Raw genomic sequence first — 55,086 nt, forward strand, 5'->3', positions numbered from 1 at the left:
CATCAGTTGCCCGCCTTGCTCGACGCCGGTAATCAGCACCGGGTTCAGGTTGGCGCGGGCGGCGTAGACAGCGGCGCTGTAACCGGCAGGTCCGGAGCCGAGAATCAGGACATGGGCGTGTTTGGCGGGTTTGGTAGTGGTCATGTGTGCCCTCAGGTAACAGATATCAGGTAACTGATCATGACAGTGGATTTATCGCGGGTAGCGGATAAATATTGTCAAGATCATCAAATTGGGTGCAAAAACTCGGTAAGATTATAGTCTACACGTGTGCGGTGCATCAAAATTCCATGCCCGCCGATCCTGCTCTTTTGTCTATGTTTCAATTGGAAACATCAAACACTGGTTATATATATAGGTATTGGGTGCATAATTTCAACTTGCGATTGCATGCCAGGCAGCAATCAGTGACCATTAGGTAAGCATTCAGTAAGCACCGAGATACAACAACGTAGCAACACTCACCGGATTTATGACTAGAACAAGCCAAGCCTATACCCGCAACACCAAACCGCAGGAAGCGCAGCCGCTGCCGAGCCGTCTGGTCCGGCTTTTGTATGAAGCGCGCTGGATCGCCTATGCAGTCATCACAGCCTATCTGATCATCATTTTCGCTACTTACTCGAAATCCGATCCCGGCTGGTCGCACGCCAATGTGGTGCCGCATCTGCACAACTGGGGCGGCCGTATCGGCGCCTGGCTGTCCGATCTGATGTTGTTCGTGTTCGGCGCTTCCGCATGGTGGTGGTGTGCGCTGCTGTTGCGCACCTTGTGGCAAGGCTACAAGCGTATTTCGCAGCGTTTCCTGGTGGATAAAAAAGGCGAGCCGGAACATCATCAGGAAGGCCTGATCCGCGGCGCCGGCTTCGTCTTGATCCTGGTCGGCAGCATGGGCATCGAATATACCCGCATGTCGACGCTGCACATGCAGCTGCCGCGTGCGCCAGGCGGCGTCCTGGGCCAGTTGATCGGCAGCGGTGCGCAAACCGCGCTGGGCTTTACCGGCTCCACGTTATTCTTGCTTTTGCTGATTGCATTGGGCATCAGCCTGTTTTTCCATGTCTCATGGCTGACCGTGGCTGAACGAATCGGCGCCGGCATTGAAAATGGCGTGCTGTGGCTGAAGGATTTCTATGTGGCCCGCGAAGACCGCAAGGTAGGGCAGGTGGCTGCCGTCAAGCGCGAAGAGGTAGTGGTGCAGGAGCGCGCCAAGATCGTTGTAGCGCCGCCGATCAGGATAGAACCGCAAATCGTCGCGGTGCCAAAATCGGAACGGGTCGAGAAAGAAAAGCAAAGCGCCTTGTTCACGGATCTGCCGGACACCAATCTGCCGCCGCTGTCGCTGCTGGATGAAGCGCCGCCGCAGCAGCAGACCGTGAGCGTCGAAACGCTGGAATTCACTAGCCGCCTGATTGAGAAAAAACTCTCCGATTTCGGCGTGCAGGTCAAAGTGGTGGCCGCTTATCCGGGGCCTGTGATTACCCGCTACGAAATCGAGCCGGCAACCGGCGTCAAGGGCAGCCAGATCGTTGGCCTGGCGCGCGACCTGGCGCGTTCGCTGTCGCTGACCTCGATCCGCGTGGTTGAAGTGATTCCAGGCAAGATGTTCATGGGCCTGGAGTTGCCTAACCCTAAACGTCAAATCGTGCGCCTGACCGAGATTCTCGGTTCCAAGGTATATAACGACGGCGTCTCCAGCCTCACCATCGCGCTCGGCAAGGATATCGCCGGCCATCCGGTGGTGGCTGATCTGGCCAAGATGCCGCACTTGCTGGTGGCAGGTACTACCGGTTCGGGTAAATCGGTGGGTATCAACGCCACCATCCTGTCCTTGCTCTATAAATCAGATCCAAACCAGGTGCGCCTGATCCTGATCGATCCGAAAATGCTGGAACTGTCGATCTACGAAGGCATTCCGCACCTGCTGGCGCCGGTGGTAACCGACATGCGCCAGGCCGGCCATGCGCTGAACTGGGCTGTCAACGAGATGGAGCGCCGCTACAAGCTGATGTCGAAAATGGGCGTGCGTAACCTGACCGGTTACAACCAGAAGATCACCGAAGCCGACAAGCGTGAAGAGAAAATCCCGAATCCGTTCAGCCTGACGCCTGATGCGCCGGAACCGTTGGAGAAATTGCCGACTATCGTGGTCATTATCGACGAGCTGGCCGACCTGATGATGGTAGTCGGCAAGAAGGTGGAAGAACTGATCGCACGCATCGCCCAAAAAGCGCGCGCCGCCGGCATCCACTTGATTCTGGCGACGCAGCGCCCATCTGTAGACGTAATCACCGGCCTGATCAAGGCCAACGTGCCGACCCGGATCGCATTCCAGGTCAGCAGCAAGATCGATTCGCGCACGATTCTCGACCAGATGGGGGCGGAAGCGCTGCTCGGCATGGGCGACATGCTGTACATGCCGCCGGGCACCGGCTTGCCGATCCGTGTGCACGGCGCGTTTGTCTCGGATGAGGAAGTGCATCGGGTAGTTGATTACCTGAAGGAACAAGGCGAGCCGAATTACATCGAAGGGATACTCGAAGGCGGCGTGCTGGAAGATGGCGGCGACGGCGCGATCGGCGGCGCAGCTGCCGGCGGCACCGAAGGCGACGAGTTGTACGACCAGGCGGTGGCGGTGGTGCTGAAGAACCGGCGTGCCTCGATTTCGCTGGTACAGCGCCATCTGCGCATCGGCTACAACCGCGCGGCGCGCTTGCTGGAACAAATGGAAACAAGCGGGCTGGTCTCAACCATGCAATCCAACGGCAACCGGGAAATCCTGGTGCCGGCTGGTAATAGCAATACGGAGTAATACGGAGCAAAAGTATGCAAAAGAAAATTACCGCCACTATCATCGGCAGCAAGAGAAGCAACATGTTTGCGAGATTCAAATCAGGGCGTTTGATTGTCGGCCTGTCGTTGACCATGGCCATGCTGCCGTCGCTGGCCAACGCCAGTGCGCTGGAGCAATTCAAGTCCTTCGTCAGCAGCACGCAATCGGCAAAGGGTGAATTCTCGCAGCAACTGGTGAAAATCGACGCCGGCAAGGCGCCGAAGGTCACCAGTACTTCCAGCGGGATTTTTATCTTCGCCCGGCCGGGTAAGTTCATCTGGACTTACCAGAAACCGTACGAGCAGATCTTGCAAGCCGACGGCGACAAGCTGTATATCTACGACAAGGATCTGAACCAGGTCACCACCAAGAGCCTGGGCAATGCGTTAGGTTCGTCGCCGGCGGCGATTTTGTTCGGCAGTAACGACCTGGAGAAAAATTTCGTGTTGAAAGAAGGCCAGGCCAAGGATGGCATGGAATGGCTGGAGGCTACGCCCAAAGCCAAGGACACTACCTTCGATCATATTGGCATCGGCTTGAAGGACGGTTTGCCGCAGGCGATGGAATTGCGCGATTCATTTGGCCAGGTATCGTTACTGACGTTTAAGAACTTCGTCAAGAATCCGTCGCTGTCTCCCGGGCAGTTCAAGTTCGTCGTGCCTAAGGGCGCGGACGTATTGAATCAATAATGTAGTTGGGTAGGGTGGGTACGCATTTGTGCCCACGTTACGCCAGCTTAAGGAATTCCAGTTTATTGGCGACTTCGCGCCAGGTTTCATGGTCGGGCAACGGCGCTTGTGAGCGTGTAATCGGTTTCCAGTCCGGATGAGTAGCCAGGCGGGCGTTGATTTCGATGAAATGGCGTTGCTCGTCGGGCAGGTCGATTTCGTTATAGATCGCGCCGACCGGACATTCCGGCACGCACATCGAGCAATCGATACAGTTGTCCGGAACGATCACCAGGAAATTCGGCCCTTGTCGAAAGCAGTCCATAGGGCAGACATCGACACAGTCGGTGTATTTGCAACGGATGCAGGAATCGGTGACGACAAAAGGCATGGTGTGGTCGGAGAGTGGTTTCTGGGCAAAATCGACAGCGATTCTCTCATAATCGCCGTTTTTGCGCCGAAGACCGCCGCCAATGGCAATACCGAAGTTTTTTAGGCATATGCGACGAGCAGCATGAACTAACCGGGGTCAGAGTGAACTTTCGGTATGTTTTACCGCCGAAACTTCACTCTGACCCCGCTTAGTGGACCACGAAGCAGAAGCCGTAAAACCTAAAGAAACAAACCGGCGTTAAGTGAAGGGCCTTTCTCCGTAGCCGTGATGTGGGGTCAGAGTCAAGTTTCGCGATAAACCCTGCGAAAGTTGACTGACCCCAGATCACTATGTCGTCGATGCTCATCTGCTCATCGTTACATATTTTTGCTTTACCGCTTTTCATTTTCCAAACAAAGAACATTTTTCACCGAATCATCCTTATGTCCGATCTCTTCAAAGTAGAACCCACTCCACCACTGGCCGAAGCGCTGCGCCCGGCGACCCTGGACGAGGTGATTGGGCAGAGCCACTTGCTGGGTGCAGGCAAGCCGCTGCGGCTGGCATTTGAATCGGGCAAGCCGCATTCCATGATTTTGTGGGGGCCGCCGGGCGTAGGTAAAACCACACTGGCGCGGTTAACCGCCAACGCTTTCGACTGCGAGTTCATTCCGTTGTCGGCAGTGTTTTCAGGCGTCAAGGATATCCGGGCGGCGATGGAGCAGGCGCAGCAATACCTGGCGCAGGGCAAACATACAATCTTGTTCGTCGATGAAATTCATCGCTTCAACAAATCGCAGCAAGATGCCTTGCTGCCGTATGCAGAGTCGGGCCTGGTGACCTTCATTGGCGCCACCACCGAAAATCCGTCGTTTGAAGTCAACTCAGCTTTGCTGTCGCGGGCGCAAGTGTATGTGTTGCAGGCGCTGAGCGAGGATGAGTTGAAGCAGTTGCTGGCGCGCGCGCAGGAGCGGGTATTGTCGCACCTGCAGTTTGACGATGCCGCAGTCGATACCCTGATCGGCTATGCCGACGGTGATGCGCGTCGATTACTCAATTTACTGGAGCAGAGCGGCAGCGCGATCAAGGCTTCCGGTGTGACGCAGGTGACCGCCGAATTCCTGCAAAATGCGCTGACCTTGAATGCGCGCCGCTTCGACAAGGGCGGCGACAATTTTTACGATCAGATCTCGGCCTTGCACAAATCGGTGCGTGGCTCCAGTCCTGACGGTGCGTTGTATTGGTTGTGCCGCATGCTGGACGGCGGCGCCGATCCCAAATACCTGTCGCGTCGGATTATCCGCATGGCCTGGGAAGACATAGGGTTGGCTGATCCGCGCGCGATGCAGATTGCGACCGACGCCGCGGCAACCTACGAACGGTTAGGCTCGCCGGAGGGTGAGCTGGCGCTGGGCCAGGCGGTGATTTATCTGGCCGTGGCAGCCAAAAGCAATGCCGGTTACAACGCCTTCAATCAAGCCATGGCGTTTGTCCGGAATGACAAATCGAGAGAAGTGCCGGTGCACCTGAGAAATGCGCCGACCAAGCTGATGAAGGAACTCGGTTACGGCCACGAGTATCGCTATGCGCATAGTGAGCCACATGCCTATGCGGCTGGCGAAACCTATCTGCCTGATGGCATCGGCGATCCCGGCTGGTATCAGCCGGTACCGCGCGGAGTGGAATCCAAGATCGCCGAGAAAATGCAATTCTTGCGAAGCCTCGACGATGACGCCAACAGCGGCAAGTGATCGCTAAACACAGCCGCTAAAAACGACAAGACATCAGCCCGCACGCACGGGTGAGAACAGTTTGGCGAAATCGACTTCCTTGGGCTGGTCTGTCTCGGTCAACAGTTCGGAGGCATATTCGCCGAGATGGTGTTCCATCAACCTGGCGGCGCGTTCTGCGTCGCCTTGCTCGATTGCATCCAGTATCCCGGTGTGTTCGTCGGCTGAGCAGCTATTGCGCTTCGGCGTTTCATACAAACCTATCAGCAGGGAAGTGCGGGCAATCAAGGTGCGCAGGTAGCCGCTCACGATATTGTTTTGATTGGCTTCGCTAAGCTTGATATGGAACTCGCCTGAGAGGCGGATCCAGTCTCCCCAATTGCCCTGTTCGCGCAGCGCATGTTCTTTTTTTACCAGCGCGCGCAGCTCCGGCAATACCTTGCGCTTGGCGGCCAGGCTTTTTACCGAGCCGCTTTCGAGGATGCCGCGCGCTTCGAACACTTCACGCGCTTCCTTGACGTCATGCATGGCGATCACGGCACCGCGATTCGGCTGCAAATCGATCACGCGCTCATGCGCCAATTTCACGAAAACCCGCCTTAAGGTGCCGCGCGTGACGCCGAATGCTTCGCATAGCGGCGCTTCGACCAGGCGTGTGCCGGGCGGTAATTGATGGTCGAGGATGGCGTTGATGATGGAGAGGTGGATGCGGGCATCGATTTCATCGTTGCTCAATTCGTCTTGCCGGATCCTGGAAACGGCGTTCATGCCACGGCCTCCATCAGTCGGTTCGGCAGTATTTCAGAATGATTTGAATTCGATATTGTGCACAATTTATACATGAATCGCCGGATCTTTTTCGAGGTGTTGCTACAGTATAAATCTTAAGTCCGAGCTCTGCACGACCGTCATTTTTTGCCGTAGATCGCACTTCTTCCGCTTTGTCTGATACTGAAAAAAAATGCGCCATTACGAGGCATGCGCACAAAAATGGCTGCCTTCGCACGCAATTTGTGCGTCGTATCGGTATCAGGATCGCCAATTTTATGGAGCGTTCATGCACTCCTAAATAGTCTGGTTTACCTATGATCCATTCCTCCAAAGCATTGTAATTGGATCTCTTGGCACGGTTCTAGCTTATTGTCAATTCACGATTGTGCACAATATTTAGTTTGATTGTGAAAACTTTCCAGGCCTTTGGCCGACGGGGGAGCTGACATCTTGCAGCGATCAATCTGGTCGTGCCTGCCGGATGGCAGTAGCGGATTGGCAACCATACAAATACAGATAAGGATAGAGATGAACCCTTTATGCAAGCTGGGAGCAGCAATTGGTTTGTTGAGCATGACGGCAGGCGTTTTTGCGCAGACCAGCGTAACAGTGTCCGGCGTGATAGATACCGGGATTTCTTATGCACGCAATGCCGGCAATGGTGCACAAAGCAAGGTGGGCGAAGCGGACAGCATTCTTGGCGTCTCTAATGTCGGCTTTAGCGGCAAGGAAGACTTGGGCGGAGGTTTGAAGGCTATTTTCAACTTGCAGGCCGGCTTCAATCCGAGCAACGGCGCGCAATCTGCCAGCGGGCAGCTGTTTTCACGTAATTCGCTGGTCGGGCTGGAAAGTGCAGCCGGCACCTTGACCGTTGGCAAACAATGGAATTTCAACGATGACTGGCTGGTAGGGAGCGTCTTCAAAGGCGGTTATAACTCGGGTTCGATTTTCAAATTTTCTGAATTCGACGCCGTCAGTGAAATTTACAACAACACCGTCAAGTACGTGTCGCCGGCAATGCATGGCTTCCAGGGTGGCGCAATGCTTGGATTTGGTGAAGCTGCCGGTAGCATCCGTACCGGGCAGGTATACAACCTGGCCGCCAGGTACCAGCAAGGGCCGTTACTGCTGGCTGCGACCTACGATCACGAACAGGGCGCCGGCGTTGTCAACAGTGTCAGCGCTGACAGTACCTACAAGTTGACGACACTGGGCGGCAGCTACGGCTTCGGTGCGCTCACAACACGGCTGGGTTACGCGCACAGCGATATTTCCGGTCCCGGCGCATTCCAGTCGATCCCGTCAATGACAGCCAGGAAGGCCTATGCGGTCGAGGCTGGCCTGGATTATGCATTCACTCCTGCATTCACCGGTTCGGCTGACGTCATCTATCGCAAGAATACGACGCTCTCTAATGACAGCAAGGTCTACCGCTTGCTGGGCATCTACAGCTTGTCGAAACGTACCAGCCTGGTCGCCAATATCGCCTATCTCAACAATGCGGGCGGGGCTTCCGAATCACTGGTCGGCACAGATTCCACTGCGATCGGCGGCGGTTTCGCCAATCAAAGCCAGACCGCGCTCGCGCTTGGCATCCGCCATTTGTTTTGATCGTTTGTCATGTTCACGTCATAGACTAATCAGGAGTCACGATGGAAAAGCACAATGCAGTTATCAAGCCTTCGTATGATGACAGGCTGACCAATGAAGACCTGGCGCCGTTGAAAAAACAAACCTGGGGCAGCTACAATATTTTTGCATTCTGGATGTCAGACGTGCACAGCGTGGGCGGTTATGTGACAGCCGGCAGCCTGTTCGCACTAGGCTTGAGTAGTTGGCAAGTGCTGACGGCGCTGCTGGTCGGCATCGTGATCGTGCAATTCTTCGCCAACCTTGTGGCCAAGCCCAGCCAGGTGACAAGCGCTCCCTATCCGGTCATCTGCCGCACCACTTTCGGCGTGTTGGGGGCGAATATCCCGGCCATTATCCGTGGACTGATTGCTGTGGCCTGGTACGGCATCCAGACCTATCTCGCATCCGGCGCATTCCTGCTGATCGTGCTCAAGTTTTTCCCCGAGATGGCAGTCTATGCCGACGTCAAGCAATACGGTTTTGTCGGCCTGTCTTACCTCGGATGGCTTGGTTTCATGGTGATGTGGGTGTTGCAAGCTATCGTATTCTGGACCGGCATGGATGCGATCCGCAAATTCATCGACTGGGCCGGTCCGGCAGTGTATGTGGTGATGTTCTTGCTGGCGATCTGGTTAATCAGCAAAGCCGGCTGGAGCAATATCGACCTGAACCTGGGCGGTATCAAATACAGCGGGGCAGCTGCCATCCCGATCATGATTAATGCGACCGCGCTGGTGGTGTCTTACTTCTCCGGACCGATGCTCAATTTTGGCGATTTCTCGCGTTACGGCAAGGATTTCAAATCGGTTAAGATGGGGAATTTCTGGGGCTTGCCGATCAATTTCCTCGGATTTTCATTGCTGACCGTAGTCTGCATCGCTGCGACCTTGCCGCTGTATGGCAAATTGATCACCGATCCGGTCGAAATGGTGAGTCATATTGATAACACCTTTGCTGTGGTGTTGGGCGGCCTGACTTTCATGATTGCTACGGTAGGTATCAACATCGTCGCCAACTTTGTTTCGCCGGCATTCGATTTTTCCAATGTGGCGCCAAAGCGGATCAGCTGGCGCATGGGTGGCATGATCGCTGCAATCGCCTCGATATTCATCACGCCATGGAATTTGTTCAACAACCCGCAAGTGATTCATTACACGCTCGATATCCTGGGTTCTTTCATCGGCCCGTTGTTCGGGATTCTGATTGCCGATTTCTACCTGGTGAAAAAACAGCGTGTAATCGTCGATGACCTGTACACAATGGACCCGAAGGGCGCTTATTGGTATCGCAACGGCTACAACCCCAAAGCCATCATGGCGCTGATTCCTTCAGCGGTGATTCCAATCCTTTGCGTATTGCTACCTTCTCTGAGCAGCCTGGCCAATTTCACCTGGTTCATCGGCATGGGTTGCGGCCTGGTTATTTACTGGACCATCAGCGTTAAGCAGGGAGTGCCTGCAGCGGGAGTGACAGGTGCGGGAACGGCGGGTGTCTGATTTTGAAAATTAAAATCATCAATCCCAACACAACATGGAGCATGACCGAGAAAATCGGTCTATGCGCGCGCCGGGTGGCCGCTGCGGGTACTGAAATTGTAGCGGTCAGCCCCGGCATGGGGCCGGCATCGATTGAAAGCCATTACGACGAGGCGTTGAGCGTGCCGGGCATCCTGGATGAAATCAGGAAAGGCGAAGCGGACGCCGTCGATGCCTATGTGATCGCCTGCTTCGGCGATCCCGGTTTGTATGCCGCGCGTGAAGCAGCGCGCGGCCCGGTGATCGGCATCGCCGAAGCGGCGATGCATGCCGCAAGCCTGATCGGTAACAGTTTCAGCGTAGTCACCACGCTTGAGCGAACGTGCGGCATCGCCTGGCATCTGGCCGAGATGTACGGCATGCAGCGTTTCTGCCGCAAAGTGCGTGCCTGTGCGTTGAATGTGCTGGATCTGGAGCACCACGGTTCAGATGCTTACCGCATCATCCTCGCAGAATGTCGCCAGGCGATGCAGCAAGACAAGGTTGACAGCATCGTGCTGGGTTGCGCCGGCATGACCGATCTCTGCAAAAAAATTGAAAGCGAACTTGGCATCGCTGTGATCGATGGTGTGACGGTTGCGGTAAAGCTGGCGGAAAGCCTGGTGCAGCTTGGCCTTAAGACGGGCAAGCGACGCGACCTGGCTTTTCCTTTGCCCAAACCCTACACCGGGCTCCTGGAAAATTTTTCCAGGAGTTAAGTGTTGTAAATAAGTGTTGTAAATAAGCGTTGTAAAAATCACAGATAGCCGTGTGAAAAACCAGGTGATACCGCGGCAGAGTGAAGCATGTTGACGACGTGATAGATGCCGAAGATGGGTAGCCCGGTGGCGGCTTGCACCGCCGCCGCGTACGGTTGCAGGTTGGTGCATTCGAACAGGAGTGCGCCCAGATCAGGTGCATCGGCCAGCATTGCCTGGCACACGTCTGTAACGTCGCGCCTGGTTTGTTCAACATCCAGGGAATAGTCAGGATTGGTGGCAGTGTCCGTTGTGCCGAGGATGGTTTTGAAAGACTCGTACGATTCCATGCCCCGTACCAATAGCCGCCAGTTGGGATCGATGCTCGCAGCGCGCAAATGGTCGGCGGACAGGCTTTGCGCATCGGCGGTGACGATGCCAATCGTGCGCTTGGGCCCGAGCATGCGCCGCAACAGCGGAACCAGGAACAGGCTTGATGTAATCACCGGTACGTTCACCGCCTCGGCGATTTCATCCTGGACTACGGTAAGGAAGCCGCAGGTAGTGGTGATTGCACGCACGCCATCGTTTTCCAGTTCTTTCGCGGCCTCGATAAATGCCGGCAGTAACGCGCGTGCCCGGTCCGGCGCCGCAACGATCTGATCCGCCTTTGCTCCTTGCACCACCTTATAGCGCACCGGAAAATCAAACGTGGTGGCATTGCCGATATCACCGGAAATTCTCGGGAATTTCGTGTCCAGCACAAGAATGCCGACACTCTCGCCATATATGGCGCGTCCGCCGCGAATGATCATGTTTTCTCCTGAAGTTACAAGAAGCGTTTTGCCGCATAAGGCGCCGGATCGATAACGGTGGGCCGACCGGAGACGAGATCAGCTACCAGCCGGCCGGAAACCGGTCCCGAAGCCAGGCCGATGTGGCCATGCCCAAAGGCGTGTATCACATCCTGGCAGCCGGACGCTGCTCCGAGCACTGGACGGCCATCGGTGGTTGACGGCCTGTGTCCCATCCAGCGCTGGATGACTGCTGTTTTGATTGACGTTGCGAGGACGGGATAGGTCGCTACGGCGTGACGTAACAGGGTTTCAGCCCGGCTCCAGTCCGGTGCGGCCTGCATTGTGGTCAGTTCCACTTGTCCTGCAATGCGCAGGCCTGCTAACGTCGATGTATTGCCGGTCTTGGCGTCGTTTGGCATTACTGGCACGGCCAGTTTGAACGGTGGATTTTCTATGACGACGTGATATCCGCGTTCGCTCTCCATGATGATCTTGTCGCCGGCCGACCTGGCCAGGATTTTCGAGTTGATGCCGGCGGCGATGACGGCGCGGTCGCAGGCGAGTTCGCCGATGTCGGTAATGACGGCGCGCAAGCGGCCATTTTGCAGATCAAACCTTGAAGCCTTGGCACGTTGCAGGGCGGCTCCTTGCTTGACCGCATGACGAACCAGCGCCGCAACATAGGCCCCCGGATCGGCACAGTGGGCACCTTGCTCCACCAGGATCGCGAATTGATACCTGCGGTCTAGCTCGGGGACCAGTTCGCGGATTGCCTGCGCATCGAGTTCCGCCCAGTTGACGCCATTGTCGCGTCGCAAACGCCAGGCAAGCGCTTCAGCGTCGAAAGCGGCTCGGTCAGGATAAGCGTAAAGCAGCCCGCTGCTGACAATCAGTTCCGCGACACCGGCTTCTTTGGCCAACGCGCGATGCCGTGCGGGTGCGTCGTGGAGCAGGGCAGACAGCGCGCGCGCGGTGGCTTCGACGCGGGCCACGCTGGCGCCTGCCCAGATGAACCTGATCAGCCACGGCAGTAATGATGGCAGTGCGCTCCAGCGGATTGTCAGCGGACTGTTTTTATTGAACAGATATCCGGGTATTTTTTTCCACAAGCCTGGCATCGAAACCGGCACCACCGAAGCCGGACTTAGCCATGCCGCGTTACCATAACTGGTGGCCTGCGTCCCGCCCGGTTCGCCCGGGTCAATCAGCGTGACATGGTGGCCGTCGCGCAGCAATTCGATAGCGCAGGCGGCGCCGACAATACCTGCGCCAATGACTACCACGCGCAAGGCAGCGGGCTGGCTGGCAGTTGAATTCAAGCTATTTCCTTTTTTTATTAGTAGTATCTACTGCCCGCTATTCTTGAAGCGTGACAGGAAACTGCGCGTAGCTTCTTTCTCCGGGTTGTCGATGACAACAGCCGATGGCCCGGATTCGACCACGACGCCATCCCGCATGAAAATCACCTGGTCGGCGACTTCTCTTGCAAACGCTATTTCATGGGTGACCAGGATCATGGTCATGCCGTCCGACGCCAGCGACCGTATGACGTTCAGCACTTCGCCCACCAGTTCAGGATCCAGCGCAGAAGTGGCTTCGTCGAACAGCATCACATCAGGTTTCATGGCCAGAGCCCTGGCGATGGCGACCCGTTGCTTCTGCCCGCCCGATAACATGCCGGGATAAGCGTCCGCGCGATCGCTCAAGCCAACCCGCTGCAACAGGGCGTCGGCTGCAATCCGGGCCTCATGTTTCGGTGTTTTCAGCACCGTAACCATGCCTTCCATGACGTTTTGCTGGACTGTCATATGCGGGAACAGGTTGAAGTGCTGGAAAACCATGCCAGTCTTGGAGCGGAATTTCGCCAGGTCGCGGGCTTTCGGCAGTGTCGTGTTTTTGCCGTCGAACGTGATCGACTGGCCACCGACATTGACGATGCCGGCGTCTGGTATCGTAAGTAGATTGATACAACGCAGCAAAGTCGACTTGCCCGATCCTGACGGTCCGATCATCGCTACCACGGCGCCTTTGTCGATTTGCAGGGAAATATCTTTTAGTACGACGTTATCGCCAAAACATTTCTTCAGATTGTGGATTGAAATCATCTCACTATTCATTTCGCTACCCATTGCTATGTTCCCCTGCCATCAGACATTTTCACTTCAAGCCGCTTTGCCAAAATCGTCGCAGGCAGCAAAATCGCAAAATACAAAATCGCAATCAGCGAGTAGATTTCCAGCGGCCGATAAGTATCGTGGGCGATGATTTGCCCTTGATACAGCAGGTCCGGCACAGCCAGAACCGATAGCAGCGAGGTGTTTTTCAGTTGCATGATGGATTGACTGACCAGCGGCGGCGTCATCCGTTTGAACGCCTGAGGCAGCACCACTCGTCGCATCAGCTGGAAATGCGTCATGCCTAATGCCATGCCGGCTTCGGTTTGCCCCGGGTCGATTGAAATCACGCCGCCGCGGATGATTTCAGAATAGAAGGCGCCGCCATATAAGGTCAATGACAGCACCGCAGCCATGCCGGGCGTCAGTTCAATACCGGTCAATATGGGCAGTGCGTAATAAAACCAGATCAGCTGCACCAGTACCGGCGTGCATCTGAACAGTTCTACATAAGCCCGGAACGGTCCCGATATGTATACCTTGGGCGACAGCCGGCACAGACCGGTAATCAGGCCAACCAGCAATCCAAGTATGACGACGATGATCGTGTAACCGACTGTGTAGCCAAAACCAACGAAAATGATATTCCTGTACTGCCAAAGCGTATGAAAATCCCACTGATACATGCCTGCCTCACAACTTAAAAGTGAACCTGGGGTGGAAATGCGGTTGGCGGCACGCCGACCAGCGCTTGCATGTTGGAGAGGATGGTGCTTTTCACTTTTCCTGAGGCCCTGGCCTGGTCCAGCCAGGCATTTACTGACTTGGTGAAGGTCTGGTCAGTCTGTTTGCGAATGCCGACATTGGTAGGGTTGGTTTCGTCGGGAGACGGGAATACGATATGACCGATGTTCGGCAACTTGGTCAGCAGGGCGGTCGACAGCAGAATCACCAGCACCTGGCAATCGACGCGACCCGATTGCAGCGCCATGGTGGCGGCGGCCGAGGTTTCAAATCGCAATATGGTTGCCTTCGGCAATATCCGGGTCACCAGCTGATCGTGGCTCGATCCGACATCCACCGCCACCTTGACGCTAGGTGTGTTGAGCTGTTCCCATCGTTCAAAATTGAATCCCTTCCTGGCGACGACCGTGTTGTAGTTTTGGAAAATCGGGCCGGAAAAATCAACTACTTCGCGTCGCGCGGGAGATGGGGCCATGCCAAGCTGGCAATCGATTTTATTTGTCTGCACGTCCAGTACTGCATTGCCCCAGGTTGTTTCGACCCATTCAACTTCGGCTTTGAGGTATTTGGCAAGATCGTGGCCAAGGTCCACCATGAAGCCACGCCATTCGCCGGTCGCCAGATCCTTTGTGAAGTACGGCGAGGCGCCGTTGATTGCCCCCAAGCGTATCTTGCCTGTGCGTTTGATCCGGGCGGCGGTTGACTCGGGTTCTTGAGAAAATACAGGACCGATTGCGACCAATGAACCGACAGCAATGGTTTGAGCGATGAAATTCCGGCGATTGATAGGCATGTCTTGTCTTCTTGAATGAGGGTTGGTCAGGGAAAGTAAGAAAAATGCATCATGGACATATTGAAAATACTCGGTTTGAGACGTAAAGTCACCCGAAAATGCATCCGCTACGCCTCATTCTCAAGCAAGATCGAGGCCCGTCCCTGATTCGGGCCAGCCTTCAGCTTCTAAGGTAATCTGAAAAAGATCCTTGACTCAAATTTTAGTGTGACTATAATTTCCGACGCCTGACTGGCGAAGTCGCAGCGGTATTGGCAGCCGCGGTGCTGACGCTAAATATTAAAAAGTTACTTGTGAATTAACGCTGCCAAGATCGCGTTGATCGATTTGGAAGTAACGAAAAATAAGTACGAACAAATACCAGATGCAGGCCGGAGACAGAAACAATGGAAATGCCACAGCTGGGGAAATCGATCCGCGCACGGCGTCATGCTATCAAGAAGACGCTGGTGCAAGTCGCGACCGAAACCGGATTGACCGCGGGATTCATTTCGCAGCTTGAGCGCGGCCAGACCAGCCCCTCGATCACCTCGCTGGTGGTGATCGCCAAAGCGCTGGGCGTGGCGATTGGCGACCTGATCAAACAACCCGCGCAATTGAGGCCAGATACCTATCGCAGCCAGCGGCAGCCGTATTCGGTCGCCAGCGGACGGGTTAAATACGAACGGCTATCGACGGTATTCCCTGGCAGCCAGGTGCATTCGGTGAAATTCACCATGCCATCCGGCTACAAATCGGAAATGGTGTCGCACGAAGGCGATGAAATGATCTTCGTGCTCAGCGGGCAAGTCGGCTACACGGTAGGTAAAGACAGTTATGTGCTGAGTGTCGGCGATAGCTTGCATTTCGACGCGAATATTCCTCACAGTATTGAATCCCTGCCGCATGAGAATCAAGTGGCCGAAGTGATCTGGGTCGGCACCGTGGCGCTGTTTGACGGGCCGCAATCGCCGGCTTCCCCTGATCAGGAAGAATTACTGCGCGGGACCGAATTTTTTTGAGCGGATTTATTGAACGTGGGACGAGGGCAGCTTGTGGCATGATTTTTGCAATTGTAAAAAATCATAAAGGCCATGATTGCTGGCGCTTTGTGTAAAGCTGAACAATGATGTCAGTAGTGACAGCGGAATGGAGTAGTGATGATTCAAGACGTATTTAAAGTTGCCGCACTAAAGCGGGGTTGCCATGTCCACGTTTAACGCAGCAGTCTACGCGCAGCGCCGACGCCAGCTGAAGCAGCAGTTTTCCTCCGGTCTGCTGCTGTTGCCGGGTAATACCGATGTCTCCATGAACTACTTGCATAACCATTACTGGTTTCGCCAGGACTCCTCGTTTTCCTATTTCTTCGGCTTGAACCAGCCGGATCTGGCGGCGCTGATCGATATCGACGCCGATAGCGAAATCCTGTTCGGCGATGATCCAGGCCTGGACGATGTGATCTGGGTCGGGCCGCAAACCTCTTTTGCGCAGCGCGCCGAGTCGGTAGACATCGCAACGGTGCAGCCGTATAAACATTTGGCTGAGGTGGTGGCGCAAGCGCGCGGCCAAGGCCGCACGATCCATTACCTGCCGCCGTATCGCGGCGAAACTATTCTGGAACTGGCTAATTTGCTGGACTGCACGCCGGAGCAATGCAAGGCCGGTGCTTCAGAAAGCCTCATGGCTGCCGTGATTGCGTTGCGCGAAATCAAGGGCGAAGAAGAAATCGCAGAAATAGAAAGCGCGCTGAGCGTCACGCGCGACATGCATATCGCCGCCATGCAGCAAGCCAAGGCGGACACCTATGAATATCAGGTGGTGGCGGCAATGGAAGGCATCATGCGTAGCCATGATTTGCAAAACGCCTATCCGATGATTTTTTCGCGCAGCGGCGAGATCCTGCACAACCGCGATCACAAGAATCTTTTGCAAGCGGGCGATCTGGTGGTGAACGATTCCGGTGCTTCCAGCGCCTTGGGTTATGCCAGCGATATCACCCGCACGTTTCCGGTCGGCGGCCGTTTCAGCGAACGCCAGCGCAGCTTGTATGAAATCGTGCTGGCCGCGCAGCAACTGGCTATCGGCGCCATGCGGCCGGGGGTTTCTTATCTTGAGGTGCACAAGCTGGCCGCCGGTCATATGGTCGCTGCGATGGTCAAGCTGGGATTTTTTAACGGCAGCCCGGAGCAAGTGGTTGAATCAGGCGCCTACGCGATCTGCTTCCCGCACGGCCTCGGCCACCAGATGGGGCTGGACGTGCACGATATGGAAGGCCTGGGTGAAACCCGTGTCGGTTACGACGCCAGCGTCAGCCGCAGCGAACTGTTTGGCCTGCGCAATCTGCGCCTGGCAAAGCCTTTGCGCGCAGGCATGGTGGTGACCGTCGAGCCGGGCATGTATTTTATTCCGGCACTGATTCAGCGCTGGCAGGCGGAAGCGCGCCACAGTAATCTGATTAACTATGAGAAGTTCGTCGAGCATATGGATTTTGGCGGCATCCGGATTGAAGACGATGTGCTGGTGACCAGTTCAGGAGCACGCGTATTGGGCCCGGCGATTCCTAAAACCTGTGCCGAGATTGAAGCCTTGATGGCGGCTTAAATGGTGGCTTAAAGAAGGTTTGAAACCGTAGTGAAATGCGTTGTACATTCAAGCTTGTGTTCTCGATGTGAATTGTTGTTAAATACACCACCTTCACCATAACCTTAAGAAAGAGACCTGTGATGAAAAGAAAACTGATTGCCAAGGCTACCTTGCTCGCCGTCCTGTGCGCCACCGCCGGTTATGCGGCAGCGGCCAAGACGCTGGTGTTCTGTTCGGAAGGCAGCCCGGAAGGCTTTAATCCGCAGCTGTACACTACCGGCACAACTTTCGACGCATCGTCGGTGCCGATGTACAACCGCCTGGTCGAATTCGAACTGGGTACTACCAAGCCGATTCCAGGCCTGGCCGAATCGTGGACTGTGTCCGAGGACGGCCTGACTTACACTTTCAAGCTGCGTAAAGGCGTCAAGTTCCATACTAGCGCCAAGTTCAAGCCGACCCGCGATTTCAACGCCGACGACGTGGTGTTCTCGTTCAACCGTATGGGCGACCCCAATCATCCGTATCACAAGCTTGCCGCCGGCCAGACCTTCGGCTACTACCTGGACATGGGCATGGACAAGATCATCGACAAGGTGGAAAAAGTCGATGACACCACCGTGGTGTTCAAGCTGAAGCATCCGGAAGCGCCGTTCATCGCCAACCTGGGCATGGATTTCGCCTCGATCCTGTCGGCCGAATATGCCGACAACATGAAGAAGGCGGGCACGCCTGAAGTGATCGACCGTGAACCTGTCGGCACCGGTCCGTTCCAGTTCGTGTCTTACCAAAAGGACGCCGTGATCCGCTACAAGGCCTTTGACGCTTTTTGGGGTGGCCGGCCAAAGCTGGATAACCTGATCTACGCCATCACCCCTGATGCGTCGGTGCGTTATGCCAAGCTCAAGGCGAATGAGTGCCAGGTAATGGCGTTCCCGAAACCGGCTGACATCGAATTGATGAAAGCGGATCCATCCATCAAGATGATGACCAAGGAAGGCTTGAACATTGGCTACATTTCGTTCAATGTCGAGAAAAAGCCGTTCGATAACAAGCTGGTGCGTCAGGCGCTGAACATGGCGGTTGATAAGCAAACCATCCTCAAGACCGTTTATCAAGGCGCCGGTATCGCCGCAAAAAATCCGATCCCGCCAACCCTGTGGGGCTACAACGACAAGATCAAGGACTATGTCTACGATCCGGTCAAGGCCAAGGAATTGCTGGCTAAAGCCGGCTATCCGAACGGCGTTGAAGTCGAAATGTGGTACCTGCCGGTCACCCGTCCATACAACCCGGACGGCAAGCGCATGGCCGAGCTGATCCAGGCTGACTGGGCAAAAATCGGCGTCAAGACCAAGCTCACCACCTACGAATGGACGGAATACCTGAAACGCAGCAAGCTGGGCGATCAGCAATCGATGATGTTCGGCTGGTCCGGCGACAATGGCGATCCGGATAACTTCTTCGCACCGTTGCTGGGATGTGAAGGCGTCAAAGGCGGCGGTAACACGGCACGCTGGTGCAACAAGGATTATGAAGCGCTGATCCAAAAGGCCAAGCTGACACCGAAGCAGGATGAGCGCGCCAAGCTGTATGAGCAGGCGCAGGTGATCTTGCATGAAGAAGCGCCATGGATAGACCTGGCCCATTCGGTCCGTTTCACACCGGTACGCAAGGAAGTGATCGGCTTCAAGATGGCCGTGTTTGCCCATCATCACTTTGAGAAGGTTGATCTGGCCAAGTAAATCACGGCCTGGTTTTTGTTCTGTTATTAAGCCGCTCACTACCTCACTAGATAATAAGGTAGGAGCGGCTTAAATTTACCGTTAGTAAACGACAGTGTTGTTGCTGTCATCTTTCATCGAACAGGTAATGCCAATGTTTGGATTTCTCCTGCGACGTGTCGGTTTGGTCATTCCGACCTTTCTCGGCATCACGCTGCTGGTGTTTTTACTGATACACCTTATCCCCGGCAACGCCGTCGAAGCCATGACCGGCGAGCGCGGCATGGACCCGGCCCGTTACGCGCAAATGGCGCACGACCTTGGTCTGGATCAACCGATATACATGCAGTACTTTAACTATCTCGGCAACCTGTTCAAGGGCGACCTGGGCATGTCGATCATGACGCATACCTCGGTGCTGACTGAATTCAAGACATTGTTTCCGGCGACGCTGGAGTTGTCTTTTTGCGCGATTCTGTTTGCCCTGATCATCGGTATCCCAGCGGGGATACTGGCAGCCTTGAAGCGCAATACCGTACTCGATTATTCGGTGATGGGCGTATCCCTGACCGGTTATTCCATGCCGGTCTTCTGGTGGGCGCTGTTGCTGATCCTGCTGTTTTCCGTGACCTTGGGCTGGACCCCGGTCTCGGGCCGTATCGATATCCTGTTTGACGTGCCGCCGGTCACCGGTTTCATGCTGATAGATAGCTTGTTGTCGGACGATAGCGGCGCTTTTAAATCCGCGCTGTCGCATCTGATCCTTCCTACCATCGCACTCGGCACCATTCCGCTGGCAGTGATTGCGCGCATGACGCGCTCCGCCATGCTGGAAGTCTTGCGTGAAGATTATGTCCGCACCGCACGTGCCAAGGGCCTCTCGCCGTGGCGGGTAGTGGGCGTGCATGCTCTGCGCAATGCCTTGATTCCCGTAGTCACAGTGGTCGGTTTGCAGGTTGGCACTTTGCTGGCCGGCGCGATCCTGACCGAAACCATCTTTTCCTGGCCGGGCATCGGCAAATGGCTGGTAGCGGCGATTCAACGACGCGACTATCCGGTGGTGCAGGGCGGCATCCTGATGTCGGCGACCATCATCATCCTCGTCAATCTGGCCGTCGACTTGCTGTACGGCGTGATTAATCCACGTATTCGCCATCGCTCATGAACAACGTCAATGTACCGCCCGTTAGTGCGCCGCAAACTAACGCTTCGCCGAAGACAGCCGTCAACACGCCACCGCATCCGCTGCGCGAATTCTGGGGCTATTTCAGCCAGAACCGCGGCGCCGTAATCGGCCTGGCCATCATCGTCATGATGGTGTTGGCAGCCTTGTTTGCCGACATCATCGCACCGCATTCGCCGATCGAACAATTCCGCGATCACACCCTGGTGCCACCGGTATGGCAAGCAGGCGGCAGCAGCCAGTTCCTGCTCGGCACGGATCCGGTCGGGCGCGATATGCTGTCGCGCCTGATCCACGGGGTTCGCCTGTCGCTGTTGATCGGCCTGGTGTCCATCTCGCTGTCGCTCACCACCGGTGTCTTGCTCGGCCTGCTGGCCGGTTACTTCCGCGGCATGGTTGAAGTCGCCATCATGCGTCTGATGGACATCATGCTGGCATTACCGAGCTTGTTGCTGGCCATCGCCGTGGTTGCCATCCTCGGGCCTGGGCTGATGAATGCGATGTATGCGATTGCTGTCGTGATGCTGCCGCACTATGCGCGGCAGACGCGGGCCGCGGTCATCGGCGAGATGTCGCGCGATTACGTCAGCGCCTCACGTATCGCGGGCGCCGGCACCTTGCGCATCATGTTCAATTGCGTGCTGCCTAACTGCCTGGCGCCGTTGATCGTGCAAGCCACGCTCGGTTTCTCTTCCGCCATCCTGGATGCGGCAGCACTTGGCTTTCTCGGCATGGGTGCACAACCGCCGACACCTGAGTGGGGTTCGATGCTGGCCAGCGCGATGGAATTCATCCAGAGCGCCTGGTGGGTGGTTGCTTTCCCCGGCCTGGCGATTTTGATCTCGGTACTGGCGTTCAACCTGATGGGCGACGGCTTGCGCGATGCGCTCGACCCGAAACTGAAACGATAAGGCGAGATTCAACATGGCACTCCTAGAAATTAAGCAGCTGCGGGTCGAATTCGGATCGACAGCAGCGCCCTTTACCGCAGTCGATGGCCTGGACCTGAGCATCGAGGCTGGCGAAGTGGTCGGCATTGTCGGCGAATCCGGCTCCGGCAAGAGCGTCACGTCACTGGCGCTGATGGGACTGATCGATTACCCGGGCCGCGTCAAAGGCGAACAGATGGCGTTCGATGGTCGCGACTTGCTGAAAATGCCTGAAAAAGAACGGCGTGGAATGTTAGGCAAAGACATCGCCATGATCTTCCAGGATCCGATGACCAGCCTCAATCCGTCTTTTACGGTTGCTTATCAATTGATTGAAACCCTGCGCGTGCACCAGGGCGGCTCCAGTAAAGAATTGCGCGCCAAAGCGCTGGCGCTGCTCAAGCAGGTTGACATTCCCGATCCGGAACGACGCCTGGATGCTTATCCGCATCAGCTCTCCGGCGGCATGAGTCAACGGGTGATGGTCGCCATCGCGATTGCCTGCAATCCGCGTTTGCTGATTGCGGACGAGCCGACCACGGCGCTGGACGTTACGGTGCAGGCGCAAATGCTGGAGTTGCTGCTGCAATTGCAGCGCGACCGCGGCATGGCCTTGATGCTGATTACCCACGACCTTAGCGTCGTCGCCCAGACTGCGCAGCGGGTAGTGGTGATGTATGCAGGGCAGGTAGTGGAGACCGGCCGTGTGCCGGATATTTTCAACGCGCCCAAACATCCCTACACCCAGGCCTTGCTGGCGGCGCTGCCGGAACACAATATCGGCCGCGCACGTCTGCAAACCATTCCTGGCGTGGTGCCGGGCCAGTATGATCGCCCCACCGGCTGCTTGCTCAGCCCGCGCTGTGCGTATGCGCAAGACCGTTGCCGACAAGTGCGGCCGGAGTTGCTGGGAGAAGCGCAAGAGCAGGTCCGTTGCCATTTTCCGCTGGATCATGACGGCCAGCCGACTAACGGCTGGTCGGAAATATCCCGCAAAACACCTGATCTGATACTAAGCAGTGGGGCTGCATGATGATGAATTCGACTATAGAAGCGCTTGCCAGCCCGGTGGTTTTGCTCGAAGCAAAAAACCTGATCAAGCATTACAGCGTATCGCAAGGCCTGTTCAAACCAAAGGCAACGGCACGCGCGCTGGACGGCATCTCGTTCGTCTTGCAGCCAGGTAAAACGTTGGCAGTGGTGGGCGAGTCCGGTTGCGGTAAATCCACCCTGGCGCGCCAGATCACGATGATCGAGCCGCCTACCGGTGGCGAATTGTGGATGGACGGCGCCAACATCGCCGATGCTGATAGCGCTACCTTGAAACGGGTGCGGCCGCTGGTGCAAATGGTGTTTCAAAACCCCTACGCCAGCTTGAATCCGCGCAAAAAAGTCGGGCAGATGCTGGAAGAGCCGCTGATCATCAATACGCCGCTCAACAGCAAGGAACGTGCTGACAAGGCGCAGGCAATGATGGCCAAGGTCGGCTTGCGGCCGGAACATTACAGCCGTTACCCGCACATGTTCTCTGGCGGCCAGCGTCAGCGGGTGGCGATAGCGCGCGCCTTGATGCTGGACCCCAAGGTGATCGTCGCCGACGAGCCGGTTTCCGCCCTTGACGTATCGATCCAGGCCCAGGTGCTGAACCTGCTGATGGATTTGCAGCAAGCCAGCGGTGTCGCCTATCTGTTTATTTCGCATAACCTGTCGGTAGTCGAGCATATTGCCGATGATGTGCTGGTGATGTACCTCGGTAAAACCGTGGAGCACGGCAGCAAGCAGCAGGTATTCAGCCGACCGCTGCATCCGTATACCAAGGCGCTGCTGGCCAGCACCCCGCGCATCGATCCGGCCCAGCGCCAGCAAAAGATGATGTTACCGGGAGAACTGCCGTCGCCATTGGCGCCGCCGCCTGGCTGTAGTTTCAATAATCGCTGTCCATATGCAATCGAGCGATGCCGGCAAGAAGTACCGGCTTTGCGCGAGTTTGACGGTAGCCACGTGGCATGCCATCGGGTGGAAGAAATTCAATGACAGGAAATGGCATATGGTAAAGGAGAAGACGCAGGGAAAGATGCAAGGTACGAAACTGAAACTCGCCGCCGCAATTGGCATCGCCGCACTGCTGTGTAGCACCGCCAATGTGGCGATTGCGGCCAAGACCCTGGTGTTTTGCTCGGAGGGTAGCCCGGAGGGTTTCAACCCGCAACTGTTCACGACCGGTACTACTTTCGACGCTTCTTCGGTGCCTTTGTACAACCGCCTGGTCGCCTTTGAATTGGGAACCACAAAAATTATTCCGGCCCTGGCGGAATCGTGGACGGTATCGGATGACGGCCTGACCTATACTTTCAAGCTGCGCAAAGGCGTCAAGTTCCACAGCAGCGCCAGGTTCAAGCCAAGCCGCGATTTCAATGCCGACGACGTGCTGTTCTCGTTCAATCGCATGGCGGATGTCAATCATCCGTTCCATAAGCTAGATACCGGCGCCAGCTTCAGCTACTTCCTCGACATGGGCATGGACAAGATCGTCGACAAGATCAGCAAAGTCGACGCCTACACCGTGGTCTTCAAGCTGAAGCATCCGGAGGCCCCGTTCATCGCCAACCTGGGGATGGACTTCGCCTCGATTCTCTCCGCCGAATATGCCGACAAGATGAAGGCGGCAGGTACGCCTGATGTGATCGATCGCGAGCCTGTCGGCACCGGTCCATTCCAGTTCGTGTCCTACCAAAAAGACGCGGTGATTCGCTACAAGGCCTTCGATGCCTATTGGGATGGCCGGCCGAAACTGGACAACCTGATTTTTGCGATCACGCCGGACGCCTCGGTGCGTTACGCCAAGCTCAAGGCCAACGAATGCCAGGTGATGGCGTTTCCCAAGCCGGCCGATATCGAATTGATGAAAGCCGATCCGGCGATCACCCTGTTGACCAAGGAAGGTTTGAACGTCGGTTACATCTCCTTCAATGTAGAGAAAAAGCCATTCGATAACAAACTGGTGCGTCAGGCACTGAACCTGGCTACCGACAAGCAGGCAATTCTCAAAACGGTGTATCAGGGCGCCGGCCAGATTGCCAAAAATCCGATTCCGCCTACGCTCTGGTCCTACGACAACAAGATCCAGGACTATGGCTACGATCCGGTCAAGGCCAAGGCATTGCTGGCCAAGGCTGGTTATCCCAATGGCGTAACGGTCGAACTCTGGTACCTGCCGGTGACCCGTCCCTACAATCCGGACGGCAAGCGCATGGCAGAACTGATCCAGGCCGACTGGGCAAAGATCGGCGTCAAGGCCACTCTCGCCACCTACGAATGGACCGAGTACCTGAAGCGCAGCAAGCAAGGGGCGCAGCAGGCGATGATGTTCGGCTGGTCAGGCGACAACGGCGATCCCGATAATTTTTTTGCAACTTTGCTGGGCTGCGAATCCGTACGCAGCGGCGGCAATACCGCGCGCTGGTGTGACAAAGGTTTTGAAGCGCTGATTCAGAAAGCCAAGCTCAGCACGAACCAGGCCGAGCGCGCCAAGCTGTACGAGCAGGCGCAGGTGACGGTGCATGAAGAAGCGCCCTGGATACCGCTTGCGCACTCGCTGACGCATACGCCGATACGCAAGAATGTGATCGGTTTCAAGATGTCGGCGTTCGCGTTGCATGACTTCAGCAAGGTCGATCTGGGTAAGTAAATTTGCCGGCGTGCGATGCAAGGTGCAACGCTTTGCATCGCATTAAACTTTGTTTTATTGTATTTGTTGCAATTTCTATCGCTGAGATTGGCTGGCCGGGGACTGGCGGGGCTTGGTACAATGGCAGCTTATTCCTTCCCCTATCTATACCAAGTCCATGATCGACATCCAACTTCTACGTAAAGACATTGCCACCGTCGCCGCCCGTCTCGCCGCGCGCAAATTCCAGTTAGACGTCAACGGCTTCAATGCACTGGAGGCTGAACGTAAGCAAATCCAGACCCGTACGGAAGAATTGCAAGGCCAGCGCAACGCGTTGTCCAAGCAAATCGGCATGCTGAAAGGCAAGGGTGAAGACGCTTCAGCCGTGATGGCTGAAGTCGCAGGCATCGGCGATGAACTGAAAGCGTCGGCAACCAAGCTGGATCAGATCCAGGAGCAGGTCAGCGCGTTCTTGCTGTCAGTGCCGAATATCCCGCACGAAACGGTGCCGGTCGGCTCCGACGAGGCTGGCAATGTCGAAGTGCGCAAAGTCGGCACGCCACGCAGCTTCGATTTTGAAGTACGCGACCACGTTGATGTCGGCGCGGCCTTGGGTCTGGATTTCGACGTCGCCGCCAAGATCACCGGCTCGCGTTTTGTCGTCCTCAAGGGCGGCATTGCCCGTCTGCATCGCGCTCTGGGCCAGTTCATGCTGGACACCCACGGCGCTGAACACGGCTATACCGAATGCTACACGCCCTACATCGTCAACGCCGATTCGTTGCGCGGCACCGGCCAGTTGCCGAAGTTCGAAGAAGATTTGTTTGCAGTGAAAAAGGGCGGCCAGGAAGGTGAGCAGGGCGCCGACCATGCTGCGTTGTATCTGATCCCGACGGCCGAAGTTCCGCTGACCAACATCGTACGCGACGAAATCGTTGCCGGCGAAACGCTGCCGATCAAGATGGCTGCACATTCGCCGTGTTTCCGTTCGGAAGCCGGCAGCTACGGCCGCGACACGCGCGGCATGATTCGCCAGCACCAGTTCGACAAGGTCGAAATGGTGCAAATCGTGCATCCGGAAAAGTCCTATGAAGTATTGGAAGAAATGGTCGGTCACGCCGAAAACATCTTGAAGAAACTCGGCCTGCCGTATCGTGTGGTGTCGTTGTGTACCGGCGACATTGGTTTTGGTGCAGCCAAGACCTACGATCTGGAAGTGTGGCTGCCGGCGCAAAACACCTACCGCGAAATTTCGTCGGTCTCCAACTTCGAAGCATTCCAGGCGCGTCGCCTGCAAGCCCGTTTCCGCAATGCGCAAGGCAAGACCGAGCTGGTGCATACACTGAACGGTTCCGGTTTGGCGGTAGGGCGCACCCTGGTTGCCTTGCTGGAGAATTTCCAGCAGGCAGACGGCAGCGTGGAAATCCCGGCGGTGCTGCATCCTTACATGGGTGGTATCACTAAACTGAGCGTGTAAGTCATTGATTTGACGTAACTATTTGGCGTGAGGCAGGGGCAGGTATTTACTGTGGGATGGCGCGAATAAAAAGACATTCCACAGTCAAAAAGAGTCTGCTATAATCTTGCGCTTTGCTGCATTAAACACAGCAAGTCGACCGAAACCGGAGAGGTGGCAGAGTGGTCGAATGTACTTGACTCGAAATCAAGCGTACGTTAAATCGTACCGTGGGTTCGAATCCCACCCTCTCCGCCAGTACATGTAGTATCCATGCGGGTTTAAGCGCATTGGAAAGAAAACAAAGCCACCCTAACCGGTGGCTTTTTTCTTTTGTGGTGGGGAAATATTGACCGTCACGCGCTTTTCTTCCCGGTTTCCCCTACGGCTGGACCGAGCCCGTCTTGCCGGAGCAAGATTGATCGAGAATCTAAGCCGCCCGGAAAACCTGATTCATGACTCAAGCCGCGTTGTTCGACCAATCGTCGTCAAGTGCGATCAATCCGCACCAGAACATGGGGCCTGCAGTCGTATCGATGTCGGACTTCCGTACGAACGTGAGCATGCCATTGTCTTCAACGCGGAATACGGATAACGCAGCTGAAACCTTATTGACCCTATCGTCCTCGTGCACGAGCATCGGCGCAACGCTCGCCGCGACCAGCATCTTGCCATTCGGATGCAGCGTGAATGTACGCACGTGGAAGCTCTGGGTGGGAATGTTCTGAATCAGCGTGGGCTCGCCGGTTTTCTCGTCGATACGAAATACGGCGATACTGTTCTCGCCGCCTGCGTATACCTTTTTTCCGTCGAAATCGACGGTTCCGTCAGAACGATTGGCCAGATACACGAACTTCCCGTCGCGGGAAACGTGCACAGGTCCCACGACCTGCGCCGGTCGGATATTTGAGGGTTCCGACAAGGTTGTCTTGATGAACAGGGGCGCTGCAGTCACTGTTCCATCCTGCAGGCCAAACACCTGAAGTTGATTCTCGCGTTCCATGGATGCGTACATCCACGGTTTGGTCGGATGGAAATCAACGTGTCGAGGTCCGAATCCGTACCCGCTGCCGGGCGCGATGGACTTTTCATTCGATAATTGCCCATCCTTGAAATCGAATGCCTTGAGTGCTCCCGGGTCCTCGCGCTTGCTGCTGGCCGCATCGTTACCCCGTGTCACCAAGACGACTGTCCGGTCCGAGGGCGAGACTCGTACCTGATGGGCGTAGATGCCAGCCTCAGGCCCTGTTGCCTGGATTATTTTGGCACCCAGCGATCCATCCGGATTGATCTGATAGACATCGAGTTCGCTCGGGTCGTTATAGGCCACCAGCAAATGCGCGCCATTTTTAGAGACGGTAATGTTGATCGGCCTGTTGTTCAGCTTGAGCGGTTCGCCGGCCGGTTGCAGGCGTCCCGATCGTCCGTCAACGCGTAGTGCCGCAACGCCGTGAACGGTGCCAGGGGAGGAGCCTGCGCGATTGCTGTACGCCACGTAGAAAATTTTCCTGGAAGGGTGGGGCCACACGTACTGTATGTTTGCGGGCAGCATCGTGGAGCTGTCCTTCGTCAAAGCGAGATTGCTTTCGTTCACGCTGTACAGGTTAAGTTCCGGCCCGACAGACGTGTAAAGCACGACGTTGCCGGTGACCTCGTTCGACCAAGCAATACCCGGAGCGACGAGTGAGCTGGCGACGAGCGCGCAAAACTGACGGCGTCCGAGGGTGGGCAGGCCCGATTCATTTTTCGGTGACGACATAGCCATTACTCCTTTTCCAGTTGATTCGCTAGATGCTTGATATTGCGTTCCGCCGCGGTTCTCTGCGTTACATCACCGCCCCAATTTGCCAGGGCACGAATTCATTTTGCCCGTAACCGTGGATTTCACTCTTCGTGCGGGTGCCGGAAGCGACATCGATGATCATGCGGAAAATCTGTTCGCCTACTGTATCGACATCGGTGGTGCCGTCGGCGATGCCACCGCAGTTGAGATCCATGTCATCTTTCTGACGCTGCCACAGTCCTGAATTGGTCGCCAACTTCAGCGACGGGGAGGGCGCACAACCATAGGCCGAGCCGCGTCCGGTGGTAAAGCAGATGACGTTGGCGCCGCCGGCAACCTGGCCGGTGGCGGACACCGGATCGTAGCCGGGCGTGTCCATGAACGTCAGGCCTTTGGCGGTGACCGCTGCGGCGTATTCCACTACATCGACCAGATTGGTGCTACCCGACTTGGCCACCGCACCCAACGATTTTTCCAGGATGGTGGTTAAGCCGCCGGCCTTGTTGCCGGCCGATGGATTGTTGTTCATCTCTGCATTTTGGCGCACGCAGTAATCCTCCCACCAGCGCACGCGCGCCAGCAGTTTGTCGCCGATTGCGGGGGTGCTGGCGCGGCGCGTGAGCAAATGCTCGGCACCGTAGATTTCAGGCGTCTCCGACAGAATCGCGCTGCCGCCATGTTGTACCAGGCGGTCGACCGCAGCGCCCAGCGCCGGGTTGGCGGTAATACCGGAATAGCCGTCGGAGCCGCCGCATTGCAGGCCGACCACCAGATGGCTGACCGGCAGCGGCTGGCGTGCGACGGTATTGGCCTCCGCCAGCATGGCCTCGACGATGGCGATGCCTTTTTCGACGGTCTTCCTGGTGCCGCCGCTATCCTGGATCGTGAAGCTGCGCAGGTTCTTGCCTTCGCTCATGCCGTGGGCGTTGAGCAGGCCGTCGATCTGGTTGGTTTCGCAGCCGAGGCCGACAAGCAGCGCCGAAGCGAAGTTCGGATGCCGGGCATAGCCGGCCAGCGTGCGCCGCAACAATGCCAGCGCCTCGCCTTCCGGATCGACGCCGCAGCCGATACCGTGTGTCAAGGCGATCACGCCATCGACATTCGGATAATTTGCCAGCGCTTGCGGGTTGGTATCGCGCCGAAAGTGGTCTGCAATTGCACGGGCAGCAGTGGCCGAACAGTTTACCGAAGTCAGGATGCCGATGTAATTGCGGGTTGCAACGCGGCCGTCCGGACGCAAAATGCCCATGAAGGTGGCCGGTTGCTCCACAAACCGGGTCGATTTCGCGTCGGCACAGAAAGTATGCTCACGTGCAAAATCGATCATTTTCAGATTGTGCGTATGGACGTGCTGGCCAGGATCGATGTCTTGGGCCGCAAAGCCGATGATCTGGCCGTAACGGCGTACTGCGTGGCCGGCCTGGATGCGGCTGGTAGCAATTTTGTGGCCGGGCGGAATCAGGCCTGATACGTTGATTCCTTCAGCCGCCAGCCACATGCCCGTCACTAATTGCGCGCGCGCGATAACGACGTTGTCCGCCTGATGAAGGCGGATCGTTGCAGAGACCAGGCTCGCTGGTCCCGGTGGAGTTTGGGTTGTTTCCATTCGCATTCCTAGAGAGAGCGCGCATTAACTCTGCGCGCTCTCAGTTACGCAGGGTATTACCAGTTGTGGAGCGTGCCGTCATGGGCCATGCGGTTCACCGGAAGGTAGGCGCGCTGGTAAGGATACTTGGCTGCCAGCGCTTCGTCGATATCGACACCGTGACCGGGTGTTTCACCTGCGAATAGGAAGCCGTCCTCGAACCGGTAATCGTGCGGGAATACCGCGTCGGTTTCTTCCGTGTGGCGCATGTATTCCTGAATGCCGAAATTCGGTACCCAGGTATCGAAGTGCAGCGCCGCGCCCATGCAGACCGGCGACAAATCGGTGGCGCCATGGCAGCCGGTACGCACCTGGTACATCGCAGCCAGGTCGGCGATGCGTCGCAGGTGTGTGATACCGCCGGCATGGACCACGGTGGCGCGGATGTAATCGATATATTGTTTCTCGATCAGTTCTTTGCAATCCCAGATCGTATTGAATACTTCGCCGACCGCTATCGGCGTTACCGTATGTTCGCGGATCAGCTTGAATCCATCCTGATTCTCGGCCGGGGTTGGATCTTCCATCCAGAACAGGCGGTATGGTTCCAGCGATTTGCCCAGGCGCGCCGCCTCGATTGGCGTGAGCCGGTGGTGGACGTCGTGCAGCAGATGATGCTCAAAGCCCAGTTTATCGCGCAGGCGGTCAAACAGTTTCGGTGCGTGGTCCAGATAGCGTTCGGTCGACCAGTCGTGCTCGGATGGCAGTGAGGCGTCGGCAGGTTCGTAGAACATGCTGTCTTTCGACACGCCGTAGACTTTTTTCAAGCCAGGCACACCGGCCTGCGCGCGGATCGCCTTATAGCCCATCTCCGCGTAACGCAACACTTCATCAACGGTTTCTTCGATATCGCCACCGTTGGCGTGACCGTACACCATGACGCCATTGCGGCTTCTGCCGCCGAGCAATTGATACAGCGGCATATTCGCGGCCTTGGCCTTGATGTCCCACAGGGCGGTATCGACTGCGGCAATCGCGCTCATCGTAACGGGGCCACGTCGCCAGTAAGCGCCGCGGTACAGGTATTGCCAGATGTCTTCGATCTGGTGGGCGTCACGGCCGATCAGGCAGGGAATCACGTGATCTGTAAGGTATGAGGCGACCGCTAATTCGCGGCCATTCAACGTAGCGTCGCCGATGCCGGTTAATCCTTCATCGGTATAAATTTTTAGGGTAACGAAATTGCGGCCTGGAGAGCAGATGATGACCTTGGCATCGGTGATTTTCACGGCGTCCTCATTGGTTGGTGGATAGATTTACCTAAAATTGGTCAGGCCAGTATGCCATTAATGATTTTAATTGGCTAGACCTTATTGCATTTTTGGCCGGACCAAAATAGAATGGCCTGACCAGTTGGAAATTAAGCCGGTAATTCAGTTGATGAGTCTGCGATGTAAATGACAGCAAATCGGGTGTTACTTCTCTCGCTAGTCGTCACGACATTGCAACCAGGAAATAACGAAATTCAATCAGGAATCGCGGTCCATATAGAATGGCGTTCCATTTAATTTCGAAGCAAGAGAGATAAAAATGACTAAATCGACTACCCCTCCCGTTGAATTTGGCGCTCCTGCCGAGATGCGTCTGTATCGCATAGTTGCCGGGCAGATTCAGCAGATGATTCGTGATCAAAAGATCCTGCCAGGGACGCGCTTGCCGTCCGAGCGTGATTTGTCGACGCAGCTGGACGTGAGCCGGGCATCGGTGCGCGAAGCGCTGATTGCCCTCGAGCTGACCGGCGTCATTGAGGTGCGCGGTGGTTCGGGCATTTATGTCAATGAAAAAACCGATGCGCCGGCCGACATCAAGGGCGCCGGCTGCGGTCCCTTCGAAGTATTGTCCGCCAGGCGCTTGATTGAAGGAGAGGTCGCCGCGATGGCCGCCAAGATGGCGACAGATTCCGCCGTCGACGCCATCATGCAGACCGTCTCGGATATGGAGCGCTTCAGCGATGACCGCGTCAAGAACGAGCAGGCCGACCGCGCTTTCCATATGGCCATCGCCACGGCGACCGGCAATAGCGCTTTGATACTGGTGCTGAGCAATCTATGGGATGAGCGCGGCCATCTCTGGAGCAAGATGGAGGAACACTTCCACACCGAAGATTTGCGGCGCGAAACGCTGACGGATCACCGTCGGATACTGGAAGCGATCGCGGCACGCGATCCGGCCGGCGCGCGTCGTGCAATGCGGGCGCATCTTGAGCGGGTAACGCGGGAATTCTCGCGCGGTTGGGGTGTCAAGGGTTCGGCCCGCGTTCCAGACAAAAAGACAGATTAGCAAGCGCGGTTTGACGATGCTTTTTTTACGTAAATTTCAATCAGATAGAGAACGGATTTCCAATGCCTCTGCTCCATCCCGACCGGCTTTTTCCTGCTGATCCCGATACGCGCGCCGTCACGCGGCGCCTGTATCAGAGCGTGAAAGCGTTACCGATCGTCAGTCCGCATGGCCATACCGACCCGGCCTGGTTTGCTGCCAACGAAGCCTTCAGCAATCCGTCAGCCTTGCTGATTCAGCCTGATCACTACGTATTTCGCATGTTGTTTAGCCAAGGCGTGCGCCTGGAGGATGTAGGCGTACGCAGCCGCGATGGTACGCCGGTGGAAGCGGACCCGCGCAAAATCTGGCGTGTGCTCGCAAAGCATTGGCCACTGTTCCGTGGTACGCCTTCCCGCATGTGGCTCGACCATGTGTTTGAAGAAGTGTTCGGCATCGAGCAAGCGTTGACCGAAGCCAATGCCGATGCACTCTACGACCACATCGATTCCTGCCTGAAAACGCCTGAATTCCGTCCGCGTGCCCTGTTCGAGCGTTTCAATATCGAAGTCATCGCCACTACCGAATCGCCGCTCGATACACTCAGCCATCACCGCGCGCTGGCTACCGATCCCTGGCAAACCGCCGGCGGCAAGCCACGGGTGATTACCGCTTACCGGCCTGATCCGGTGGTCGATCCGGCATTTGACGGCTTTGTGAGCAACATCAAGGAGTTTGGCGAGATCACCGGTGAAGATACCGCTACCTGGAAAGGATACCTGCGGGCCCACCGCAATCGTCGTGCATATTTCAAGCAACTCGGCGCGACCTCTACCGACCACGGCCATCCGACCGCGCGTACTGTCGACCTCAGCGTTGCCGAATGTGAAGCTTTGTATGCCGAGGTCCTGACTGGCAATGCGTCGCCGATTGACGCCGAAGCGTTCCGTGCCCAGATGCTCACCGAGATGGCCTGCATGAGTCTGGACGACGGGCTGGTGATGCAAATCCACCCCGGATCGCGGCGCAATCACAGCGCCGACATGCTGGCACGCTTTGGCCGCGACAAGGGTTTCGATATTCCAACCCAGACCAGCTACGTCGATGCATTGAAACCGTTGCTAGACAAGCATGGCCTCAATCCAAATCTTTCCATCATCCTGTTTACCCTCGATGAAACCAGTTATGCACGGGAACTGGCGCCGCTGGCCGGTGTGTATCCGTCGCTCAAACTGGGTCCGGCGTGGTGGTTCCACGATGCGCCTGAAGGCATGCGCCGCTTCCGCGAACAAACTACCGAGACTGCCGGCTTTGCCAATACCGTCGGTTTCAATGACGATACCCGGGCTTTCCTGTCCATCCCGGCGCGGCATGACGTGGCCCGCCGTGTCGATTGCAGCTTTCTTGCACGGCTGGTAGTTGAACATCGACTGCTGGAAGATGAGGCCGTCGAGTTGGCACACGATCTGGCCTACCGCCTCGCGAAGAGTGCGTATCGCCTGTAGCACTTGAATCCATAAATCGCCTGTATCGCTTGAATCCATAAATCAATACATAAGCAATACATAAGCACAAGTAAGCATTAAAACCAAAAGCGTAAAAAAAAGCGCTGGTTATACCCAATCCTGGATTGTTTGATTCCTATAAAACTGGAGAAGAGACACATGAAACATATTTCGAATTTGACTCGGCGCACGATGGTGCGGATGATCGCTGGCACCGTTGCAGGCGCATTCACGGCAGCGCTGAGCATGCCGGTCATGGCAGCGTCGACGGTGACGATCAATGTGGTGGACGTTGCCGGCAGCCTGGCTTTGTTGCAGGAAGCGATCGAGTCGTACAAGGTCAATAATCCAAACGTCAAATTCACATTCACCAAAGCACCGGCGCCGGAATTACCTAGCAAGCTGAAGGCGATGCAGGCCGCCAATCGCAGCGATATCGATTTGGTGCTGGGTGGTACCGACATTCTTGCCGCCGGCATCGATCAAAAGCTGTGGGTGAAAATATTGCCCGACAATGCCGCGAAGTTTCCCAATCTTGCCGCCAACTACCTGCCGCCAGTGAACAAGATGCAGGAACTGGCTCAGGATCAGGCCTTGGCCGTCGCCTTCATGCCAGCCGGCCCCTTGCTTGAATACAATCCAGACAAGGTAAAACAAGTGCCGACCACGCCGCAGGAATTGCTGGCGTATTGCAAAGCCAATCCCAACCGTTTGATCTACGCGCGCCCATCCAACTCCGGCCCTGGCCGCACCTTCCTGATGGGGCTGCCTTATCTGCTGGGCGATAAAGACCCGAAAGACCCGGTCAATGGCTGGTCTAAAACCTGGGCTTATCTGAAAGAACTGAATTCCTGCATCGAATACTATCCGGGCGGTACTGGCGCGGTCATGAAAGAACTGGGCGAAGGCTCGCGCGACATGACGGTGACTGTCACCGGCTGGGATATCAATCCGCGGGCGCTGGGCGTGGTACCGAAGAATTTCAAGGTCGGCGCGTTCAAGAACATGACATGGATCAACGATACGCACTACATGATGATGCCAAAAGGCCTGAGTGCAGAAAAATCGAAAATTGTGCTCGACGTGATGGCATACCTGCTCAAGCCGGCGCAACAGGCGATGACCTACGACAAGGGTTATTTCTATCCCGGCCCGGCGATTAAAAACGTCCCGTTAAGCATGGCGCCGAAATCCAGCCAGGATGTGATTAAAGAGTTTGGCCGCCCTGAATATGATGCGTTGATCGCGAACAATCCGCATGCCCAACCGCTGGACGCGCAGGAAATGGTGAAGGCCTTCCATATCTGGGACGAACAGATCGGCACCCAGAAGTCCAAGTGACCGCGCAACGCACGTAACGCATCTAACAGGAAATTCGAAAAATGAACCACGACTTCAAAACGCTGCGTCTCGATCGCGTCACCCGTAATTTCGGTGGCCCGGCGAGCGCATCCGGCACCGCGCCGTTGCCGGCGCTGGGCGGCCTGACGATGAATATCGCCCGCGGCGAATTCATCGCGCTGCTCGGCCCGTCCGGCTGCGGTAAATCGACTGCACTAAACTGCCTGTCCGGGTTGCTAGCCCTATCGAGCGGCGCGATTTACCTTGATCAACTGCGTATCGACACGTTGCCGCCGGAGCAGCGGGGATTCGGCATGGTATTCCAGAACTATGCATTGTTCCCGCATATGACGGTGGCCAAGAATGTCGGCTTTGGCCTGCTGATGCGTGGCGTGGCGTCCAGTGAAATTGATGTCCGCGTCAAACGGGCGCTGGACCTGGTGCAACTCGGGATGCACGCCAACAAGCTGCCGGGCCAGTTGTCCGGCGGCCAGCAGCAACGCGTGGCGATTGCGCGCGCCATCGTCATCGAGCCGCCGTTGATCTTGATGGATGAACCGCTGTCGAATCTGGATGCCAAGCTGCGCCTTGAAATGCGGTCTGAAATACGCCGTATTCATGGCGAGCTCGGGCGCACTACGATTTACGTCACCCATGATCAAGATGAAGCCTTGTCGCTGGCAGACCGTATCGTCGTGATGAAGGATGGACTGGTGCAACAAGTCGGCACGCCGCAGGAAGTGTATGGCCAGCCGGCCAATCTTTCGGTGGCGCGTTTCATGGGCTATCGCAATGAACTGTTGCTCGATGTTGCGCAAAAGAGCAGCGACAGCATTCATTTGACCGGGCCCGGCATACAACTGCGCGGCATTCCGAAAAGTACCATCGGCGCCCGGGCAGCAGTATCGATCCGGCCGGAAGAGTTTTCCATATGCGCCCCTGGCGAGCTGCCGGCCAACAGCATTACCGCACGCGTGGAGGCCGTCGAATATTATGGCCGCGAGTCGCTGTTCATGCTGCGAACGCAAGACAGTACGCGTCTGTTCGTGCGCACTGAAGGCACCGCAAAACCGGGCGAAAACATGACTGTCTCCGTGCCGCATGAGCGCGTGCTCGCTTACCCGTCCGAGCAGGTGGCATGATGCACAGCCGCGCTCAAGCTGCCGGCTCGCGCTGGCTGGATCCTGTGATGTGGATGGTGGCTCCGGCCACGATCTTCATGCTGGCAGTCTTTGTCTATCCGTTCCTGCATGGTCTGACGCTGTCGTTTGAACCATTGGAAGGTGGTGCATGGTCGAACTACATCAAGTTTTTTAATACCGAAAACCTGTTCCTGACGATAGGGACCACGCTCAAGCTGGCGTTGCCGGCGACGATCATCAACGTCGGTATCGCCTTGCCGATTGCGTATCGCCTGCGCCACAAGACGCGTTACCAGAAAATCGCGACCACCATCCTGGTCATCCCGATCACGCTGGGCACCGTCCTGATTGCGGAAGGCATGTTGACTTACTTCGGTCCGAAAGGCTGGTTCACGCAGGCACTGCAAATGTTCCATCTGTTTGAAGGTGGCATTCGCCTGACCCACAATTACTGGGGCGTGCTGATTTCCCTGATTATTTCCGGCTTTCCGTTCGCTTTCCTGCTGATCCTGTCGTACATCACAGGGATCGATCCGGGGCTTACGCGCGCCGCCGCCACCCTTGGCGCCAGCCCGTACAAGCAGTTTCAGCACATTGTGCTGCCGTTGCTGATACCCGGGCTGGCAATGGCGTTCTGTTTGTCGTTCGTGCAGGCGTTCTCAGTCTTCCCGTCAGCGGTATTGCTAGGCTCGCCCGCCGGACCGACACGCGTCATTTCGATTGCTGCCTATGAGGCCGCATTTGAAAATTACGACTATCCGATGGCCTCTACGATTGCCATGATCATGGGCATGGTGCAACTCGCGGTGGTCGCTGGCGTGCTTGGGCTGCGCAGCATGGTGTATCGCGGGCCAGTCACTGGCGGAAAGGGGTAAATCATGACGAAATCAATCGAGGTGAAATCAATATCCTCTGCCGGGATCGCGCCGATGTCTGCTTCTGTCTCGCCAAAGCCGCATGTTAACTGGTGGAGCCGTGCCTGGAGTGGCCTGGTGGTCGGCTTCATGACTTTCTTCTTGCTCAATGTCGGCCTGATGATTGCTTCGGTAGCCACCAATTCGGTCGCCCGTCGCTGGTTCGGCACCTGGCTGCCTGACGGTTATACCTTTGAATGGTACGCAGCTGCCTGGAATGAATTCCAGCTCGGCGATGTTTTACTGGTAACGGTGGAAGTGGTGCTGGCCGTTGTAGTGCTGGCATTGGTCATCGGTGTGCCGGCGGCATATGCCCTGGCGCGCAGGGATTTCCGGGGCAAGCGTTTGTTGACCATGCTCTTCCTGCTGCCGCTGATGATACCGCCGATCACCTACGGTATTCCATTGGCGACGTTGATGTACCAGCTGCATCTGGCCGGAACCTTGACTGGCGTGGTGATCGCCAATCTGCTGCCGGCACTGCCGTTCGTCATCCTGGTCATGACGCCGTTTATTGAACAGATCGACCCGAATCTGGAATCCGCGGCGCGGGTGTTCGGTGCGCCGACCTGGAAAATGTTCCGCCATGTGCTGGTGCCGCTGCTGGCGCCCGGGATTCTTGCGGCATCGCTGCTGGTGCTGGTGCGCACCATTGCAATGTTCGAGTTGACCTTCATGACGGCCGGATCGGATACCCAGACCCTGGTCGTGGCGCTGTACTACTCGGTGTTTGCAGCCGGCGTGCGGGCTCCGCAATCGATTGATGCGATGGCGATGGTCTACATGATCATTACGCTGGTGTGGCTGCTGATTGCGATGCGTTTCGTCAGTCCGACACAACTTGTCTCCAGGGTGCGTGAGCATCCGCAGAGCGCTTAAGGAGATGCAGTGAGACTTTCGAATATGGCTTTGGCATCGATGGGCACGCATCAAAATGTGATCGTGCCCCGGTATGACCGTCACCAGCTATCCCCCGGTATCGTGCAGCTAGGCCTGGGGGCCTTCCATCGTGCACATGCGGCGGTATACACAGACCGTGCAATTGCGTCTGGCGATCAGCGCTGGGGAATTGTCGGCGTGTCTCTGCGCCAGGCGGACACCCGTGATGCGCTTGCACCGCAAGACAATCTGTACACGGTGGTCGTGCGTGATGCCGATGGCGAGCGGTTGCATGTCGTTGGTGCATTGATCGCGTCGCTGTTGGCGCCTGAGAATCCGCAGGCGGTGCTGGCTGCGATGACAGATCCGCGCTGCCATGTGGTCAGCCTGACGGTGACTGAAAAGGGTTATGGCCATGATCCCGCCACACGTGCCTTGCGTCTGGATCATCCCGATATTGCGCATGATCTGACGCATCCAGATGCACCGCGTTCTGCCATCGGTTTCATCGTGCGTGCGCTGGCGCTGCGCAAAAAGGCGGGGCTGCCGCCATTCACTGTACTGTCATGCGACAACCTGCCGTCGAATGGACTGACTACACGTGGCTTGGTGCTGGCATTCGCGGCAGCTGTCGATTCTGAACTGGCACACTGGATTGATACGCATGGCGCATTTCCGAATGCGATGGTGGATCGGATCGTGCCAAAAACCACCGACGATGACCGCGCCGGCGTTGCCACTCACCTTGGCGCCGACGATGCGTGGCCGGTGATGACCGAACCGTTCAGCCAGTGGGTGATCGAAGACCGGTTCGCCGGGCCGCGACCGCGCTGGGAGGATGCCGGAGCGACCATCGTGTCGGAAGTTGAACCCTACGAAAACGCCAAACTGCGCATGCTCAACGGCACCCATTCCAGCCTCGCTTATCTGGGCGCCGTGATTGGCTACGTGACAGTCGATGAAGCCATCGCCGACGCAAGGCTGGCGAATTTCATTGCAGCCATGATGGTTGAAGAAATCGAGCCGACGCTGTCGCTGTCGTTATCAAGTTCTGGCCTGGCCCAGTATCGCTCGGAATTGCTGGCGCGTTACCGCAATCCTGCGCTCAAGCACAAATTGCAGCAGATTGCGATGGACGGCTCGCAGAAGCTGCCGCAGCGCTTGCTCGGTACCATCCGCGACCGCTTGCGTGCCGGCGCGTCCTGCAACCGGCTTTGTTTTGCGGTTGCTGGCTGGCTGCGTTACCTGGCGGGCAAGGACGAATCCGGCCTGGCCTATCAGATCTCGGATCCTCTCGCTGAAGTGTTGCATGCCGCCGCGACCAGTTCTTCAGATGCGGCGGGGCAGGTCGCAGCCTTGCTGGCGGTGCGTGAAGTGTTCGGCGATGACTTGCCTGGCAATCGGCAGTTCGTTTCCACATTGACTCAACACCTGGAAAATATCAGTAAGCACGGAGTCGTTGAGGCGATGCGTGCTTTGGAGTCGGAAAAAACGTGAGCACGTGCGGCGGCGCTGCCGCATGAATAATAAAGGAGGGGATGATGGGCATTGACAAACGTTTTGACATCGTCAGCCTGGGAGAGCCGATGATCGAACTCAATGAGATCGATTCCGCTCTGTATCGGCAAGGATTTGGCGGCGACACTGCCAACTTCGCGATTGCCGCGGCAAGGCAGGGGGCAAGCGTCGCCTACTGTACGCGGCTCGGTGACGATCGCTTCGGGCGCATGTTTCTGGATTTGTGGGCGGCGGAAGGGATCGATACGTCTGGCGTCGGGGTTGATCCGGATGCGCATACCGGCGTGTATTTCGTCACCCATGGCGTCGATGGCCATCAGTTTGAATACTTGCGCGCGGGATCTGCCGCCAGCCGCATGGGCGTTGATGATTTGCCGCTGGATATGCTCCGCGATACACGTTTCCTGCATGTATCCGGTATCAGTCAGGCCATCAGCGCGACTGCCAGCGAAGCCGTGAACGCAGCGATTAAAGCTGCCCGCGCTGCCGGCGCATGTATCACCTACGATCCGAATCTGCGCTTGCGCCTGTGGCCGCTGGCAAGGGCGAAAGCCACAATTGAAGCCACTATCTCGCAAATTGATATCTTCCTGCCCAGCCTCGATGAAGCATTGATTCTGGCTGATACCGATAGCCGCGATGGCGTATTTGCATGGTGCGCCCGTCACGGTGCGAAGAAAGTTGTACTCAAGTGCGGTGCAGAAGGTGCATGGGTCTGGCAAGACAATGATGGCTTGCCGCGGCATGTACCAGGATTCGCAGTGCAACCGGTCGACGCCACCGGCGCCGGCGATTGTTTTGACGGTAGCCTGGTTGCACGTCTTGCCGTCGGCGAAAGTTTGCTGGACGCAGTGCGTTACGCCAACGTGGCTGCGGCAATCTCGACGACCGGATACGGGGCTATCGCGCCAATTCCGCATCAGGCCGATGTTCTCATCAGGTTAGCAGAGCAAATAACGGAGGCAACCACTTGAGCGCCCCAGTTAATTAACGCGGAAAACTCCGCAATCCCCTTCAGGCGCCGACTCGGCGCTTTCCATGATGAGTGGTGGTTTAAAACCGCTCAGGGGAGAATTCGCGCCCGCGCCACATCAAAAGTGTGTCGGACGCTTTACTTAGTAGCGCCGTAGTTTCCAAGCAGCATTCGATAATCTAAATATAAATAGGGACTGAAATGAAGACGAAAAGCACTTTGATGATGGCAGGAGTGATGGCAATGTCGGTCGGGGCAGCGTGTGACGCATATGCGCAAACCAATGTGACCATTTACGGGATTGTAGACGCGGCAATCGTGTACTCAAGCAACCAGGGCGGTAAATCCAATATTTACGAACGTAGCGGCAATTTAGCGGGTAGCCGGCTTGGGTTTAGAGGGAATGAAGATCTGGGCGGCGGCTTGAGTGCGCTATTTGTTTTGGAAAACGGCTTTAATGTCGACGACGGCAGCCTGGGCGCCGCCAATACCCTGTTCAATCGCCAGTCGTATGTCGGTCTCAACAGTAACGCCGGCGGCAGCCTGACCGTGGGACGTCAATACACCCCGTATTACCTGTTCGTCGGTCCGGTCGGCCCGACCAGTTCCTTGACCGGCGCCACCGGAGCCCATCCAGGCGACATCGACGGACTCGACACCACGATCCGCATCAATAATTCGCTGACTTATACGTCGCCGGTTTTTGGTGGCGCACAAGTGAGTGCGCAGTATGGTTTTGGCGAGACAGCCGGCTCGACCGGGACAGGCAATGCTTTCAGCGTCGGCTTGAAGTATGACATCAATGACTTTAAATTTGCCTTGGGCTACCTGAAGCTGAAAAATGGTGCGAACCTCAGCGCCGGCTGGAGCTCCACAGCTGCGGGCAGTTTCTCGACGTCCGTCATCAACAAGGGCTATCTCTCAGCTGAATCGGTGCAGTTCATTGCCGGCGGCGCACGTTATAAGATCGGTCAATTGGAGTTGGGCGTCAACGCGTCCAATGTGCAATATGAGCCGGGTCTGGGTTCGCTGTTTTCCAATACTGCGACCTTCAATACCGGCGGCGTACTCGCAACCTACCAGCTGACACAGGCACTCTTCGTCAGTGGCGGCTACAGCTACACCAAAGAAAAGAAGGCCAACGGCATCACCGATCCGGCCAAATACCAGCAGCTGGCTCTGGAGCAAACCTACTCCCTGTCAAAGCGCACAGCGTTGTACGCGCTTGAGGCGTATCAGTATGCAAAAGGCAAAACGGTGGGTGCGGCCGGTGGTGCAAGCCAGGTCAATGCCGTTGCGGTGGTGGGTGATTCACAAAACGGCACGCCATCCGGTGGACGCAATCAAACAGTGCTGATGGCCGGGATTCGCCATTCGTTCTAATCGTTCTGATTGTTCTACTTATTGCGGCTTCTGCGGATTATAAAAAAAGAAGCCACGGCCTTGATCCCAGCCTCCCCAAAAGGCTGTGGATATAAGGCTTGAATCAACACGCCTGCCCGTAAAATATTTTGCATCTGTGTTCAGTTCCCATACCCGGAAAATTTTTGTGTTCCGGCGGGGACGGTGAGAACACGCGCGTTGAAATATCGGACGGGATTCAATTGCGCTGTGTCTATGGGGTGGTATCTGGCCCAGGCGCGGCGCTGTGCTGTTCAACAACGTTGGAGCGAGACCGAAATGAAAAACATGTTGATTGCCGATAATACAGACAACAAAAAAATATCTTTAAGAAGTGAGACGGTGGCTCGGAAATTTCTTGCAAAGAAATTGACGCTCGTCGTCGCAGTAAGTCTGGCTGTAGCCATTGCGGGATGCGGCGGAGGCGGCGGGGACGGAATCGGAAGCGGAAGCGGAAGCGGAAGCGGCGGTTCGAATGCCGCGGTGGACGCAAGCGCATTGCGCACTACCACGGTTCTGAACCAGCAAAACTGGAAATTCATGCTGGACGAAACAAATAGCCTGGACAACACGAGCGCGGCGAACGCCTTAGCGAATGGCGGTCAGGCAATTACCCTGCCGCACACGTGGAACGCTACCGATGCTGCCAGTACCAGCAGCACCGTTCCTTACTATCGCGGTATTGGCTGGTATCGTCTCGATTTTACTAATGCAGGTACCGGCGCCAGCCAGTGGCTGCAATTCGACGGTGCCAGCATCGTTGCCGACGTCTGGCTGAATGGCGTCAAGCTCGGCACCCACAGCGGCGCATTCAGTGCATTCCGTTTTGATGTAACCAGCCTGTTGAAACCAGGCACGAACACCTTGGTGGTCAAGGCCAACAACAGCGCCGCTGTCACCGGCAGCGACCCGACCGCGGTCGCCCCGCTCGCTGGCGACTTCAATATGTCTGGCGGTCTGTATCGCAGTGTCTCGCTGGTTTCCGCCCCGAACACCGCCCACTTCGCGCTTAATGACCTGGGTAGTTCCGGCATCTATGCCAAGACCACCGCGATCAGCAGTGGCAGTGCCTCAGTCAACGTGAACGCCAAGCTCAGCAACGGTTCCAAGGCGGACGGCACATATACCGTCCGGGCAGCACTGGTGGATGCGAGCGGCAACGTCGCCGGTTCCAGCACCAATACCGTCACGATCAAGGCCGGTACAGATACGGCACTGGCCCAGGATGTGGCGGTGGCCCAGCCGCACCTGTGGAACGGCATGGCCGACCCGTATCTGTACACACTGGTGGTTGATCTCCGCGATAGCAATGGCAATCCGGTCGACCGGGTAGTGCAGAAATTTGGTATCCGCCAGATGTCCTTCGATGCGAACAAGGGCTTCCTCCTCAACGGCAAATCCTACCCGCTGCACGGCGTCAACATGCACCAGGACGCACTGGGCAAGGGTTGGGCGATTTCCGATGCGGATACCGATGAAAAGCTCGATGTGATCAAGGAAATCGGTGCCAACACCATTCGTCTGGCGCACTTTCAGCAAGCAGACTACACCTACGCGCAAGCTGACAAGTTAGGATTCGTGATCTGGGCGGAGAATGGATTTGTCAATACATCCATTACCAATGCTGATTGTAAGGCCGGTGCTACCGTTCCTCCGACCTCTTTCGTGGACAACCTGAAACAGCAAACGCAGGAATTGATTCGCCAGAATTTCAACCACGCCTCGATCGGTATGTGGTCAATTGCCAATGAAGTCGGGTTTGCGTGCGGCGGAGGCAATACCGCGCTGCCGATGCTGCAAACCTTGCAGACGCTGTCAAAAGCAGAAGATCCAAGTCGTGTCACCACGCTCGCTGACGTTGCTGCTCTCAGTGGGGCTGCTGATACCGGTGGCATTACAGATACCTGGGGAATCAATCGTTACTTCGGATGGTACAATAATTTTCTGGATCAGGCGTCTTTGTTAGGGGCGCATCTGGATGCGTTGCACGCGTTGCATCCGGCACAGCCGATGGGCATGTCCGAATACGGCGCCGGCGCGGCGCTCAGCGATCAGACCGATAATCCCTTGGGCGGCGTGGTTACAAGCTTCGACTTGAGCGGTGGGGTAGTCCGCAATTATCAGCCTGAAGGCTATGCCAGCTATGTGCACGAGCAGACCTACACGCAAATGCTCGCTCGTCCGTATATGTGGGGCACCTATGTGTGGAACATGTTCGACTTCGGTTCCGGCATCCGTAACGAAGGCGATGTTCGCGGCGTCAACACCAAGGGGCTGGTCAGCTATGATCACCAGACCAGGAAGGATCCGTTCTTCTTCTACCAGGCAAACTGGCGGACGGATATTCCAGTGGTTCATATCACCGGACATCGCTACACCAACCGCGCTTACACGGTGGCCGACGTCAAGGTCTACAGCAACACGGATTCGACTACGCTGACGGTCAATGGCACGGCGGTCGGCACGATGACTGCCAGCCAGTGCGTCATGAACACGCCGAATCTTTCCACACCGGCCACGCCAATCGCTGTACCCAATACCTGCCTGTTCAAGAACGTGGCGTTGACAGTCGGCACCAACAGCCTGGTGGCGACCGGTTCGCGCAGTGGCAAGAATGCGGTCGATGAAGCGAGCTGGACGCTGAGCAGTGATAACGCAAGCAACGTCTACATTGCGGTGGGGCAGGCAGCGACAGGCTTTATCTCGTCGACCGGTCACCGCTATGGCTCGGACAATTTCTTCGCGGGCGGCGTGCCGAGTAACGCTACTGTTCTGAACGTGAGCAATGCGAGCGACCAGAAACTCTGGAGCAATGTCCGCATGGGTGCTTCGTTCTCGTACAACATTCCAGTCGCCAACGGTACCTATAGCGTCACACCAGGTTTCCTTGAGCCAGCGACGGCAGCCACCACGGGCAGTCGCCTCATCACTGTGACGGCCAACGGCGGCGGCGCGAACACGACCCCGATCTCGGGTCTGGACGTGTTTGCTATAGCGGGCGGCAACAAGAGAGCGTACACCGCACCGGCCTTCAACGTGACGGTGACCAACGGCGTGCTGCATCTGACCTTCACGGGAACGGGTACGGGGACAGGGGCAGCGAATCAGGCTGTTGTTTCCAATCTCGCGATCGTCAAGCAGTAGCCATTTTCCCGCACCTGCAGATCGGATAAGCGCCCCCGTCTTCTAGCGAAGTAGGGGGCAGGCTTTACCGGATTTTTACTCTGGTGCGTGAATTATTTCACGCCCGTATTCAGCTCTCATATCCGGTTTTTGTGTGTTCTGGAGGAGGGTGCAAGAATACGCGGCGCTGTGCAGTTCAACTACGTTGGAGCGAGACCAAAATGAAAAGCATGTTGATGGCCGATGATACGAACAACGTCGCACAGCAATTTTGTGCAGGCAAAAAGAGAATATCTTTAGAGAAGAGAGCAAGCGCTCATAAGCTCTTTACAAAAAAATGGACTGTGCTCATCCCGGCAAGTCTGGGCCTGGCCTTGACCTTCGGGCTTGCCGCTTGCAGTGGCGGCGGCGACCAGATCGCGGCCGAGACCGAGATGGACCGGGCCCTGAAAATGACGCATCCATGGATGGACAAGCTACTCTTGCCCGAACAGCGGGCGACGCTGCTGGTTTCCGCGATGACGCTGACCCAGAAGCAAGAACAGCTTATCGGCCAGGGAGGGTTGGTCCCGGAACTTCCCCAATGTTATGGCGCGCGCCACGTTCCCGGAATCCCGGCGCTTGAGATCCCGACGCTGCGCATCACCAACGGCCCGGTCGGCGTCGGCCAGAACGATTGCGTTCCGGCACAATATGCCGATCCTACAAACCCGCTTACGTTTCTGACCAGCCCTCATTCGGCCCCGGCAACCGCCTTGCCGTCAGGTATGGCCGTCGCCGCGTCGTTCGACACTGCGGTCGCCACCCAGTTCGGTAACGTGATCGGCATCGAATCGAATAACCTCGCGCTGCACGTGTTGGAAGGGCCGGGCCTGAACCTGGCGCGCAACCCGACATTGGGCCGGAATTTCGAGTATTTCGGCGAAGATCCGCTGCTTACCGGCACCATGGGTGTCGCCGAGATCAAGGCCATCCAGTCACACGGCGTCATTGCGATGGCCAAGCATCTGGTGGCCAACGAGCAGGAAACGAATCGCATGACGATCAACGAGAACATCGACGACAAGGTGTTGCATGAGCTCTATCTGCTGCCGTTCGAAATGGCAGTCAAGGACGGCGAGGTTGCGTCTGTGATGTGTTCGTATAATTCGGTCAACGGTTACTCCATGTGCGAAAACAAGCATATCCTGACCGACGTGCTGCGTGGCCAGTGGGGCTTTACGGGCTATGTCCAGTCAGACTTCTTTGCATCGCACAGTGTGGTGGCCACAATGCTCGCCGGCCTGGATCACGAGATGCCGGGAGTAAGCTTTCCAGCCGCGGGCATCATAAGCTACTGGACGGCCGATAACCTGAATGCGGCACTCGCGGCGAAGCAGATCGCGGTGTCGAACATTGACACCGCGCTGACACGTCGTTACACGCAGATGTTCAAGTTTGGCATTTTCGACAGGCCGGTGGCGCAGACCCCAATCGATCAAGCCGGTGATGGTGCGATCGCACGCTCGATGGGCGAGCAAACGGCCGTGTTGCTGAAAAATGCTAACAGCCTGTTACCGTTTGATGCCAAGACGGTCAAGACTGTGGCGCTGATCGGTAAGGCGACCTACGCGGACACGGCAGTTACCGGTTGCTGCGGTGGCAGTTCCGACGTTATTCCGCTGTACTCGGTAAAACCGCTGCAGGGCATGCAGAACACGTTGGCCCAGCTGGGATCGAGTGCGACGGTAAATCTGGTCGTCGTTGCCGAAGACAACAGCAATCTTGCTGCCGCGGTCGACGCTGCCAGCAAGGCCGATGTCGTGGTCATCATGGCTGGCACGCTGGCGGAAGAGGGACAGGACCGCCCGAGCATCTCGCTGGACGGTGGCGACTACATGAACACCACTAAAACCTATATCAACCACAACCAGAACGCCATGATAACGGCGGTTATTGCGGCCAATCCGACTAAGACCGCAGTCGTTCTAAAGGACAACGCGTCGGCGCTCTTGCCATGGATCGACCAGGTTCCGGCGGTGCTGGAAGTATGGTTCCCCGGTCAGGAGGATGGCAACATCGTGGCTAATTTGCTGTTCGGTACCGTCAATCCGTCGGGCAAACTGCCGGTCACATTCCCGAAGAACGATGGCGACTGGCCGGCGAATACGCCAGCGCAGTTTCCTGGAGTGCCGGTGAACGGAAAATCGACGGTTACTTACTCTGAAGGCCTGAATATCGGCTACCGCTGGTACGATGCCCAAGCCATCGCACCGTTGTTCGAGTTCGGCTATGGCCTGTCTTACACCACGTTCACAGTCGCGAATCTCACGGTCTCACCCCAGGTGACGGACGGCACGACGCCGATTACCGTAACCGTCGATGTCCAGAACACCGGCAGCAGGGACGGCGCTGAAGTACCGCAGGTGTATCTCGGTCTGCCTGGAACCGGCGAACCGACGAAGCGCCTGGTCGCGTTCAAGAAGGTTGCGCTGAAAGCGGGGGAGAAGAAGACCGTCTCCATCACCATCGATCCGAAGGCCAGCAGTCATCCGCTCAGCGTCTGGGACAGCAGCGCACAGCAATGGAGCATCGTCAGTGGCCAGTTCAAGGTTCTCGTTGGTAATTCGTCGAGAAACCTGAATCTCAATAGTACGATCACCGTCAATAAGTAAGCAGGTAAGTAAGCAGGTAAGTAAGCAGGTAAGTAAGTAGGTAAGCAAGTAGGTAAGCAAGTAGGTAAGCAAGGCCGGGGCGTTGCCGTGACCAGCGATCTCGCTGCTCCGGCAACGCCCTGTTTACTGGCGTGGTTCGCGAGGAACTGCTGGAGCATCTGCGCCGGATGAAGCCCGGTAGCAGATCGTCCTCGGGCCTGACTTCTTGATGTGTGGCGCGGCCATGCCAGGTTACTCTGCGCAAATCCTTGGCCGCTACGACGATAAACTAGTGGTCGGAGCCACCAGGGTTACTGACATTCCATCCTCCTCCGTTCTGGTAGTCGCCACCGCGTCCATCGCCTCGGCTATCGCGAGCATCCCCGCTCCTGCCGCGGTCACGGTGTTCAAATCCGTTTCCGCCGCCATAGTAGCCATAACCTCCATCGCCTGGACCGTACGGCCCCGCTACACATCCGGCGAGGGCTACGGTTGTCAGCGCAAACAAAATAGTGAGACGTTTCATGACGAACTCCGTGGCAATTGGTGACAACTGTTTGGACAGCAATGTCTGCCTACCGTTCAGATTGGCTAGTGGCGATAACCGCAGTATTTTTTTGCAATATTGCAGAATGCGCGCAGTATGTTGTTTTATTATTAATTAAAGAGAGAGGTGGGTGACTACAGGCGAACTCATAAAAATTCCTTAACATGCGGAATATTTTCAGCATCATAGACGTCGTAGATTAGTCGAAGCAGCTTCCTGAGCTCTTCCGACTGGTCCAGAATGCGCACGCTGAAAATGACCGGCGAAATCGTATGTTTTTCGCCGAGTTCCATGTAGCTGACGTCATCCCTTTTCATCCCTTGCACGCTGGCCGGAACAATCGCGACACCCTGGCCCGCAGCCACAAGACCGATAGCGATTTGCAGCTCCCTGACTTCCAGAATGTTATCCGGCTGTATTGCGCGATCACTAAATGCCGCTAGCACCTGGTCGGCAAAGCTGGGACGTGGCGCCTTGGGAAAGATAATCAGCGTTTCAGGAAGCAAATCCTTCAGGCTGAGCGGGGTCGTGGAGGCGGTTAGCGGGTGACCTGCAGGTAACGCCACGATCAACCGTTCCTCACGTAACACAATGCGCCGGATGTTGGGATCCTCATGTCTGATTCGTCCAAATCCGACGTCAATGCTGCCGTCCTTTAACGCCTTGATTTGCTCCATGGTGGTCATTTCATGCAGGCTGATTTCAACGGCGTTGTGTTCAGTACGAAAGCGCCGAATAATTTTTGGCAATATTCCATAAAGCGTCGATGCCACAAATCCGATAGAAAGCGTCCTTTCGATTTTCCCGACCCGTTGCGTCATTGATTTCAGGTCAGCTGCCTTGCCCAACAGTTGCTGCGCATGCGCGTAAAAAAAGCGGCCTGCTTCGGTGAGGCGCAGTGGACGCGAATCCCTTTCAATCAAAGAGACGCCCAATTCCTCTTCCAATTGCTGTATTTGCCGACTTAACGGCGGCTGGGCAATAAATAGTCGTTTAGAGGCGCGAGTGAAGTTCTTTTCCTCTGCGACAGCCACGAAATAGCGTAAATGGCGCAATTCCATATTTATACCCAAAAAGTATTGAAACGAGAGTAAATCGGTGTTGGACGGCCCGATTTTGCTGACCTAATCTGTCGTTACTGACTTAATTATACAAATAAAATATGATCAAAAGCATAGAAACCATTCTTGTTGATGTACCGACAATACGTCCGCATAAGCTATCGGTAGCGACCATGAACGCACAAACGCTGGTACTGGTGCGCGTGGTGTGCGGCGACGGCATTGAGGGTTGGGGCGAGGCGACTACGATCGGCGGCCTGAGCTATGGCGAAGAGAGCCCGGAGAGTATCAAGACCAATATTGATACCCATATTGCTCCTTTGCTGGTCGGGATGGATGCCAATCAAGTGGCCAAAGCGATGGCAAAGATTCGCAAAATCATTCAGGGCAACCGCTTTGCAAAATGCGCGATTGAAACGGCTTTATTGGATGCTCAGGCGCGTCGCTTGAATATCCCGCTCAGTGAACTTTTGGGTGGTCGGGTACGAGATGCTTTGCCCGTCGCATGGACGCTGGCGAGTGGCGATACAAGCAAAGATATTGCTGAAGCCGAAAAAATGCTGGCTCTCCGCCGCCATCGAATTTTCAAACTCAAGATTGGTCTGCGCTCGGTAGCAGACGATGTCGCCCATGTTCTGGCCATCAAAAAGGCGCTGGGCGATGAAGTCAGCGTGCGTGTGGACGTGAATCAGGCGTGGAGTGAGCTAGAAGCGGTGAATGGTATCGCGGCTCTGGAAACGGGCGGTATCGATCTGATTGAACAGCCGGTTCGCGCAGATAACAAAGCTGGACTGGCTCGGCTGGCGCATCGTTTCTCCGTCGCCGTGATGGCTGATGAAGCTTTGCATGGGCCATTAGATGCATTTGATCTGGCAACAAAAACGGCGGCGGATGTGTTCGCTGTGAAGATCACGCAATCCGGCGGTTTGAGGCCTGCGATTCAGGTCGCCACCGTCGCCCAGCTTGCAGGGATCAGTTTGTATGGCGGAACGATGCTGGAAGGCGGCATCGGGACGGCGGCGTCTGCCCATGTTTTTTCAACGTTTAGCGATCTGTCTTACGGCACAGAACTCTTCGGACCTTTGTTGCTGACCGAGGAAGTGCTGCGCGAGCCATTGGTCTACAAGGATTTCATGCTTCAGGTTCCGAACAAGCCAGGTTTGGGCGTTGAAGTCGATCGTGAAAAATTAAATTTCCTGCGTCGCAAATAAGATTGCCTGCAGCGGCTTCAAACCCTGTCAAACCTTGTTAAATCAGGAGAACGATATGTTGTTTCATGTGCGGATGGATGTGAATTTGCCGCTGGCCATGCCAGAAAATCAGGCGAATGCGCTGAAGAAAACAGAAAAGGAAATTGCGCAAGGTTTGCAAGCGAGCGGCAAGTGGCGGCATCTCTGGCGAATCGCCGGCCAGTACGCCAACATCAGTGTTTTCGATGTCGATAGCGTTGACGAATTACATACCCTGATTTCGACTTTGCCCCTGTTTCCATATATGCAAATTCACATCATGCCTTTGTGTCGTCATCCCTCATCCATTCGGGAAGATGACAAATAAACGTTCGGTCGGCGCCCGTTTTTTGCAATACAGCGCAGCAATGAATTTTTCAATATCCCTTTATAACTAACTACGTTTTCAGGAGACAAAAATGACACACACAGAAATCGACGCTCTGGTAAAGAGCTGGATCATTGATTCCGCTACCCGCGAAGCGAATCCGCGTGTACAGCGCATCGTCCTGCGTTTGGTCGGAGATTTGTGCAAGGCGATTGAAGACCTCGACATTCAGGCCAGCGAATTCTGGAAGGGGTTGGAATATTTGTCTGCGGCTGGCGCCAGAAACGAGCTTGGTTTGCTTGCGCCGGGTCTGGGACTCGAGCGGTTTTTTGATATCCGTGCTGACGAAGCTGAGGCAAAGGCAGGACTGACAGGCGGTACGCCACGTACTATCGAAGGTCCTTTATACGTCGCCGGTGCACCGGAAGGCAAGGGGTTCGCGCGTCTGGACGACGGCACGGAAAGCGATGCTGCAGAAATCCTGTTCATGCAGGGGACAGTGTTTGACGCCAGCGGCAAACCAATGCCAGGTGCCAAGGTTGAAGTTTGGCACGCTAACTTGCTGGGTAACTATTCTTTCTTTGACCAGTCGCAGTCTGCATTTAATCTGCGTCGTACGATCATTGCCGACGAAAATGGCAGATACCAGTTCCGTAGCGTTGTGCCTTCTGGATATGGCTGCCCACCCGGCGGATCGACACAGCAGTTATTGGATCTGCTGGGTCGCCACGGTCGTCGCCCCGCACACATTCATTTTTTCGTCACCGGCGCCGGCCACCGCAAGTTAACCACCCAAATCAATATTGATGGCGATGAATACCTGTGGGACGACTTCGCGTTTGCCAGCCGCGAAGGCCTGGTACCTGCCATACATAAAATTTCCGCCAAGGATCAGCTCGCTGCAAAGGGCTTGAGCCAGCCTTTCTCATCGATTGATTTTGATTTCCATCTGTACTCGGAAACGCCTGCCGCGCCTGCTGCTGAAGTTGAGCGCATCCGCGCCGCTGGGTAAAAAAAATGAGCGGTGCTAATCGACCGCCCATTTCTTAAACAGAAGGAAACCATCATGATCCCGATCCATCCTGACAATACGCCAAAGCTGAAAAGCCTGGACGACTATCTGATTGAAGATAAAGAAAAAGGCGACTACCGCTTGCATCGCAGCGCCTTTACCGACGAAGCATTGTTCGACCTGGAAATGAAACATATTTTCGAGGGCAATTGGATTTACCTGGCGCATGAGAGCCAGATTCCTAATAACAATGACTACTACACCACGCATATCGGTCGTCAGCCAGTTTTTATTGCGCGCAATCGTCAGGGTGAATTGAATGCATTCATCAATGCCTGTAGCCACCGGGGTGCCCAGTTGTGCCGCCATAAGCGTGGAAACAAGGCCACCTATACCTGCCCGTTTCATGGTTGGACTTTTAACAATAGCGGCAAACTGCTGAAAGTCAAAGATCCTGAAGATGCCGGCTACCCGGAGTGCTTCAATAAAGAAGGCTCGCATGACTTGAAAAAAGTAGCCCGTTTCGAGAGTTATAAAGGTTTTCTGTTTGGCAGCGTGAACGAGAATGTGGCTCCGCTCGCGGAATTTTTGGGTGAGGCCGGCAAGATCATCGACATGATTGTCAATCAATCCGCGGATGGTCTCGAAGTATTGCGCGGCGCGTCCACTTATACCTTCGAAGGGAACTGGAAGCTGCAAGCTGAAAACGGCGCGGATGGCTATCACGTCTCGGCCGTACATTGGAACTACGCTGCAACCACCAGTCATCGCAAGGAACAAGAGGCGATGCGTCAGGATAATATCCGAGCGATGGATGCCGGTAAGTGGGGGAAGCAGGGCGGCGGATTTTATGCCTTCGACCATGGGCACCTGGTACTGTGGTCGACATGGGCCAACCCGGAAGACCGTCCGAACTATCCACGCCGTGAAGAATTTTCCAGGAAATTTGGCAAGCCGACCGCCGACTGGATGATCGAGCGCTCACGCAATCTCTGCTTGTATCCCAACGTGTACTTGATGGATCAGTTCGGTTCGCAAATTCGCGTGTTGCGTCCGATTTCTGTCAATAAAACAGAAGTTACGATTTATTGCATCGCTCCCAAAGGCGAATCCGATGAAGCACGCGCACATCGCATCCGCCAATACGAAGATTTCTTCAACGTCAGCGGGATGGCGACACCCGATGATCTGGAAGAGTTCCGCGCTTGCCAGCAAGGCTTCGCAGGAATTGCTTTGGAATGGAACGACATGTGCCGCGGTTCTCAGCATTGGATCGAGGGCGCGGACGAGGCTGCCAAAGAAATCGGCTTGAAACCGGTGATGAGCGGTGTCAAAACTGAAGATGAAGGCCTCTACACCATACAGCATCGCTATTGGCTGGATGTGATGAAAAAAGCCTTGCGTGAAGAGGGGGGCAAAGCATGAAGAACATCAGCCTGGTTGAAATCAATGGCTTTCTATATCGCGAAAGCCGTTTGCTGGACGATGAACAGTGGGATGAATGGTTGGAATGCTATGACGTTGATGCCCAGTTCTGGATGCCGTCATGGGATGACGACGATAAATTGGTAACCGATCCGCAACGAGAAATTTCGCTCATTTTTTATCCCGACAGGCAAGGCCTGGAGGATCGGGTATTCCGTATCAAGACCGAGCGCTCCAGCGCCACCATGCCGGATACCCGCACCAGCCATAACATCGCGAACGTAGAGTTGGAAAAGCAGGAAGGCGATATTTGCACAGTCCGCTTTAATTGGCACACTCTGAGTCATCGTTATAAAACGAACTATAGCTATTTCGGCATGTCGCGATACGTCATCGATTTTTCCGGCGACAGCCCGAAGATTTTGAACAAATACGTGGTGTTGAAAAACGATTACATCAATCAGGTAATCGATGTCTATCACATTTAACACGTTTCACCTTCGTAAAAGCCAGGAGACAAGGCGATGAGCTACAACATTGCACTTCAATTTGAAGACGGCATCACCCGCTTCATTTCATGTAACGAAAATGAAAAACTGTCGGATGCGGCATATCGTCAGAAAATCAACATCCCGTTAGATTGTCGTGATGGCGCTTGCGGCACTTGTCGCGGGTTTTGCGAGTCGGGTACTTATGATTTGCCTGAGTCGAGTTATATTGAAGACGCGCTGGATTCCAAGGATGCGGAAGAAGGTCATATTTTGGCGTGCCAGATGCGCCCCAGGTCGGATTGCGTCGTCAAAATCCCGGCTACATCCGGCGCCTGTAAAACTGCCGTATCAAGTTTTTCCGGCAGTGTCGGATCGGTGCAGCATATCTCTGACTCAACGATCAATTTCACGATTAATCTGGATAATCCATCCGGCCTCGCCTTTTTGCCAGGCCAGTATGTGAATGTAGAGATTCCCGGAACGGCGTTGACACGCTCCTATTCGTTTAGCTCTCCGCCGGGAGCGTCGCAGGCTGCATTTGTGGTGCGTAATGTGCCCAATGGGCGTATGAGCCAGTTCCTGGCAGATGAAGCAGAGGCGGGCCAGAAAATGACATTTTCCGGCCCTTACGGCAGTTTCTATCTGCGCGAAATGAAGCGCCCTGTTTTGTTACTTGCCGGCGGAACGGGTATTGCCCCGTTTTTGTCGATGCTGGATGTGCTCGACGCTAACGGCTTTTCACAACCCGTCCGTATGGTATTCGGGGTAACCAATGACGTGGATTTGGTCGCGCTGGAAAAATTGGACCAGATCGCCGCAAAACATCCGCAATTTGAATACCGTACTTGCGTCGCAGCCGCAGATAGCCAGCATCTACGTAAAGGTTATGTGACTCAGCATGTCGAAACAGACTGGCTCAATGGCGGTGACGTCGATGTCTATCTGTGCGGACCGGTCGCCATGGTCGATGCCGTGAGAAACTGGCTAGGCGACATAGGGGTAAAACCAGCGAATTTCCATTATGAGAAGTTCTCGGCAAGTAGCGGGGTTTGATCATGCATCACTCTCAACGCTTCGAAAACAAGGTAGTGATTGTGACCGGCGCTGCGCAAGGGATCGGACGGAGTGTCGCGCTAGCAGTCGCGCGTGAAGGCGGGCAAGTGGTTTTGGCCGATCGCTCTGAACTGGTCAATGACGTTGCCGCTGAAATCAGCGAATTAAAAACGGGAAATAGGGAAAAAGCAATCGTTGCCAATGTCGATTTGGAAACCTATGCCGGCGCGAGAGAATTGGTCGAAGCGAGCATCAATGCATTCGGGCGAGTCGACATCCTCATTAATAATGTGGGCGGAACGATCTGGGCAAAACCCTATCAGGAATATGAAGAAGCGCAAATTGAAGCGGAAATTCGCCGCTCTTTGTTCCCGACATTATGGTGCTGTCGTGCTGCATTGCCTGGCATGATCGCGCAAAGGTGTGGCGTCATCGTCAATATATCCTCCATCGCGACGCGCGGAATTAATCGCATTCCCTATTCAGCAGCGAAAGGTGGTGTCAATGCGCTCACCGCCAGTCTCGCATTTGAACATGCGCAGGATGGCATCCGTGTCAATGCAGTAGCGACGGGAGGGACAGAAGCCCCACCCAGGAAAATACCTCGTAATTCCGATAAGCAGACTAAAGAAG

46 protein-coding genes and 1 tRNA gene (1 of these 47 running past the window's edge) are annotated in these 55,086 nt (G+C 55.8%); 35 read left to right on the top strand and 12 right to left on the bottom strand.

All coding sequences use genetic code 11. The features are described 5' to 3' along the window. Positions 1 to 144 carry the start of a thioredoxin-disulfide reductase gene (gene trxB, locus BM029_RS12285; RefSeq protein ID WP_092436370.1) on the bottom strand. Its footprint begins 813 nt before the window's first position, so the window shows 144 of its 957 coding nt (coding positions 1-144); it begins with the start codon at positions 142 to 144; its stop codon lies off the left edge, out of view. Between the two features lie 328 nt (positions 145 to 472). Here trxB and BM029_RS12290 point away from each other — a divergent pair, with 328 nt between their 5' ends. Beyond that, the gene (locus tag BM029_RS12290; protein ID WP_092436372.1) at positions 473 to 2,812 is read left to right on the top strand and encodes a DNA translocase FtsK; all 2,340 of its coding nucleotides are present in this window, start codon (positions 473 to 475) and stop codon (positions 2,810 to 2,812) included. 14 nt (positions 2,813 to 2,826) lie between these two features. After that, positions 2,827 to 3,522: an outer membrane lipoprotein chaperone LolA gene (gene lolA, locus BM029_RS12295; RefSeq protein WP_092436374.1), complete on the top strand. Its 696-nt coding sequence runs from the start codon at positions 2,827 to 2,829 to the stop codon at positions 3,520 to 3,522. Positions 3,523 to 3,559: 37 nt separating this feature from the next. On the opposite strand, the gene fdxA is transcribed toward lolA, so the two are convergent. Then, positions 3,560 to 3,892 carry a ferredoxin FdxA gene (fdxA, locus tag BM029_RS12300; RefSeq protein ID WP_092415025.1) on the bottom strand — a complete coding sequence of 111 codons (333 nt, stop codon included), beginning with the start codon at positions 3,890 to 3,892 and terminating at the stop codon, positions 3,560 to 3,562. Here fdxA and BM029_RS25905 point away from each other — a divergent pair. After that, positions 3,809 to 3,997 carry a hypothetical protein gene (locus BM029_RS25905; protein WP_170851056.1) on the top strand — a complete coding sequence of 63 codons (189 nt, stop codon included), beginning with the start codon at positions 3,809 to 3,811 and terminating at the stop codon, positions 3,995 to 3,997. The two genes, fdxA and BM029_RS25905, sit on opposite strands and share 84 nt — an antisense overlap. 320 nt (positions 3,998 to 4,317) lie before the next feature. Then, positions 4,318 to 5,625, top strand: a complete 1,308-nt coding sequence (locus tag BM029_RS12310) for a replication-associated recombination protein A (protein ID WP_092436378.1) — start codon at positions 4,318 to 4,320, stop codon at positions 5,623 to 5,625. A gap of 33 nt (positions 5,626 to 5,658) precedes the next feature. On the opposite strand, the gene BM029_RS12315 is transcribed toward BM029_RS12310, so the two are convergent. Continuing rightward, positions 5,659 to 6,372 (bottom strand): GntR family transcriptional regulator, encoded by a 714-nt coding sequence (locus BM029_RS12315; protein WP_092436380.1) that lies wholly within the window; start codon positions 6,370 to 6,372, stop codon positions 5,659 to 5,661. A gap of 531 nt (positions 6,373 to 6,903) precedes the next feature. Between BM029_RS12315 and BM029_RS12320 the strand changes: the two genes are divergently transcribed. The 3 genes from BM029_RS12320 to BM029_RS12330 are packed head-to-tail and all read left to right on the top strand — an operon-like array spanning position 6,904 to position 10,240. Beyond that, a complete protein-coding gene (locus tag BM029_RS12320; RefSeq protein ID WP_211482471.1) occupies positions 6,904 to 7,986 on the top strand; it encodes a porin in 1,083 nt (360 codons plus the stop codon). A gap of 41 nt (positions 7,987 to 8,027) precedes the next feature. Beyond that, entirely contained in the window at positions 8,028 to 9,503 is a 1,476-nt protein-coding gene (locus BM029_RS12325; RefSeq protein ID WP_092436382.1) for an NCS1 family nucleobase:cation symporter-1, read from the top strand. Between the two features lie 2 nt (positions 9,504 to 9,505). After that, entirely contained in the window at positions 9,506 to 10,240 is a 735-nt protein-coding gene (locus BM029_RS12330) for an aspartate/glutamate racemase family protein (RefSeq protein WP_092436384.1), read from the top strand. Positions 10,241 to 10,278: 38 nt separating this feature from the next. Here the strand turns inward: BM029_RS12330 and BM029_RS12335 are convergent, their stop codons facing one another. Genes BM029_RS12335 through BM029_RS12355 form a run of 5 tightly spaced genes read right to left on the bottom strand, consistent with a single transcriptional unit; the run spans position 10,279 to position 14,667 of the window. Next, positions 10,279 to 11,034 (bottom strand): aspartate/glutamate racemase family protein, encoded by a 756-nt coding sequence (locus BM029_RS12335; protein ID WP_092436386.1) that lies wholly within the window; start codon positions 11,032 to 11,034, stop codon positions 10,279 to 10,281. 14 nt (positions 11,035 to 11,048) lie between these two features. Next, the gene (locus BM029_RS12340) at positions 11,049 to 12,335 is read right to left on the bottom strand and encodes an NAD(P)/FAD-dependent oxidoreductase (protein ID WP_211482472.1); all 1,287 of its coding nucleotides are present in this window, start codon (positions 12,333 to 12,335) and stop codon (positions 11,049 to 11,051) included. A gap of 27 nt (positions 12,336 to 12,362) precedes the next feature. Next, positions 12,363 to 13,121 carry an amino acid ABC transporter ATP-binding protein gene (locus BM029_RS12345; RefSeq protein ID WP_139217240.1) on the bottom strand — a complete coding sequence of 253 codons (759 nt, stop codon included), beginning with the start codon at positions 13,119 to 13,121 and terminating at the stop codon, positions 12,363 to 12,365. 26 nt (positions 13,122 to 13,147) lie between these two features. Further along, on the bottom strand, positions 13,148 to 13,816 hold the full coding sequence (locus tag BM029_RS12350) for an amino acid ABC transporter permease (protein ID WP_092415039.1): 669 nt from the start codon (positions 13,814 to 13,816) through the stop codon (positions 13,148 to 13,150). 14 nt (positions 13,817 to 13,830) lie between these two features. Further along, positions 13,831 to 14,667, bottom strand: coding sequence for a transporter substrate-binding domain-containing protein (locus tag BM029_RS12355; protein WP_092436388.1), 837 nt, complete (start codon positions 14,665 to 14,667; stop codon positions 13,831 to 13,833). Between the two features lie 386 nt (positions 14,668 to 15,053). Between BM029_RS12355 and BM029_RS12360 the strand changes: the two genes are divergently transcribed. The 10 genes from BM029_RS12360 (at position 15,054) to BM029_RS12405 (ending at position 26,449) form a co-directional block, all read left to right on the top strand. Then, on the top strand, positions 15,054 to 15,668 hold the full coding sequence (locus BM029_RS12360) for a helix-turn-helix domain-containing protein (RefSeq protein WP_092436391.1): 615 nt from the start codon (positions 15,054 to 15,056) through the stop codon (positions 15,666 to 15,668). Between the two features lie 184 nt (positions 15,669 to 15,852). Further along, entirely contained in the window at positions 15,853 to 17,247 is a 1,395-nt protein-coding gene (locus BM029_RS12365; RefSeq protein ID WP_092436393.1) for an aminopeptidase P family protein, read from the top strand. A gap of 122 nt (positions 17,248 to 17,369) precedes the next feature. Beyond that, positions 17,370 to 18,974 (top strand): ABC transporter substrate-binding protein, encoded by a 1,605-nt coding sequence (locus tag BM029_RS12370; protein WP_092436395.1) that lies wholly within the window; start codon positions 17,370 to 17,372, stop codon positions 18,972 to 18,974. Positions 18,975 to 19,107: 133 nt separating this feature from the next. After that, on the top strand, positions 19,108 to 20,118 hold the full coding sequence (locus BM029_RS12375) for an ABC transporter permease subunit (protein WP_092436470.1): 1,011 nt from the start codon (positions 19,108 to 19,110) through the stop codon (positions 20,116 to 20,118). Next, positions 20,115 to 21,047 carry an ABC transporter permease subunit gene (locus BM029_RS12380; RefSeq protein WP_092436397.1) on the top strand — a complete coding sequence of 311 codons (933 nt, stop codon included), beginning with the start codon at positions 20,115 to 20,117 and terminating at the stop codon, positions 21,045 to 21,047. The genes BM029_RS12375 and BM029_RS12380 overlap by 4 nt, the downstream gene beginning before the upstream one ends. Positions 21,048 to 21,060: 13 nt before the next feature. Then, positions 21,061 to 22,098, top strand: coding sequence for an oligopeptide/dipeptide ABC transporter ATP-binding protein (locus BM029_RS12385; protein WP_092436399.1), 1,038 nt, complete (start codon positions 21,061 to 21,063; stop codon positions 22,096 to 22,098). Continuing rightward, complete coding sequence (locus tag BM029_RS12390) at positions 22,095 to 23,099, top strand: peptide ABC transporter ATP-binding protein (RefSeq protein ID WP_092436401.1); 1,005 nt, start codon at positions 22,095 to 22,097, stop codon at positions 23,097 to 23,099. Before BM029_RS12385 ends, BM029_RS12390 begins: the two co-directional genes overlap by 4 nt. A gap of 13 nt (positions 23,100 to 23,112) precedes the next feature. Continuing rightward, positions 23,113 to 24,753, top strand: a complete 1,641-nt coding sequence (locus tag BM029_RS12395) for an ABC transporter substrate-binding protein (RefSeq protein ID WP_244545025.1) — start codon at positions 23,113 to 23,115, stop codon at positions 24,751 to 24,753. Between the two features lie 157 nt (positions 24,754 to 24,910). Then, on the top strand, positions 24,911 to 26,212 hold the full coding sequence (gene serS / locus BM029_RS12400) for a serine--tRNA ligase (RefSeq protein ID WP_092436403.1): 1,302 nt from the start codon (positions 24,911 to 24,913) through the stop codon (positions 26,210 to 26,212). Positions 26,213 to 26,359: 147 nt separating this feature from the next. Continuing rightward, positions 26,360 to 26,449, top strand: a tRNA-Ser gene (locus tag BM029_RS12405). A gap of 202 nt (positions 26,450 to 26,651) precedes the next feature. On the opposite strand, the gene BM029_RS12410 is transcribed toward BM029_RS12405, so the two are convergent. From BM029_RS12410 to manD, 3 genes are all read right to left on the bottom strand, one after another. Beyond that, on the bottom strand, positions 26,652 to 27,950 hold the full coding sequence (locus tag BM029_RS12410; protein ID WP_170851059.1) for a lactonase family protein: 1,299 nt from the start codon (positions 27,948 to 27,950) through the stop codon (positions 26,652 to 26,654). Positions 27,951 to 28,017: 67 nt separating this feature from the next. After that, positions 28,018 to 29,580 (bottom strand): UxaA family hydrolase, encoded by a 1,563-nt coding sequence (locus BM029_RS12415; protein ID WP_371329114.1) that lies wholly within the window; start codon positions 29,578 to 29,580, stop codon positions 28,018 to 28,020. Between the two features lie 56 nt (positions 29,581 to 29,636). After that, on the bottom strand, positions 29,637 to 30,848 hold the full coding sequence (gene manD, locus BM029_RS12420; protein WP_092436408.1) for a D-mannonate dehydratase ManD: 1,212 nt from the start codon (positions 30,846 to 30,848) through the stop codon (positions 29,637 to 29,639). 301 nt (positions 30,849 to 31,149) lie between these two features. Here manD and BM029_RS12425 point away from each other — a divergent pair, with 301 nt between their 5' ends. The 11 genes from BM029_RS12425 (at position 31,150) to BM029_RS12475 (ending at position 47,328) form a co-directional block, all read left to right on the top strand. Further along, positions 31,150 to 31,899, top strand: coding sequence for a FadR/GntR family transcriptional regulator (locus BM029_RS12425; RefSeq protein WP_092436410.1), 750 nt, complete (start codon positions 31,150 to 31,152; stop codon positions 31,897 to 31,899). 62 nt (positions 31,900 to 31,961) lie between these two features. Beyond that, positions 31,962 to 33,383: a glucuronate isomerase gene (uxaC, locus tag BM029_RS12430; RefSeq protein WP_092436413.1), complete on the top strand. Its 1,422-nt coding sequence runs from the start codon at positions 31,962 to 31,964 to the stop codon at positions 33,381 to 33,383. A gap of 159 nt (positions 33,384 to 33,542) precedes the next feature. Next, positions 33,543 to 34,724 carry an extracellular solute-binding protein gene (locus tag BM029_RS12435; RefSeq protein ID WP_092436415.1) on the top strand — a complete coding sequence of 394 codons (1,182 nt, stop codon included), beginning with the start codon at positions 33,543 to 33,545 and terminating at the stop codon, positions 34,722 to 34,724. Between the two features lie 41 nt (positions 34,725 to 34,765). Next, a complete protein-coding gene (locus tag BM029_RS12440) occupies positions 34,766 to 35,866 on the top strand; it encodes an ABC transporter ATP-binding protein (RefSeq protein ID WP_092436417.1) in 1,101 nt (366 codons plus the stop codon). Further along, positions 35,866 to 36,741 carry an ABC transporter permease gene (locus tag BM029_RS12445; protein WP_371329116.1) on the top strand — a complete coding sequence of 292 codons (876 nt, stop codon included), beginning with the start codon at positions 35,866 to 35,868 and terminating at the stop codon, positions 36,739 to 36,741. Before BM029_RS12440 ends, BM029_RS12445 begins: the two co-directional genes overlap by 1 nt. Before the next feature lie 54 nt (positions 36,742 to 36,795). Beyond that, a complete protein-coding gene (locus BM029_RS12450) occupies positions 36,796 to 37,659 on the top strand; it encodes an ABC transporter permease (protein WP_170851063.1) in 864 nt (287 codons plus the stop codon). Between the two features lie 24 nt (positions 37,660 to 37,683). Continuing rightward, the gene (locus tag BM029_RS12455) at positions 37,684 to 39,156 is read left to right on the top strand and encodes a mannitol dehydrogenase family protein (protein WP_092436423.1); all 1,473 of its coding nucleotides are present in this window, start codon (positions 37,684 to 37,686) and stop codon (positions 39,154 to 39,156) included. Positions 39,157 to 39,197: 41 nt separating this feature from the next. Further along, entirely contained in the window at positions 39,198 to 40,151 is a 954-nt protein-coding gene (locus BM029_RS12460) for a sugar kinase (RefSeq protein WP_244545026.1), read from the top strand. Between the two features lie 200 nt (positions 40,152 to 40,351). Continuing rightward, a complete protein-coding gene (locus BM029_RS12465; protein ID WP_092436427.1) occupies positions 40,352 to 41,533 on the top strand; it encodes a porin in 1,182 nt (393 codons plus the stop codon). A 558-nt stretch (positions 41,534 to 42,091) separates the two neighbouring features. Beyond that, positions 42,092 to 44,695 (top strand): glycoside hydrolase family 2 TIM barrel-domain containing protein, encoded by a 2,604-nt coding sequence (locus BM029_RS12470; RefSeq protein ID WP_170851060.1) that lies wholly within the window; start codon positions 42,092 to 42,094, stop codon positions 44,693 to 44,695. A 446-nt stretch (positions 44,696 to 45,141) separates the two neighbouring features. Continuing rightward, positions 45,142 to 47,328 carry a beta-glucosidase family protein gene (locus tag BM029_RS12475; RefSeq protein ID WP_244545027.1) on the top strand — a complete coding sequence of 729 codons (2,187 nt, stop codon included), beginning with the start codon at positions 45,142 to 45,144 and terminating at the stop codon, positions 47,326 to 47,328. A 672-nt stretch (positions 47,329 to 48,000) separates the two neighbouring features. Here the strand turns inward: BM029_RS12475 and BM029_RS12480 are convergent. After that, a complete protein-coding gene (locus tag BM029_RS12480) occupies positions 48,001 to 48,915 on the bottom strand; it encodes a LysR family transcriptional regulator (RefSeq protein WP_092436431.1) in 915 nt (304 codons plus the stop codon). A gap of 101 nt (positions 48,916 to 49,016) precedes the next feature. On the opposite strand from BM029_RS12480, the gene BM029_RS12485 reads away from it, so the two are divergent. From BM029_RS12485 to BM029_RS12515, 7 genes are all read left to right on the top strand, one after another. Beyond that, on the top strand, positions 49,017 to 50,126 hold the full coding sequence (locus BM029_RS12485; protein ID WP_092436433.1) for a muconate/chloromuconate family cycloisomerase: 1,110 nt from the start codon (positions 49,017 to 49,019) through the stop codon (positions 50,124 to 50,126). A gap of 55 nt (positions 50,127 to 50,181) precedes the next feature. Continuing rightward, on the top strand, positions 50,182 to 50,472 hold the full coding sequence (gene catC / locus BM029_RS12490; RefSeq protein ID WP_092436435.1) for a muconolactone Delta-isomerase: 291 nt from the start codon (positions 50,182 to 50,184) through the stop codon (positions 50,470 to 50,472). A 91-nt stretch (positions 50,473 to 50,563) separates the two neighbouring features. Beyond that, the gene (catA, locus tag BM029_RS12495; RefSeq protein WP_092436437.1) at positions 50,564 to 51,484 is read left to right on the top strand and encodes a catechol 1,2-dioxygenase; all 921 of its coding nucleotides are present in this window, start codon (positions 50,564 to 50,566) and stop codon (positions 51,482 to 51,484) included. A gap of 54 nt (positions 51,485 to 51,538) precedes the next feature. After that, entirely contained in the window at positions 51,539 to 52,909 is a 1,371-nt protein-coding gene (gene benA / locus BM029_RS12500; RefSeq protein WP_092436439.1) for a benzoate 1,2-dioxygenase large subunit, read from the top strand. Then, the gene (gene benB / locus BM029_RS12505; RefSeq protein ID WP_092436441.1) at positions 52,906 to 53,397 is read left to right on the top strand and encodes a benzoate 1,2-dioxygenase small subunit; all 492 of its coding nucleotides are present in this window, start codon (positions 52,906 to 52,908) and stop codon (positions 53,395 to 53,397) included. Before benA ends, benB begins: the two co-directional genes overlap by 4 nt. Before the next feature lie 36 nt (positions 53,398 to 53,433). After that, positions 53,434 to 54,453, top strand: coding sequence for a benzoate 1,2-dioxygenase electron transfer component BenC (gene benC / locus BM029_RS12510; protein WP_092436443.1), 1,020 nt, complete (start codon positions 53,434 to 53,436; stop codon positions 54,451 to 54,453). Between the two features lie 2 nt (positions 54,454 to 54,455). Then, on the top strand, positions 54,456 to 55,086 hold a 631-nt coding region (locus BM029_RS12515; protein WP_092436445.1), incomplete at its 3' end, for a 1,6-dihydroxycyclohexa-2,4-diene-1-carboxylate dehydrogenase.

This window comes from Collimonas sp. OK607 (genome assembly GCF_900111995.1).
In the GTDB taxonomy this organism is placed as follows: domain Bacteria; phylum Pseudomonadota; class Gammaproteobacteria; order Burkholderiales; family Burkholderiaceae_D; genus Collimonas.

What these genes read in the sequence shown, in the direction of transcription:
- BM029_RS12290 (WP_092436372.1), top strand. Translation starts at nt 473, where the DNA reads ATGACTAGAACAAGCCAAGCCTATACCCGCAACACCAAACCGCAGGAA.
- lolA (WP_092436374.1), top strand. Translation starts at nt 2,827, where the DNA reads ATGCAAAAGAAAATTACCGCCACTATCATCGGCAGCAAGAGAAGCAAC.
- fdxA (WP_092415025.1), bottom strand. Translation starts at nt 3,892, where the DNA reads ATGCCTTTTGTCGTCACCGATTCCTGCATCCGTTGCAAATACACCGAC.
- BM029_RS12310 (WP_092436378.1), top strand. Translation starts at nt 4,318, where the DNA reads ATGTCCGATCTCTTCAAAGTAGAACCCACTCCACCACTGGCCGAAGCG.
- BM029_RS12315 (WP_092436380.1), bottom strand. Translation starts at nt 6,372, where the DNA reads ATGAACGCCGTTTCCAGGATCCGGCAAGACGAATTGAGCAACGATGAA.
- BM029_RS12320 (WP_211482471.1), top strand. Translation starts at nt 6,904, where the DNA reads ATGAACCCTTTATGCAAGCTGGGAGCAGCAATTGGTTTGTTGAGCATG.
- BM029_RS12325 (WP_092436382.1), top strand. Translation starts at nt 8,028, where the DNA reads ATGGAAAAGCACAATGCAGTTATCAAGCCTTCGTATGATGACAGGCTG.
- BM029_RS12335 (WP_092436386.1), bottom strand. Translation starts at nt 11,034, where the DNA reads ATGATCATTCGCGGCGGACGCGCCATATATGGCGAGAGTGTCGGCATT.
- BM029_RS12345 (WP_139217240.1), bottom strand. Translation starts at nt 13,121, where the DNA reads ATGATTTCAATCCACAATCTGAAGAAATGTTTTGGCGATAACGTCGTA.
- BM029_RS12350 (WP_092415039.1), bottom strand. Translation starts at nt 13,816, where the DNA reads ATGTATCAGTGGGATTTTCATACGCTTTGGCAGTACAGGAATATCATT.
- BM029_RS12355 (WP_092436388.1), bottom strand. Translation starts at nt 14,667, where the DNA reads ATGCCTATCAATCGCCGGAATTTCATCGCTCAAACCATTGCTGTCGGT.
- BM029_RS12360 (WP_092436391.1), top strand. Translation starts at nt 15,054, where the DNA reads ATGGAAATGCCACAGCTGGGGAAATCGATCCGCGCACGGCGTCATGCT.
- BM029_RS12365 (WP_092436393.1), top strand. Translation starts at nt 15,853, where the DNA reads ATGTCCACGTTTAACGCAGCAGTCTACGCGCAGCGCCGACGCCAGCTG.
- BM029_RS12370 (WP_092436395.1), top strand. Translation starts at nt 17,370, where the DNA reads ATGAAAAGAAAACTGATTGCCAAGGCTACCTTGCTCGCCGTCCTGTGC.
- BM029_RS12375 (WP_092436470.1), top strand. Translation starts at nt 19,108, where the DNA reads ATGTTTGGATTTCTCCTGCGACGTGTCGGTTTGGTCATTCCGACCTTT.
- BM029_RS12380 (WP_092436397.1), top strand. Translation starts at nt 20,115, where the DNA reads ATGAACAACGTCAATGTACCGCCCGTTAGTGCGCCGCAAACTAACGCT.
- BM029_RS12385 (WP_092436399.1), top strand. Translation starts at nt 21,061, where the DNA reads ATGGCACTCCTAGAAATTAAGCAGCTGCGGGTCGAATTCGGATCGACA.
- BM029_RS12390 (WP_092436401.1), top strand. Translation starts at nt 22,095, where the DNA reads ATGATGATGAATTCGACTATAGAAGCGCTTGCCAGCCCGGTGGTTTTG.
- BM029_RS12395 (WP_244545025.1), top strand. Translation starts at nt 23,113, where the DNA reads ATGGTAAAGGAGAAGACGCAGGGAAAGATGCAAGGTACGAAACTGAAA.
- serS (WP_092436403.1), top strand. Translation starts at nt 24,911, where the DNA reads ATGATCGACATCCAACTTCTACGTAAAGACATTGCCACCGTCGCCGCC.
- BM029_RS12410 (WP_170851059.1), bottom strand. Translation starts at nt 27,950, where the DNA reads ATGTCGTCACCGAAAAATGAATCGGGCCTGCCCACCCTCGGACGCCGT.
- BM029_RS12415 (WP_371329114.1), bottom strand. Translation starts at nt 29,580, where the DNA reads ATGGAAACAACCCAAACTCCACCGGGACCAGCGAGCCTGGTCTCTGCA.
- BM029_RS12425 (WP_092436410.1), top strand. Translation starts at nt 31,150, where the DNA reads ATGACTAAATCGACTACCCCTCCCGTTGAATTTGGCGCTCCTGCCGAG.
- uxaC (WP_092436413.1), top strand. Translation starts at nt 31,962, where the DNA reads ATGCCTCTGCTCCATCCCGACCGGCTTTTTCCTGCTGATCCCGATACG.
- BM029_RS12435 (WP_092436415.1), top strand. Translation starts at nt 33,543, where the DNA reads ATGAAACATATTTCGAATTTGACTCGGCGCACGATGGTGCGGATGATC.
- BM029_RS12440 (WP_092436417.1), top strand. Translation starts at nt 34,766, where the DNA reads ATGAACCACGACTTCAAAACGCTGCGTCTCGATCGCGTCACCCGTAAT.
- BM029_RS12445 (WP_371329116.1), top strand. Translation starts at nt 35,866, where the DNA reads ATGCACAGCCGCGCTCAAGCTGCCGGCTCGCGCTGGCTGGATCCTGTG.
- BM029_RS12450 (WP_170851063.1), top strand. Translation starts at nt 36,796, where the DNA reads ATGTCTGCTTCTGTCTCGCCAAAGCCGCATGTTAACTGGTGGAGCCGT.
- BM029_RS12455 (WP_092436423.1), top strand. Translation starts at nt 37,684, where the DNA reads ATGGCTTTGGCATCGATGGGCACGCATCAAAATGTGATCGTGCCCCGG.
- BM029_RS12460 (WP_244545026.1), top strand. Translation starts at nt 39,198, where the DNA reads ATGATGGGCATTGACAAACGTTTTGACATCGTCAGCCTGGGAGAGCCG.
- BM029_RS12465 (WP_092436427.1), top strand. Translation starts at nt 40,352, where the DNA reads ATGAAGACGAAAAGCACTTTGATGATGGCAGGAGTGATGGCAATGTCG.
- BM029_RS12470 (WP_170851060.1), top strand. Translation starts at nt 42,092, where the DNA reads ATGCTGGACGAAACAAATAGCCTGGACAACACGAGCGCGGCGAACGCC.
- BM029_RS12475 (WP_244545027.1), top strand. Translation starts at nt 45,142, where the DNA reads ATGGACAAGCTACTCTTGCCCGAACAGCGGGCGACGCTGCTGGTTTCC.
- BM029_RS12480 (WP_092436431.1), bottom strand. Translation starts at nt 48,915, where the DNA reads ATGGAATTGCGCCATTTACGCTATTTCGTGGCTGTCGCAGAGGAAAAG.
- BM029_RS12485 (WP_092436433.1), top strand. Translation starts at nt 49,017, where the DNA reads ATGATCAAAAGCATAGAAACCATTCTTGTTGATGTACCGACAATACGT.
- catC (WP_092436435.1), top strand. Translation starts at nt 50,182, where the DNA reads ATGTTGTTTCATGTGCGGATGGATGTGAATTTGCCGCTGGCCATGCCA.
- catA (WP_092436437.1), top strand. Translation starts at nt 50,564, where the DNA reads ATGACACACACAGAAATCGACGCTCTGGTAAAGAGCTGGATCATTGAT.
- benA (WP_092436439.1), top strand. Translation starts at nt 51,539, where the DNA reads ATGATCCCGATCCATCCTGACAATACGCCAAAGCTGAAAAGCCTGGAC.
- benB (WP_092436441.1), top strand. Translation starts at nt 52,906, where the DNA reads ATGAAGAACATCAGCCTGGTTGAAATCAATGGCTTTCTATATCGCGAA.
- benC (WP_092436443.1), top strand. Translation starts at nt 53,434, where the DNA reads ATGAGCTACAACATTGCACTTCAATTTGAAGACGGCATCACCCGCTTC.